The organism is Avibacterium endocarditidis (assembly GCF_965138825.1).
GTDB classification, from domain to species: domain Bacteria; phylum Pseudomonadota; class Gammaproteobacteria; order Enterobacterales; family Pasteurellaceae; genus Avibacterium; species Avibacterium endocarditidis.
The window spans coordinates 1-41,712 of record NZ_CBCSDH010000019.1 but is presented as its reverse complement, the minus strand read 5'-3'; the positions used below and the strand labels follow the sequence as shown (position 1 = coordinate 41,712).

The 41,712-nt window shown below is 41.8% G+C and carries 40 protein-coding genes and 1 pseudogene; 24 read left to right on the top strand and 17 right to left on the bottom strand.

Features of this window, described 5'->3' with window-relative positions; translation table 11 throughout:
* A pseudogene (locus ACNAV8_RS10045) lies at nucleotides 1-79 on the bottom strand (IS1595 family transposase); the annotation flags it as partial.
* A 206-nt stretch (nucleotides 80-285) separates the two neighbouring features.
* Here ACNAV8_RS10045 and ACNAV8_RS10040 point away from each other — a divergent pair.
* The 8 genes from ACNAV8_RS10040 to glyS all read left to right on the top strand — a co-directional run bounded on the left by ACNAV8_RS10040 (nucleotide 286) and on the right by glyS (nucleotide 11,910).
* Nucleotides 286-5,391, top strand: a complete 5,106-nt coding sequence (locus tag ACNAV8_RS10040; protein WP_415777663.1) for an ESPR-type extended signal peptide-containing protein — start codon at nucleotides 286-288, stop codon at nucleotides 5,389-5,391.
* Nucleotides 5,388-5,876: a YadA family autotransporter adhesin gene (locus ACNAV8_RS10035; RefSeq protein ID WP_103855979.1), complete on the top strand. Its 489-nt coding sequence runs from the start codon at nucleotides 5,388-5,390 to the stop codon at nucleotides 5,874-5,876. The genes ACNAV8_RS10040 and ACNAV8_RS10035 overlap by 4 nt, the downstream gene beginning before the upstream one ends.
* Before the next feature lie 281 nt (nucleotides 5,877-6,157).
* Nucleotides 6,158-7,066: a glycine--tRNA ligase subunit alpha gene (gene glyQ / locus ACNAV8_RS10030; RefSeq protein WP_103853915.1), complete on the top strand. Its 909-nt coding sequence runs from the start codon at nucleotides 6,158-6,160 to the stop codon at nucleotides 7,064-7,066.
* A gap of 29 nt (nucleotides 7,067-7,095) precedes the next feature.
* Nucleotides 7,096-7,359, top strand: a complete 264-nt coding sequence (locus tag ACNAV8_RS10025; protein ID WP_103855152.1) for a hypothetical protein — start codon at nucleotides 7,096-7,098, stop codon at nucleotides 7,357-7,359.
* Between the two features lie 37 nt (nucleotides 7,360-7,396).
* Complete coding sequence (locus ACNAV8_RS10020) at nucleotides 7,397-8,422, top strand: PDDEXK nuclease domain-containing protein (RefSeq protein WP_103855151.1); 1,026 nt, start codon at nucleotides 7,397-7,399, stop codon at nucleotides 8,420-8,422.
* A 45-nt stretch (nucleotides 8,423-8,467) separates the two neighbouring features.
* Entirely contained in the window at nucleotides 8,468-8,890 is a 423-nt protein-coding gene (locus ACNAV8_RS10015; RefSeq protein WP_103853913.1) for a hypothetical protein, read from the top strand.
* A 20-nt stretch (nucleotides 8,891-8,910) separates the two neighbouring features.
* Nucleotides 8,911-9,288 carry an endonuclease domain-containing protein gene (locus ACNAV8_RS10010; protein WP_415777666.1) on the top strand — a complete coding sequence of 126 codons (378 nt, stop codon included), beginning with the start codon at nucleotides 8,911-8,913 and terminating at the stop codon, nucleotides 9,286-9,288.
* A gap of 453 nt (nucleotides 9,289-9,741) precedes the next feature.
* The gene (glyS, locus tag ACNAV8_RS10005; RefSeq protein WP_415777662.1) at nucleotides 9,742-11,910 is read left to right on the top strand and encodes a glycine--tRNA ligase subunit beta; all 2,169 of its coding nucleotides are present in this window, start codon (nucleotides 9,742-9,744) and stop codon (nucleotides 11,908-11,910) included.
* A 119-nt stretch (nucleotides 11,911-12,029) separates the two neighbouring features.
* Here glyS and ACNAV8_RS10000 read toward each other — a convergent pair whose 3' ends face one another.
* Nucleotides 12,030-12,458 (bottom strand): RrF2 family transcriptional regulator, encoded by a 429-nt coding sequence (locus ACNAV8_RS10000; RefSeq protein WP_103855006.1) that lies wholly within the window; start codon nucleotides 12,456-12,458, stop codon nucleotides 12,030-12,032.
* Between the two features lie 125 nt (nucleotides 12,459-12,583).
* Here ACNAV8_RS10000 and hmpA point away from each other — a divergent pair, with 125 nt between their 5' ends.
* Nucleotides 12,584-13,783, top strand: a complete 1,200-nt coding sequence (hmpA, locus tag ACNAV8_RS09995) for an NO-inducible flavohemoprotein (RefSeq protein WP_415777661.1) — start codon at nucleotides 12,584-12,586, stop codon at nucleotides 13,781-13,783.
* Nucleotides 13,784-14,034: 251 nt separating this feature from the next.
* Here hmpA and cysS read toward each other — a convergent pair whose 3' ends face one another.
* Complete coding sequence (gene cysS / locus ACNAV8_RS09990) at nucleotides 14,035-15,411, bottom strand: cysteine--tRNA ligase (protein ID WP_415777660.1); 1,377 nt, start codon at nucleotides 15,409-15,411, stop codon at nucleotides 14,035-14,037.
* Nucleotides 15,412-15,515: 104 nt separating this feature from the next.
* Here cysS and ACNAV8_RS09985 point away from each other — a divergent pair, with 104 nt between their 5' ends.
* The 4 genes from ACNAV8_RS09985 (at nucleotide 15,516) to ACNAV8_RS09970 (ending at nucleotide 18,239) form a co-directional block, all read left to right on the top strand.
* Nucleotides 15,516-16,025: a peptidylprolyl isomerase gene (locus tag ACNAV8_RS09985; protein ID WP_415777664.1), complete on the top strand. Its 510-nt coding sequence runs from the start codon at nucleotides 15,516-15,518 to the stop codon at nucleotides 16,023-16,025.
* 100 nt (nucleotides 16,026-16,125) lie between these two features.
* Nucleotides 16,126-16,743: an NUDIX hydrolase N-terminal domain-containing protein gene (locus tag ACNAV8_RS09980; protein WP_103855005.1), complete on the top strand. Its 618-nt coding sequence runs from the start codon at nucleotides 16,126-16,128 to the stop codon at nucleotides 16,741-16,743.
* An 11-nt stretch (nucleotides 16,744-16,754) separates the two neighbouring features.
* Nucleotides 16,755-17,543, top strand: coding sequence for a TatD family hydrolase (locus ACNAV8_RS09975; RefSeq protein WP_415777659.1), 789 nt, complete (start codon nucleotides 16,755-16,757; stop codon nucleotides 17,541-17,543).
* 465 nt (nucleotides 17,544-18,008) lie between these two features.
* Nucleotides 18,009-18,239: a hypothetical protein gene (locus ACNAV8_RS09970; protein WP_103855004.1), complete on the top strand. Its 231-nt coding sequence runs from the start codon at nucleotides 18,009-18,011 to the stop codon at nucleotides 18,237-18,239.
* A gap of 1,041 nt (nucleotides 18,240-19,280) precedes the next feature.
* Here the strand turns inward: ACNAV8_RS09970 and ACNAV8_RS09965 are convergent.
* The 6 genes from ACNAV8_RS09965 to ACNAV8_RS09940 form a co-directional block, all read right to left on the bottom strand.
* Complete coding sequence (locus ACNAV8_RS09965) at nucleotides 19,281-19,799, bottom strand: GNAT family N-acetyltransferase (RefSeq protein ID WP_415777658.1); 519 nt, start codon at nucleotides 19,797-19,799, stop codon at nucleotides 19,281-19,283.
* Nucleotides 19,796-20,086, bottom strand: a complete 291-nt coding sequence (locus ACNAV8_RS09960) for a type II toxin-antitoxin system TacA family antitoxin (RefSeq protein ID WP_415777657.1) — start codon at nucleotides 20,084-20,086, stop codon at nucleotides 19,796-19,798. The genes ACNAV8_RS09965 and ACNAV8_RS09960 overlap by 4 nt, the downstream gene beginning before the upstream one ends.
* Nucleotides 20,087-20,750: 664 nt before the next feature.
* Nucleotides 20,751-21,761, bottom strand: a complete 1,011-nt coding sequence (gene mglC / locus ACNAV8_RS09955; RefSeq protein WP_103855355.1) for a galactose/methyl galactoside ABC transporter permease MglC — start codon at nucleotides 21,759-21,761, stop codon at nucleotides 20,751-20,753.
* Nucleotides 21,762-21,779: 18 nt separating this feature from the next.
* A complete protein-coding gene (mglA, locus tag ACNAV8_RS09950) occupies nucleotides 21,780-23,303 on the bottom strand; it encodes a galactose/methyl galactoside ABC transporter ATP-binding protein MglA (RefSeq protein ID WP_103855356.1) in 1,524 nt (507 codons plus the stop codon).
* A gap of 49 nt (nucleotides 23,304-23,352) precedes the next feature.
* Nucleotides 23,353-24,345 carry a galactose/glucose ABC transporter substrate-binding protein MglB gene (gene mglB, locus ACNAV8_RS09945; protein WP_415777656.1) on the bottom strand — a complete coding sequence of 331 codons (993 nt, stop codon included), beginning with the start codon at nucleotides 24,343-24,345 and terminating at the stop codon, nucleotides 23,353-23,355.
* A gap of 204 nt (nucleotides 24,346-24,549) precedes the next feature.
* Nucleotides 24,550-25,551 carry a substrate-binding domain-containing protein gene (locus ACNAV8_RS09940; protein ID WP_103855357.1) on the bottom strand — a complete coding sequence of 334 codons (1,002 nt, stop codon included), beginning with the start codon at nucleotides 25,549-25,551 and terminating at the stop codon, nucleotides 24,550-24,552.
* Between the two features lie 220 nt (nucleotides 25,552-25,771).
* Here ACNAV8_RS09940 and galT point away from each other — a divergent pair, with 220 nt between their 5' ends.
* The 3 genes from galT (at nucleotide 25,772) to galM (ending at nucleotide 29,059) form a co-directional block, all read left to right on the top strand.
* Nucleotides 25,772-26,815, top strand: coding sequence for a galactose-1-phosphate uridylyltransferase (gene galT, locus ACNAV8_RS09935; protein WP_103855358.1), 1,044 nt, complete (start codon nucleotides 25,772-25,774; stop codon nucleotides 26,813-26,815).
* A gap of 64 nt (nucleotides 26,816-26,879) precedes the next feature.
* Nucleotides 26,880-28,037: a galactokinase gene (gene galK / locus ACNAV8_RS09930; RefSeq protein WP_103855359.1), complete on the top strand. Its 1,158-nt coding sequence runs from the start codon at nucleotides 26,880-26,882 to the stop codon at nucleotides 28,035-28,037.
* Nucleotides 28,031-29,059, top strand: a complete 1,029-nt coding sequence (gene galM / locus ACNAV8_RS09925; protein ID WP_103855360.1) for a galactose-1-epimerase — start codon at nucleotides 28,031-28,033, stop codon at nucleotides 29,057-29,059. Before galK ends, galM begins: the two co-directional genes overlap by 7 nt.
* Before the next feature lie 112 nt (nucleotides 29,060-29,171).
* Here the strand turns inward: galM and proB are convergent, their stop codons facing one another.
* On the bottom strand, nucleotides 29,172-30,275 hold the full coding sequence (gene proB, locus ACNAV8_RS09920) for a glutamate 5-kinase (RefSeq protein ID WP_103855361.1): 1,104 nt from the start codon (nucleotides 30,273-30,275) through the stop codon (nucleotides 29,172-29,174).
* Between the two features lie 158 nt (nucleotides 30,276-30,433).
* Between proB and ACNAV8_RS09915 the strand changes: the two genes are divergently transcribed.
* Genes ACNAV8_RS09915 through folA form a run of 3 tightly spaced genes read left to right on the top strand, consistent with a single transcriptional unit; the run spans nucleotide 30,434 to nucleotide 32,212 of the window.
* On the top strand, nucleotides 30,434-31,222 hold the full coding sequence (locus tag ACNAV8_RS09915) for a threonine/serine exporter family protein (RefSeq protein WP_103855362.1): 789 nt from the start codon (nucleotides 30,434-30,436) through the stop codon (nucleotides 31,220-31,222).
* On the top strand, nucleotides 31,219-31,683 hold the full coding sequence (locus ACNAV8_RS09910) for a threonine/serine exporter family protein (protein WP_103855363.1): 465 nt from the start codon (nucleotides 31,219-31,221) through the stop codon (nucleotides 31,681-31,683). Before ACNAV8_RS09915 ends, ACNAV8_RS09910 begins: the two co-directional genes overlap by 4 nt.
* Nucleotides 31,684-31,714: 31 nt before the next feature.
* Nucleotides 31,715-32,212, top strand: a complete 498-nt coding sequence (gene folA / locus ACNAV8_RS09905; protein ID WP_103855364.1) for a type 3 dihydrofolate reductase — start codon at nucleotides 31,715-31,717, stop codon at nucleotides 32,210-32,212.
* Between the two features lie 81 nt (nucleotides 32,213-32,293).
* Here folA and mutM read toward each other — a convergent pair whose 3' ends face one another.
* The 4 genes from mutM to radC form a co-directional block, all read right to left on the bottom strand.
* Entirely contained in the window at nucleotides 32,294-33,109 is an 816-nt protein-coding gene (mutM, locus tag ACNAV8_RS09900; protein WP_103855365.1) for a bifunctional DNA-formamidopyrimidine glycosylase/DNA-(apurinic or apyrimidinic site) lyase, read from the bottom strand.
* 152 nt (nucleotides 33,110-33,261) lie between these two features.
* Nucleotides 33,262-33,432 (bottom strand): 50S ribosomal protein L33, encoded by a 171-nt coding sequence (rpmG, locus tag ACNAV8_RS09895; RefSeq protein ID WP_005542835.1) that lies wholly within the window; start codon nucleotides 33,430-33,432, stop codon nucleotides 33,262-33,264.
* Between the two features lie 11 nt (nucleotides 33,433-33,443).
* Nucleotides 33,444-33,680: a 50S ribosomal protein L28 gene (rpmB, locus tag ACNAV8_RS09890; protein WP_011608297.1), complete on the bottom strand. Its 237-nt coding sequence runs from the start codon at nucleotides 33,678-33,680 to the stop codon at nucleotides 33,444-33,446.
* Between the two features lie 226 nt (nucleotides 33,681-33,906).
* Nucleotides 33,907-34,563 carry a RadC family protein gene (radC, locus tag ACNAV8_RS09885; RefSeq protein WP_415777655.1) on the bottom strand — a complete coding sequence of 219 codons (657 nt, stop codon included), beginning with the start codon at nucleotides 34,561-34,563 and terminating at the stop codon, nucleotides 33,907-33,909.
* Between the two features lie 174 nt (nucleotides 34,564-34,737).
* Between radC and coaBC the strand changes: the two genes are divergently transcribed.
* From coaBC to crp, 5 genes are read left to right on the top strand one after another with little or no spacing between them, the layout of a single operon-like run.
* Nucleotides 34,738-35,949: a bifunctional phosphopantothenoylcysteine decarboxylase/phosphopantothenate--cysteine ligase CoaBC gene (gene coaBC / locus ACNAV8_RS09880; RefSeq protein WP_103855366.1), complete on the top strand. Its 1,212-nt coding sequence runs from the start codon at nucleotides 34,738-34,740 to the stop codon at nucleotides 35,947-35,949.
* A 19-nt stretch (nucleotides 35,950-35,968) separates the two neighbouring features.
* The gene (gene dut, locus ACNAV8_RS09875; RefSeq protein WP_126371489.1) at nucleotides 35,969-36,424 is read left to right on the top strand and encodes a dUTP diphosphatase; all 456 of its coding nucleotides are present in this window, start codon (nucleotides 35,969-35,971) and stop codon (nucleotides 36,422-36,424) included.
* A gap of 7 nt (nucleotides 36,425-36,431) precedes the next feature.
* On the top strand, nucleotides 36,432-37,130 hold the full coding sequence (gene slmA, locus ACNAV8_RS09870) for a nucleoid occlusion factor SlmA (protein WP_103855367.1): 699 nt from the start codon (nucleotides 36,432-36,434) through the stop codon (nucleotides 37,128-37,130).
* Nucleotides 37,131-37,151: 21 nt separating this feature from the next.
* Complete coding sequence (locus tag ACNAV8_RS09865; protein ID WP_103855368.1) at nucleotides 37,152-37,376, top strand: YheU family protein; 225 nt, start codon at nucleotides 37,152-37,154, stop codon at nucleotides 37,374-37,376.
* 18 nt (nucleotides 37,377-37,394) lie between these two features.
* Nucleotides 37,395-38,039 carry a cAMP-activated global transcriptional regulator CRP gene (gene crp / locus ACNAV8_RS09860; RefSeq protein ID WP_103853887.1) on the top strand — a complete coding sequence of 215 codons (645 nt, stop codon included), beginning with the start codon at nucleotides 37,395-37,397 and terminating at the stop codon, nucleotides 38,037-38,039.
* A gap of 74 nt (nucleotides 38,040-38,113) precedes the next feature.
* Here crp and ACNAV8_RS09855 read toward each other — a convergent pair whose 3' ends face one another.
* From ACNAV8_RS09855 to mprA, 3 genes are read right to left on the bottom strand one after another with little or no spacing between them, the layout of a single operon-like run.
* A complete protein-coding gene (locus ACNAV8_RS09855; protein WP_103855369.1) occupies nucleotides 38,114-39,628 on the bottom strand; it encodes a DHA2 family efflux MFS transporter permease subunit in 1,515 nt (504 codons plus the stop codon).
* A 1-nt stretch (nucleotide 39,629) separates the two neighbouring features.
* Entirely contained in the window at nucleotides 39,630-40,796 is a 1,167-nt protein-coding gene (locus ACNAV8_RS09850) for an EmrA/EmrK family multidrug efflux transporter periplasmic adaptor subunit (protein ID WP_415777654.1), read from the bottom strand.
* A 12-nt stretch (nucleotides 40,797-40,808) separates the two neighbouring features.
* Complete coding sequence (gene mprA, locus ACNAV8_RS09845; RefSeq protein ID WP_103855370.1) at nucleotides 40,809-41,312, bottom strand: transcriptional repressor MprA; 504 nt, start codon at nucleotides 41,310-41,312, stop codon at nucleotides 40,809-40,811.
* Nucleotides 41,313-41,712 lie beyond the last annotated feature (400 nt).

The following is a 41,712-nucleotide window of genomic DNA, read 5'->3' as shown; positions in this document are numbered from 1 at the left end:
TTGCAGTAACTTCTGCGATAAAAAACTCCAGCAGTTTTTTCTGTATGGATTTCTTTAATTTACAATGTGTTATCTTCATTTTTGTAGTATAGCATTGTTGCTAATCTACTACAGCCCCTTTTTTTAACTAATTAATGCTTTTTTACTTTACATAAAATTTACAATTAATTACGTTATATTGCCTAGTAATGTGCTGATTCCATGTTATTATCCACGACTTGAATTTTGGATGTATTTATTTTTTAAATGGATGTTTTTTGCAACTCAAAATAGGTATTATATATTATGAATAAAATATTTCGTATTATTTGGAATTACGCTGAACAAAATTGGATAGTAGCTTCAGAATTAGCATCTCGGCAAGGTAAATCAAGCACTTTTGTTGATTTCTCGCTACAACCTCTACGAACTGTAAAAAACTTTTTCTTTAATTTAATCTCGTTAAGTGTATTAACAAGTTTTCCTTTAATAGCAAATGCTTATGTAGCTATTAGTAATACATCAAATGGTTCTGTGAGTATATCCAATAGTGCAGCGTCTGATCAAGTGGGAGATACGGCATTAGATTACAAGAACCCTGGCAATTTGAGTTATTTAGATCCTACAAGAGCTAATGATAATGGCTTATATTCAGGCTTGTTGCCAGCGGCTCACGGTATTGCGATTGGTACAGGTGCCAATGCGATGGCAACAGCACAGAGTAATTATGTACCTGGCGAATCTTCAGGAGTTGCAATAGGGGATTATTCAAAAGCATCTGGCGCATTGAGTTTTGCGTTAGGGCCTTATGCTATTGGTAGTCATACAGGTGCAACTGCAATTGGTACTGCTTCTCGTGCTTCAGGTTTCAATTCTCTTGCGATGATGCGCCAATCTTCTGCAACCAATGATTATGCAATGGCAATTGGTAACGTATCCTGGGCTTCGGGTAAAGGTAGCTTGGCAATAGGACAATCTTCTCAAGCTGCGGGACATCGAGCAATTGCAATTGGTAGTGCTGATGTTGTTGGAGGAGTAGATGAAGGTGGAGCTCGCATAACTAATTATGACGCATCAACTAACACTCAGGCATTAGGTGAGCGTTCTATTGCCTTTGGAGCTAGTGCTCGTACGACAAAGAGCGCCGAAAACTCTATCGCGATTGGCTCAGAAGCACTGGTGACGGCTACAAATGCAACTGCTGTAGGTATTAATGCCCAAGCAATGGCAAATAATGCAATTTCTATTGGTAATAGTAACGTGGTTGGAGGCTCAAACTCTGGCGCAATTGGTATTTCAACAACTATTACAGGTTCTGGTACCCATAGTATGGGTAATGAAAACGGTACTATTTCTGTAGATAACTCAGGGGTGTTTGGTAATAATAATACACTTACAGCTCAAGCAACAGCGAGCCGAGTTGTTGGTAATCACAACTATGTAAATGGGCAAGAATCTTTTGTTCTTGGAAATGACGTCAAAGTGCAAAAAGATAAAGCAGGAACAAGTGCAAGAGTAATAGGTATTGGTAGTAATGTTACGGTAAATGACAATGATTCTATTGCAATTGGTACAGGAACTTATACCGAGGGCAATTTTGTTACCGCAATGGGTAATAAAGCAAATGCAAGTGGAGATCAGGCTCTCGCGATTGGTTCAAATACAGTGGCTAGAGAATCATCTACTGCTTTAGGGCAGCAAGCCCAAGCTACAGGTAATACAACATTAGCCGTTGGTGCTGTAGCTAAAGCTGAAGGTAATAACTCAATGGCTGTGGGGCAATATAGCCAAGCTGTAGGTGCTTCTAGCACAGCGGTGGGGCCTGGGGCTATTGCGTCAGAAAATAATGCTGTTGCATTAGGTTATTCCGCTACTGCTGCGAAAAGTGGGGCGTTAGCATTGGGTTATGCCGCAAATGCAAGCTTAGCTGGCTCAGTGGCATTAGGTGAAAACAGTGTAACAGGTAGAGCGGTTAAAACAGCAAGTGCAACGGTAAATGGCATTACTTATTCTGGTTTTGCTGGCTCAAATATTGGAACTAGCCGCGTGGTTTCTGTCGGTATTGCAGATACAGCTGCTACTGATACAACCCTAGCTATAAAAAATCAACAACGCCAAATTCAAAATGTGGCAGCAGGGCGTATTAATCCCGCTTCTACCGATGCGATCAATGGTTCGCAACTTTATATGGTGGCAAACACCCTTGGCAATGTGGCAAACACTACTACAAATATTTTAGGTGGCAATGCGACATTAGATCCAAATACTGGCAATATTACAATGACGGATATTGGTGGCACAGGTCAAAACACTATTAATGACGCAATTAAAGTAGCAAAAACACGTTATTACAGTGTAAACGACGGTGGTAAGCAAAGTGCAAACTACAATAACGATGGAGCGAAAAGTGAAGGCGCACTTGCTGCGGGTGTAAGAGCCAACGCTATAGGGGCTGATGATGTTGCTATAGGTAGCAATGCTCTTGCTGATTCTAGTAATGTAGATGAACCAGCAGCTGTTGCTGTAGGTCATAACGCAAAAGCAACCGCTGCTGGGGCTGTTGCAGTGGGTGATTCTGCAGAAGCTCTGAGTACTAATGTAGTTTCTATGGGATATTCTGCAGGGCTTGGTAGCAATGCTGAAAATAGCATTTGGATTGGTACAAATTCAGGAAATTCTGCGACAGGATACTCAAATATTGGGATTGGCGATGGTGCAGGCATCGGAATTGGTGAAACAAATCCAGACTCTAACCATAATGTCGCAATGGGTATTTATGCTGGCGGTGGACTGAATGGTTCAAATAACCTTTCTTTAGGCATCTCAGCAGGTAATGCTTTAAATGGTAATGATAATGTTACATTAGGTAATGCCGCTGGCGCAAACCTAAATGGGAACAATAATATCGCAATTGGTCGTCAAGCAGGTACCGCTGTTGTTGTAAATAGCGATCCTAATAACCCAATATTTGAATCAGGTGATTCTGATACGCGTGAAGTAAACGATTCAATTAGTTTAGGAAATAATGCACAAGCCTTAAAAGATAACGCTATTGCTGTTGGGTTAAATGCCCAAGCGAAAAATGAGAATGATGTTGCACTAGGAGCAGGCGCAATTACCGAAACTGCGGTTCCAACAACACAAGCAACAGTAAATAAGATTACCTACAATGGCTTTGTAGGAACCTCACCAATTGCAACATTAAGTGTTGGTTCCGCTGGTAAAGAACGTACTATCACGAATGTTGCGGCAGGACGTATTAACAAAGATTCAACTGATGCAATTAATGGTTCGCAACTTTATGTTGTTGCAGATAAATTAAGTAATGCTGTAAATAATATTACTAATGCAACTAACGGTGGGTTTATTCTAACAGATGATAGTAAAACTGAAGTTAAGCAAGACTTAGGTAAATCTATTCAACTGAAAGGCGAGAAAGGAATTACGGTTACTACAAATGCAGCAGATAAGCAACTTAAAATTGCCCTTGGTAATGAAATTACTGTTGGAAACCCAGAAGATCCATCAAATCCAGCTGCTCAGAAAGAAGCTGGCACAATTAATGTGGTTGGAAAAGATGGTAAGAATGGCGTATCCATTAAAGGCAATACAGGCAATGACGGTAAACCAGGTATCAGTATTGCCGGTAAAGATGGTGCAGATGGCGTAACCTTAACGACAAAAACAGATGGTAAGCCAGGCGTTGATGGCAAAGATGGTCCAACGAAACCTCGTTTAGAAGTGAATAATGAGCAAGTGGCAACCTTAAATGACGGCGTGAAATATGCTGGCGATATAGGAAACGCTGCAATCAAATTAAACCAAACTGCTACCATTGTTGGTGGTGTTAAAGATAAAAGTAATCTGACTGACAATAATATCGGTATTGTTGCTGAACAAGATGGCGATAATGCAAAACTAACTGTGAAATTAGCTAAAAATCTTAACTTAGGTCCTGATGGTAGTGTAACTATGGGAGATACTAAAATTAGCAATGCAGATGGTATTACGATTTCCAATAGCAATGGCGGTTCTCCAGTGAAACTAAACAAAGATGGTTTAGATAATGGAGGTAACAAAATTACCAATCTTGCTGATGGCGATATTAACCCGAATAGCAAAGATGCAGTAAATGGTGGTCAGCTCTACACTGTTCAGCAAGCAGCTAAGGCAGCGAAAACAGAAGTAAAAGAAGGCGATAATATCGTTGTTACTTCAGATGTTGGCAGCGATGGTCAGACTATTTACACCGTATCCACCGCAAAAGATGTAAAATTTGATAATGCGAAGATCGGAGATAACGTGAGCATTAACAATGATGGCATTAATGCGGGAAATACCAAGGTGACAGGTGTGAACGCAGGCGATGTCAATAAAGACAGTTCAGATGCTGTAAATGGTAGCCAGCTTTATAACACTGCGGAAAGTGTAGCAAACGCCTTGGGTGGTAATTCAACAGTAAATCCAGATGGTACAGTAAGTAAGCCTACTTATAAGGTTACTGATTTAACAGATGGAACTGGCAATACGAAAGAGGTTCATTCTGTAGGTGATGCAATTGAAGCGTTAGATAAAGCTGTAACAACACCGTTAACATTCTCAGGGGACAATACATCGAAAGACTTTAAACGTAAACTTGGTAGTAAAGTGAACGTAAGAGGTGGTGCAGATGAAAGTAAACTGACAGAGAAGAATATTGGCGTTGTTTCAGATGGTTCAGACACCTTAACAGTCAAGTTATCAAAAGACATTGATCTTGGTTCAGATGGTAGCGTAACAATGGGTGATACCAAAATTAACAATGCAGATGGTATTACAATTTCCAATAGCAATGGTGATTCTCCAGTGAAACTAAGCAAAGATGGCTTAGATAATGGCGGTAACAAAATTACCAATGTTGCTGATGGTAATATTAGCCCGAATAGCAAAGATGCAGTAAATGGTAGTCAGCTTTACACTGTTCAACAAGCAGCGAAAGCGGCGAAAACAGAGGTTAAAGCAGGTGAAAATATCACGGTAACTCCAGAAGTTGGTAGCAATGATCAGACTATTTACACTGTATCTACCGCAAAAGATGTGAAATTTGATAGTGCGAAGATCGGAAATAACGTTAGCATTAACAATGATGGCATTAATGCGGGAAATACCAAGGTTACAGGTGTGAAAGCAGGTGATGTAAATGCAGACAGCACTGATGCAGTGAACGGTAGTCAATTACACGAAACTAACCAAAACGTAGCGAAAAATGCTGCGAACATTGCAAACAACACTGCAGCGATCAACAAAGGCTTGAACTTTACTGCAGATGACAGCAAAACACTTAACCGTCAATTAGGTGATACAGTCGCTGTTAATGGTGATGAAGTAACATTACCACCTCAGTTACTTCATCTGGCGTTAAAGTTGCGTTGAATAAAAACCTTAAAGTTGATAGCGTAGCTACCGGTAACACCGTTGTGAATAACGATGGCGTAACTATTGGTACGGGTGATAAAGCAGTGAGCTTAACGCAAAATGGCTTAAACAACGGCGGTAATAGAATTACTAATGTTGCACCGGGCAAAGATCCAACAGATGCAGTGAACGTTGCACAGCTTAGCAATGTTGCAAATCACCTTGACAACAAAGTGAATAAAGTTGCTGGCGATATGAAACGTATGGACAAAAAACTCCGTGCAGGTATCGCTGGTGCAGCGGCATTGGGGATGTTGGCACAACCAACTAGACCGGGTAAATCAATGGTTTCTGTTGGTGGTACAACTTACCGCAACGAATCAGCGGTTGCATTAGGTGTTTCTCGTGTGTCTGACAATGAGAAATGGGTGATTAAAGTTGGTGCATCGGCAAATACTCGCAACAATTACATTGTGGGTGGTTCTGTCGGCTATCAATGGTAATTGCTAAAAAATACCACCGCACTTTGATTTTACTTAATTTCTAAAGCGCGGTTGGATTTTTCAAAATTTTAAGCCCTGCATATTGCGGGGCTTATTTTTTTATCATTTGACTCCAAATGATAGATGCGATTTTCTTTCCTTTGTTAGCTCTTATCGCTACTGATTTTCCTTATCCTAAATTTGTATTGTGATCATCACATAAACCTTACGCAACACTGGGATAATTCCCTATTATCCAGTATAATGACCGCATTTCTTTAACTTATGAAAACAGAACACTTATGGATACAAAATTTAACGTAAAAACTTTCCAAGGAATGATCCTTGCCTTACAGGCTTATTGGGCAGAGCAAGGCTGTACCATTGTGCAACCTTTTGATATGGAAGTGGGGGCAGGCACGTCCCACCCAATGACCGCATTGCGTGCGATTGGGCCAGAGCCGATGGCGTTCGCCTATGTGCAACCTTCACGCCGTCCAACTGATGGGCGTTATGGCGAAAACCCAAACCGCTTGCAGCATTATTATCAATTCCAAGTGGTGATCAAACCTTCCCCAGACAACATTCAAGAGCTTTATCTTGGCTCATTAAAAATGCTCGGCTTCGACCCCACACAACACGATATTCGTTTTGTGGAAGACAACTGGGAAAACCCAACTCTTGGCGCGTGGGGCTTAGGCTGGGAAGTGTGGCTAAATGGTATGGAAGTGACCCAATTTACCTATTTCCAACAAGTGGGCGGCTTAGAATGTAAACCAGTTACGGGTGAAGTCACCTACGGTTTAGAACGCTTGGCGATGTATATTCAAGGCGTGGATAGCGTGTATGACTTAGTTTGGTCAGACGGCCCACTCGGCAAAACCACCTACGGAGACGTGTTCCACCAAAACGAAGTAGAGCAATCCACGTACAACTTTGAATACGCTGATATTGATTTCTTATTCAAAGCCTTTGAGCAATATGAAAAAGAAGCACAAGAGCTATTAGCCCTAGAAAAACCATTGCCATTGCCTGCCTACGAACGCATTTTAAAAGCCGCACACAGCTTTAACTTGCTCGATGCACGCAAAGCCATCTCCGTAACCGAACGCCAACGCTACATTCTGCGTATCCGCGCCTTAACCAAAGGTGTCGCGGAAGCCTATTACGCCAGCCGTGAAGCATTGGGTTTCCCAGGGTGTAAGAAATAAGTGCGGTCAAAAATTTAGGAATTTTTATGATGGATAAACCCGTTTTATTTTTCGCCGAAACTTGCCCTGATACCGCGCCTTTTGTGGCGCGCTTGCAAGAATTAGGCGTGCAATATGAGCCAGTAGAAATTCAATCATCATTAGGCAATCTCAAACGCTTCCTCGCTTTGCGCGATAGCCGTGCAGAGTTTGAAGCGGTGAAAGCGCGCGGATCTATTGGGATTCCAGCATTGCTGTTGAATAATGATAGCCTTGTGTTAGATGTGGATAAATTGGCGGACGTTTTTAAGTAAATAAAGAGCGGTAGGTTTTGCAGGAGTTTTGCATTAAATGAAAAAAGAAAAACACATTGCAATTAATGAACACCAATTAGTTGGCGAAATTAGCCAATTAATTCAAAACAGCAAGCAACGCGTTGCTGTAACGGTGAATGCAGAACTTACCTTGCTTTATTGGCATATCGGGCAGCGAATTAATCAGCATATTTTGCAAAATGAACGGGCAGAATATGGTAAGGAAATCATCAAAAATTTATCAAAAAGTTTGACGGAACAGTTTGGTAAGGGGGGGAGTAAAAGAAATTTATTGCAGATGATTAAATTTGCAAATGTTTTTAATCAAATTGAAATTGTGCAGGCACTGTCTGCACAATTAAGTTGGTCTCATTTTGTACTATTATCCACTTTAGATGATCCACTCAAACAAGATTTTTATGCCACAATGGCAGCCCAAGAACGTTGGAGTACGCGGACGTTAGAATCTCGCATTGGTTCATTACTTTTTGAACGGACAGCACTTTCTAAAAAGCCAGATGAAACCATTACGCAAGAATTAACTATTTTGCGAGAAAAAGGCGAATATAACCAATCAATGGTATTAAAAGATCCCTATGTTTTGGATTTTTTAGAACTCAATGATCGTTATTTAGAAAGAGATTTGGAAGATGCCATATTAAGAGAAATTGAACAATTTCTTTTAGAGTTAGGTGCAGGATTTACTTTTATTGCCCGCCAAAAACGTATTCAAATTGATAATGATGATTTTTATATTGATTTGCTCTTCTATAACCGTAAGTTAAAACGTTTAATTGCTGTCAAGCTGAAAACGGAGGCCTTTAAACATTCGCATAAAAGCCAAATGGAACTTTATCTTGCGTGGTTAGCAAAATATGAACAAGAAGAAGGGGAAAATCCACCTTTAGGCATTATTTTGTGTACATCTAAAAAGCAAGAGCAAGTTGAATTATTAGATTTAAAGCATTCTGATATTCATATTGCGGAATATTTAACGGTATTACCGAGTAAAGAAGTCCTAGAGCATCGATTACATTTGGCGGTAAAAAAACGCCAAAGATAAATTTGCTAAATAAATTATATTCAATGTAATTAAGAGAGTTTAAAAATGAAAAAATTAATTAAATTTGTTATGCCTGTACTTTGTGCCGTACCTATGTTAGCTCAAGCAGAAGGAAACAATGCATCTTCAGCAAAAGACATCGTACTTTCTGTTGGTGCAACTTATCAACCTATTGAAAAAGCTGCAAAGTTGAAAAAAGGCTCAAGTGAGCAATACGCCATAAAACTTTTGGGACGTCCAATTCATTCACAAACCAAAGGCCAAGGCAAGGTTTTACAATGGTGCAAAACAGGTGCTGAAAAAACGCCTAATCCTCATGATGAATTTTTAATCGGCTTTTTCTATAAAGATAAACTTGTTGGCACAGGCGGCTATTTAAATAAAACAAGACCAGGTGATTGCGCAAAATTATATCGACAAGTTGAATGGAAACCTGCGAATAAATTGACTGAATATAAAGTGAAGTGACAAGCTATATTCTAAATAGAATGCAGCCTTATTCTAAGAACTTAAAAGAACTTTCACAGAAATTGCGTTCAGATCAGACTGATGCGGAACGTAAATTATGGCAAAGGATTAATCGAGATCAGTTATTAGGATTTCGATTTAATCGCCAAAAGCCTTTGTTAAATTATATTGTTGATTTTTATTGTGCAAAGGCAAAACTAGTTATTGAACTAGATGGTGGGCATCATTATGAGCCAGAATACCAAGAAAAAGATCGGTTAAGAGATGATGAATTGAGAGCTTCAGGCTTTACCGTGATGCGGTTTAGCAATGATGAGATTTATTATGAGATTGAGGGTGTTGTAGAACAGATTTATTTATTTCTAGAACACATTTCCCTTAGTGACTCAGAGGATTGACAAATCTCCCCTAACCCCTCTTTGCTAAAGAGGGGGACTGGTTAGTTAGAATAATGAGAATGGAATATATAGTACCCGAAATGCAGAATAGTTTATAAAGCATTTTTTGCTAAAGAACAATTCCCCTCTTTAGCAAAGAGGGGTTAGGGGAGATTTGAAAATATTGACTAATACATATAGCAAAAATTATCTTGCTATAATTATTAAAGGAATAGTAAAAACGCTCTTAATCTTTTTTACTAAAGAAAAAATCCCCTCTTTAGTAAAGAAGAGTTAGAGAAGATTTAAAAATATTGATTAGCGCACATAGCAAAATTTATCTTGCTATAATTATTAAAGGAATAGTGAAAACTCACTTAATCTTTTTTACTAAAGAAAAATCCCCCTCTTTAGTAAAGAGGGGTTAGGGGAGATTTGTCCCATACCAGATATATTTAAAAAGAGAAAACCAAAATGACAAAAAACTTCCTCGCCGAGATCGGCACTGAAGAGTTGCCACCAAAGGCACTCAAAAAATTAGCAACCGCGTTTGCGGAGAATGTAGAAAATGAATTAAACCAAGCTGGTTTAGCATTTGATAAAGTGGAATGGTTTGCCACTCCACGCCGTTTAGCGGTGAAAGTATTGGGGCTGGCGGAAGCGCAGCCAAGCAAAGAAGTGGAAAAACGTGGGCCTGCGGTTGCGGCAGCGTTTGATGCGGAAGGCAAGCCTACTAAAGCGGCAGAAGGCTGGGCGCGTGGTTGTGGTATTAGCGTGGATCAGGCAGAGCGTTTAGTTACCGATAAAGGCGAATGGCTGGTGCATCGTGCGGTGATTGAAGGGCAGCCGACCAAAAATCTTCTGCTTGGCATTATCAGCAATGCCCTGGCGAAATTGCCAATTCCAAAAACAATGCGTTGGGGCGATAAAAGCGAGCAATTTGTGCGCCCTGTACATACCGTAACCCTATTATTTGGTGATGAGCTGATCGAGGGTGAAATTCTTGGTGTAGCCAGTGGTAAAACTATTCGCGGACACCGTTTCTTAGGCGAACAACAATTCAGTATTGATAATGCCGATCAATATCCTGAGATTGTGGAGCAAAAAGGCAGCGTGATCGCAGATTTTGAACGCCGTAAAGCGATTATTTTGGAAAATTCTCAACAAAAAGCCACCGCACTTGGTGGTGTGGCGGATATTGAAGAAAGCCTGCTTGATGAAGTTACCGCATTGGTGGAGTTTCCAAATGTGCTAACTACGAAATTTGAAGAGCGTTTCCTTGCCGTGCCAGCAGAAGCCTTGGTTTACACAATGAAAGGCGATCAAAAATATTTCCCAATTTACGATAAAAACGGAAAATTATTACCGCACTTTATTTTCGTATCCAATATTAATCCGCAAGATCCAACGGCGATTATTGAAGGAAACGAAAAAGTGGTACGTCCACGCTTAACGGACGCGGAGTTCTTCTTCAAAACCGATTTAAAACAGCGTTTGGAAGACAATCTACCACGTTTGAAAACCGTCTTGTTCCAACAACAGCTTGGTACCTTGTTTGATAAAACGGAACGCATTGAAAAGCTCAGTGGCGAAATTGCGGCACAAATTGGGGCGGACGTGGCGAAAGCAGAGCGTGCAGGCTTGTTATCAAAATGTGATTTAATGACCAATATGGTGTTTGAGTTTACCGATACGCAAGGCGTAATGGGAATGCACTATGCCCGCCACGACGGTGAAGATGAAGAAGTGGCGGTGGCGTTAAATGAACAATATATGCCGCGTTTCGCTGGTGATGAACTTCCACATTCTCTTGTGGCTTGTGCAGTGGCATTGGCGGATAAATTAGACACCTTGACAGGGATTTTTGGCATTGGCCAGCACCCGAAAGGAGATAAAGATCCGTTCGCCTTACGCCGTGCCGCATTGGGCGTGTTGCGTATCATCGTAGAGAAAAAATTACCATTAGATATTCAAGATTTGGTAGATAAATCTGTACAAATTTATATTGACCAGAGAGATAATTATTTTAAAGATGAGTTAAAGCTTCACAAAGATAATGAAAATGATTTAATTATTTTGAAAGAACAGCAAAATAAATTACTAGCAATGGGATTCCCTTTTAGTAACAAAAACGTTGTCAAAGATGTAGTGGACTTTATGCTTGGTCGCTTCCGTGCGTGGTATCAAGAAGAAGGTATTGCGGTAGATGTCATTCAAGCGGTGCTGGCTCGCCGTCCTACTCGTCCAGCTGATTTTGATGCGCGTGTGCGTGCGGTGGCACATTTCCGTACCCTTGATGCAGCAGAAGCCTTAGCCGCTGCGAATAAGCGTGTGAGCAATATTTTAGCCAAAGCAGAAGGCGAGATTGGCGAGATCCATTTAGATCGTTGTGTCGAGCCTGAAGAAAAAGCCTTGGCAGAAAGCGTGCTAGCGTTACAAAACGAAGTGCAGCCATTGATTGCCAAAGGCGACTATGTGGCGGTGTTGGATAAACTCGCCAACTTACGTCAACCGGTGGATAATTTCTTTGAGAAAGTGATGGTAAACGCCGAAGATCCACAACTTCGTCAAAATCGTTTAGCCATTCTGAAAACCTTGCAAGGATTGTTCTTACAAGTGGCGGATATTTCCTTATTGCAATAGTTTCTTTTTTTAAGCCTAGCCCCGTTCTGCAAAGTGCGGGGCTTTTTTTGTAAATTTTTCTGAAAAAAGCACCGCACTTTAAATAAGCTATGCATAACATTTTCTATATCTTATTGAAATTACAGATAAGAAATAAAATTAATCCTGTCTTGTGAATGGCTACTAATGACTTTTCGCAATGGGTATTGGTTAAGATTTTGGTAAAACTGCTCGAGAGCATTGTCCAACAAATGCTTTAATTGGCATTGTGGTTGTAATCCACATTTAGGAGAAACGCAGTTTACCAACGGCTCATTGCCTTGAAAGGTGCGTAGCATCTCGCCTAAAGGCAAATCTAATGTGCTTTCCGCCAAACGAATACCGCCGCCTTTGCCACGACTGGTAATCAGCCATTGTTGTTTTGCCATAAAATGGACGATTTTGACCAGATGATTTTGTGAAAGGTGAAGCTGCTTAGCAAGGCTGGCGATTGTATGCGTGCATTCCTGCTGACGCGCAAGATAGATCAGCACACGAAAACCATAATCAGTAAATTTATTAATTTGCATTGCAACTCCTTAGGTGGTGCATTGTAGTCTATTTCACCATATAGCTTATTGATAAATAATCACTTGCCAGCCTAGCATTAAAGATGTATTTTAAATGCATCTTTAATAAACCAAAAGGACTTTCTATGTCATTAACAGCAGATCAAATTGAATTAGTGAAAGCCACAGTGCCAGTGCTACGCGAAAACGGTGTTGCGCTCACTTCTTATTTTTATAACAGAATGCTCACCAATCATCCTGAATTAAAACAAGTGTTTAACCTTGGACACCAACGTAGCGGTGCGCAGGCTCGTTCTTTAGCGAATGCGGTATTAGCTTATGCGGAAAATATTGAAAATCCAGCCGTGCTATTGCCAGCAGTTGAATTAATGGCGCATAAACACGTCAGCCTTGATATTCAAGCGCCTGATTATGCCATTGTGGGCAATAACTTACTTCATTCGATTAGTGAAGTATTGCAAATTTCAATGGACGATCCATTAATTGAAGCTTGGACAGCCGCCTACAATCAATTAGCGGATATTTTGATTAGCACAGAAAAAGCCATTTATGACGAACATCAGCAAACTAAAGGGAGCTGGTTAGGCTGGCGTAAATTCAAAATTGCTAAGAAAGTGGAAGAAAGCAGTGAAATTACCTCTTTCTATTTGCAGCCTGTTGATGGCGGCGATTTGCCAACTTACAAAGCAGGGCAATATATCTCGGTGCGTGTTTTCGTTCCAGAATTAGGCTTAAAACAGCCGCGTCAATATACCCTTTCTGATAATCCAAAATCAGACTATTTACGCATTTCAGTAAAACGTGAAGATCCAAAAGGTGAGCTAGCAGGCGGCTGGGTTTCTACCACCTTACACGGATTAAACGAAGGCGATGAAATTGAAGCCACTGCGCCAACGGGCAACTTCTTCTTAATTGATAGCCAAAAACCAAATGTCTTTATCAGTGGTGGCGTGGGCTTAACCCCGATGATTGCAATGCTTAACCAGTTAGTAGAGCAAAATGTACCTTCGCCTGTGAGCTTTATCCACGCTTGTCGTAATGCCGATGTACACGCAATGAAAGCGCACGTTGATGGGGTAAAAGCGCAATATCCAAATGTTAGCAGCTTCACAGTTTATGAAGTGGAAGATGCACAAGCAGACGCAACAGGGCGTTTAAATTTAAGCCAAATTCCAACCGCACTTTTACCGAAAGACGCGGATTACTATCTCTGTGGCCCAATGGCATTTATGCAAGCGCAGTACAAATCTTTAGTAGATTTAGGTGTGCCAGCAGAGCAAATTCATCTTGAGGCATTTAATACAGGTGGCGTTAAGTTGGATTAATGCTTTCGCGCTAATATAAGAAAACAGGGTGGAATGGAATATTCAGCCCTGTTTTTAGTGAAACGTTAAGCCTGTTAGGTATGGCTTTAAAAAGTTTAACTCCACGAGAGAAAATTCTCACTATATATAGTAAATGCCATTGATAACCCAAATTCAAAATATGAAAAGCAAGTTATGGTAAGCAAATTCAATAATGATAGAAGCTTACCACATAATAAATGAAACTACCGTAAGTTGCATTATTATCAAGATTACTTACGCCAAGTCGTACCATTTGGGCCGTCTTCTAACACAATGCCCATTGCGTTGAGTTGATTGCGGGCTTCGTCGGCGGCGGCCCAGTTTTTGGCAGCGCGGGCTTCGTTGCGTTGTTTGATTAAGGCTTCGATTTTTGCCACTTCATCATCGTCAGCACCTGCTTGTAAGAAACTTTCAGGATCTTGTTGTAATAAGCCTAAAATATCGCCTAATTCACGCAAACGTGCAGCAAGTTGATTTGCTTTGGTTTTATCTTCGCCTTTTAATTTATTGATTTCGCGCGCCATTTCAAATAGCACAGAAATGGCATTTGGCGTGTTGAAATCATCGTCCATTGCTTCTTTAAATTGGGCGACAAATTCTTCACCGCCTTGTGGAGCGACTGTGGCATCGGTGTCGCGTAATGCGGTATATAAACGCTCTAATGCGCCTTGCGCAAGGTTAAGGTTTTCTTCGCTGTAATTAAGCTGGCTGCGGTAATGGGCAGTGAGTAAGAAATAACGCACCACTTCGCCGTTATAATGATTTAACACATCGCGAATGGTGAAGAAATTGCCGAGAGATTTCGACATTTTTTCTTTATCCACCATAATCATTCCCGAGTGAATCCAATAATTGACATATTCGCCATCGTGCGCGCAGCAGGATTGAGCAATTTCGTTTTCGTGATGTGGGAACATTAAATCGGAGCCACCACCGTGAATATCAAAATGATCGCCTAGCTGTTTGCTGTTCATTGCGGAACATTCAATATGCCAGCCCGGACGGCCTTTACCCCAAGGGGAATCCCAGCTTGGTTCATTCGGTTTAGACATTTTCCATAGCACGAAATCCATCGGGTTTTTCTTGATTTCTGAAATCTCAATTCGTGCGCCAGCTTGCAGTTGGCTGAGATCTTGACGCGATAATTTGCCATATTGCGGAAAACTTTCAATATCAAACATCACATCACCATTTTCTGCCACATAAGCGTGTCCACGTTGAATTAATTTCTCAACAATATCAATGATTTCTGGAATATGGTGGGTGGCACGAGGCTCAACATCTGGGCGAAGAATATTTAACGCATCAAAATCGCGGTACATTTCAATAACCATTCGATCCACCAGTTGATCGCAGGTTTCTTTGTTTTCTAAGGCGCGTTTAATGATTTTGTCGTCCACATCGGTAATGTTGCGCACATAAGTGAGATCGTAACCCAAATAGCGTAAATAACGGGCAATTACGTCAAAACAAACAAAGGTGCGTCCGTGTCCGATATGGCAGAGGTCATACACCGTTACGCCGCACACATACATTCCCACTTTATTCGGGTGAATGGGAGTAAAAACTTCTTTTTCTCGACTTAATGTATTGAAAATTTTTAGCATTTGTTTGTTTCTCTTGAAATTAGACAAAATAATGAGCTGGAATTATACCGCACTTTTGTGAAATAATAACCGCCTTTATCAGTTAGAGGAATACAACGATGACAATGGTTACCTTACACACTAATTTCGGCGACATTAAAATCGCATTAAACAGCGAAAAAGCACCGATCACCGCAGAAAACTTTCTAAATTACTGCAAAAACGGCTTTTATGATAACACAATTTTCCACCGTGTTATTGATGGTTTTATGATCCAAGGTGGTGGAATGGAAGCGGGTATGCGTGAAAAAAATACCAACGCACCAATCAAAAATGAAGCCAACAATCGCCTAAGTAACAAACGTGGCACAATTGCAATGGCACGCACGAGCGATCCACATTCTGCAACGGCGCAATTCTTTATTAACGTGGCAGACAACACGTTCTTGGATTATCGTTCAAAAGAAATGTTCGGCAAAGAAGTGGTACAAGATTGGGGCTATGCCGTGTTCGGTGAAGTGATTGAAGGAATGGATGTGGTGGATAAAATCAAAGGCGTGAAAACAGGCAACAAAGGTTTCCACCAAGACGTGCCAGTGGACGACGTGGTGATCCAGTCTGTTACCGTAGAATAAAATTAATGAAATATTGATGAATAAAGGAGGCTTGCCTCCTTTTAAAATAGTTAAAATTTCCACCGCTCTTTTTTTACCGCACTTGGCTAAGGAGATCACAATGCAAAATGAAAAATGGTTGCAATGGATAATCGAATTGCAAGGCTTGGCACAAGCGGGCTTGTTTTATTCTAAGAATAAATTTGATTTGGAGCGTTTTCAGCGTATCAGAGAAATCAGCGCCGAAATGTTGCAAGCTCAATCGGATTTGCCTTTAGCGCACATAACACAGTTATTTTGCAACGAAACGGGCTATCAAACGCCAAAAATTGATACCAGAGCGGCAATTTTTCAAGATGATCAAATTTTGCTCGTGCAAGAAGAAAATGGCTTATGGGCATTACCCGGTGGCTGGTGTGATGTGATTGCCACGGTAAAAGAAAATGTGGTGAAAGAAGTCAAGGAAGAAGCTGGGTTAGATGCCGTCGCCGAATTTGTTATCGCCTTGCAAGATCACGCGAAAAATAATCCACCAGCTCTTGCGCATAATGTGTGCAAAGTGTTTATTTACTGCCGCGCCACAGGGGGAGAATTTATGCCAAACAGCGAAACCTTAGCCAGTGGCTATTTTTCCTTACACGACTTACCGCCTTTGGCGACAGGCAAAACCACTGAAGCACAAATAAAAATGTGTTTTCAGGCACACCAAGCCGAGCATTGGCAGACCATTTTTGATTAACAGGAATTCCCGTGCCATTTTTTGATACTCACACTCACCTCGATTATTTACTCGCGACAACCCAACAGCCGTTGGCAGAACTGATGGAAGAGAGCCAACAAGCTGGCGTTGAGAAAATACTCGTGGTGGCAGTGCAAGCAGAAGATTTTAAAAATATTGAAAAAATCACCGCACTTTATCCCCAGCAGCTTTACTATGGTTTGGGCTTGCACCCGTTGTATATTAAGCAGCATCGAGTGGCGGATTTAGACTTATTGGCACAACGCTTTGCTAATCGCCCGAAAAATCTCACTGCTGTGGCTGAAATTGGCTTAGAAAAAGGTGTGCCAGAACTATTAACCCCTGAATTATGGCAAAAGCAATGCGAATTTTTTGAGGCGCAACTGAGCCTAGCCAAAGCCAATCAACTACCTGTTAATCTACATTCGCGCAAATCCCACGAAGATCTTTATCGCTTCTTAAAAACCGCACAACTTAGCGTTACCGGCGTGGTACACGGCTTTTCAGGCAGCTATGAACAAGCCAAACGCTTTGTCGATTTAGGCTATAAAATCGGTGTAGGCGGCGTCATCACCTACGCCCGCGCCAACAAAACCCGCGAAACCATCAAACGCCTGCCGCTAGACAGTTTATTACTCGAAACCGACAGCCCCGATATGTCCGTATTCGGCTTCCAAGGCCAACCCAACCGCCCAATGCGCGTGCGAGAAACATTCAAGGTGTTATGTGAATTAAGGTCGGAAAGTCCAGATGAGATTGAAGCACGGATTTGGGAGAATAGTGTTGGGTTATTTGGATGATTGTTGTTTTTCGTTGGGATTGATGACGAGGTTTCGCTCGTTGAGCGACTTCCTTTCTTTTGCTTACCCAAAAGAGAGTAAGCAAAGAAAAGAACCCCGATCATCGTCAAATTTCTCTTACTTCCAGACTGCGTTATTTTGTCTTGCCGTACTGGAGTACTGTCTTCGACAAAATTCCTTGTCTGTAAGTGAGAAATTTGACGAACTCACTTTTCCTCATTCCAATAAAATTTTCTTAACGAAAAATCAGCCTGATGTTCACGTTGCTCTCGCTCGGCGTGATTTTTCTAAAAATTTTATTTCCATTCGGGCGGTTTGAACGAGGAATAGATTGGTTAAATTTTAAAGTGCGGTGGGTATTTTTGAATGTTTAAAAGAGACGAAGTGTCTTTAAAAACAATCTCCCATCTTTACTAAAGAGGGAGATTGGTAGTACAACCTAATAACATCGTTACCTTTTAGGATATGCCAGCGCCAAACACAACGTGGAACGCAAATTTCAAAGGGCAATTCCTGTTAGGTAATAAAAAATGGTGTTATTCCTTAACCATCAGTGATAACTTCAGCCGCTTTTTACTCCTTTATGAAGGCTTGCCTAATACTAAATCAGCAACTGTAATAAGGTTATTTGAACAACTTATTGATGAAAACAGCTTAACGCATGCTATCCGTTTGGATATCCTTGACATCAACTAAACGACTAAATATTCAATTCAAAACGGTAATTGAATAAATTTGTTCTTAATGGTAAGAACGATTTCATTTAGCAATGGGCTTTCTCTGTAAAAAACGTTGTGATAAAGAGCAATTCATAGTTCAAGATGCTTCATTAACATTTTATTAACCGTTTTATATTCCGTATGTGTATTTTATCATTTATCAGAAAATAACAAATTCATAATGTTTGATTTTTTTACTCTTATTATAGAAACGTGGTACTAGAGCACGCCCACGTTAATAAATACATAGCTCAACAGAAGAAATCTTGCTTAATTACAAGTTTTTTGCTTTATAGTATGTGTGGGTAGAGTGGGCTTCAGCCCACCGTTCAACACAATTTATCCTTTCGGTAGGCTAAAGCCCCCCTACTTAACGGCTTTGTTAAAAAATCAACGCATATTATTGAAAACGATATATGGGCGGACACATCGGTCCGCCCCTACCTAAAAATAAACAATTCACCAACAAAAAAAATCGCAAAATATAGAGCAATAAACATATCCCACCTTAACCCCACGCTAGAATATAGAATATAAAAATGTAGGGGCTGATCTATGTGTCAGCCCGTTTGATGTTGCGTTGTCTTAGTTAATGTAGGAAAAACCAAGTGCGGTGTTTTTTGGTAAGTTTTTGTAATCCATTAAAAATCAATTCATATGATTTCGAGCGGACACATCGGTCCGCCCCCACCTAAAAATAGACAATTTACCAACAAAAACAAAATCGCAAAATATAGAGCAATAAACATATTCTACCTAACACCACTCTAGAATAGAGAACACAAAAATGTAGGGACTGACCTATGTGTCAGCCCGTTTGATGTTGCGGTGTCTTATTTTATGTAGGAAAGGTTTAAGTGCGGTGTTTTTTGGTAAGTTTTTGTAATCCATTAAAAATCAATTCATATGATTTCGAGCGGACACATCGGTTCACCCCTACCTGTGAGATAACATAATAAACACTTATTTGGATCTTATAATGCAAATGAAAATCCCCTCTTACAGAGGGGACTTTCATCTATTTTATGATTTTTGTTAGCGGATAAAATAATTTTCTATGTTTTGCCTCCAACTCTTTAAATTCAATAAAACCTAATCGTTCATAAAATGAAACCGCATTGTCATCTTTTTCTTCAACAACCAAAATTGCAGCGCCTATATTGGTATTTTTTATCTTGTAGATCGCATCAACAACCAAGAATTTACCATATCCTTGCTTTTGAAAACGATCATCAATGGCTAGCCGCCCAATTAATACACTTGGGATATTAGGGTATGGGATCCCCTTATTTACTCTTTCTTGTGGTATATCTGAAACGGACACGGATAATGCTGACAACGTGTAATATCCAATAATCTCAGCTTGTTTGTGGTCTATAAGTACAAAACATTTTGCCAGCCCCTTTTTTACATCTTGAGAAGCATACTGGCGAAAGTATTTTTCCAATTCTTTATTGGAACAAGAAAACGTATTTCGCTTAATCTCTAAATTTTCTAAGGGGAGTACAGTTAAATTTTTTAAATTTTCCTTGATCATCGCACCTCCTTGTTGGCGGATAAATATTCTTCATACACATCAAGAGCATTTTTCATTGACTGATTAGGTTCAAATGGTTTGCTTAAACTTTCGATGAGCAAAGCCTGATCATTTAATGTCAAACGTAGCTCCTGATGTTCTGCAATGGTTTTTTTGGCTTCTTCATAAGCAACGCTCACAACGAAGTCCGTTAATGTTCGCCCCGAAATTGCAGCGGCTTGCTTAAGTATTCGATATATATCTAAATTTACTTTAGCCTCCAATCTTGCTTTTGTTGTTGCTGTCATAGTCTTTTTCCTTTGTCGTTAGTTAATCTAGATGAAATTATACGGCTATTGGACGTACAAACAACAATATTCCGCCATAGAATTTTCCTTTCCTAAAAATAGAATAACCCCTCTTTGTGTAAAGAGGGGGTTAGGAAAAGCCAAGTGCGGTGTATTTTGAGAAAGCTTTTGTAATCCATTAAAAATCAATTCATAGGATTTCGGGCGGACACATCGGTCCGCCCCTACCTGAAAATAGACAATTCACCGACAAAAATAAAATCGCGAAATATAGAGCAATAAATATATCCCACCTTAACCCCACGCTAGAATATAAAACACAAAAATGTAGGGGCTGACCTATGTGTCAGCCCGTTTGATATAGCATTATCTTAGTTAATGTAGGAAAGATTAAGCTCGGTGTTTTTTGGGGAAGTTTTTGTAATCCATTAAAATCAATCCATATTATTTCGGGCGAACACATAGGTTCGCCCCTACCTGAAAATAGACAATTCACCAACAAAAACAAAATCGCAAAATAGAGCAATAAACATATCCCACCTTGACACCATAAAACACAAAAATGTACGGGCTGACCTATATGTCAGCCCGTTTGATGTAGCGTTATCTTATTTAATGTAGGAAAAATTAAGTGGGGTAATTTTTTGCGAATTTTTCACCGCACTTATTTTTTCTTCGCGTATTTGAGCGAGTCAATGGCTACAGCGAAGATGATAATGCTACCTTTGATAATATATTGCCAATAAGGATTTACGCCGATGTAGGTTAAGCCGTAATTGATCACGGTGAAGATAAGCACCCCTGTGATAACGCCGATCACTGTTCCCACGCCGCCTGCAAAGGAAACGCCCCCTACCACACAAGCGGCAATGGCATCAAGTTCGTACATAAAACCAAGGTTGTTGGTAGTACTGCCGATGCGTCCTGCTTCAAGCATACCGCCAAAGGCATAGAATACCCCTGCAATCATATAGATAACAACAAGGTTGCGGGTTACGTTCACGCCTGAAACACGCGCGGCTTCTGGGTTACCACCAATGGCAAAGATGTTTTTGCCGAAGCGGGTTTTATTCCATAAGATCCATACAAATAGCGAGCAAATTGCGGCATAAATGGTGATGTAGGAAAGTTTAAAGCTACCTAAGCGGAAAAAGCCTTGCGCAAAGGTGGAGAATTGTTCGTTAAAGCCTGCAATTGGTGATGATCCCACTGCGTCATAGTAAAGGGAGTTGATCCCGTAAACGATGATCATCGTTCCCATTGTGGCAATAAATGGCGTTACATTAAGGTAGGCAATCACTACGCCATTGACTAATCCAATCACTGCGCCAATGGCACAAACGATAAGAATAACCACAGGAATTGGGATTTCAGCAAGATCAGGGAACACACGGTTCATATTATCCATTGCTTGCAAAAGCGTAGCTGAAATTACCGCGGCAAGCCCCACTTGACGCCCTGCGGATAAATCCGTGCCTTGGGTTACCAACAAGCCTGCCACGCCAAGGGCGATGATTAAACGCACGGAAGATTGGGTGAGAATGTTACTAAAATTTCTTAAACTCAAAAAGCTGGAGTCTTGCATAATGATAATGCCAAGAAGCACCAACAGCACAAAGTAAATAGCATTTTGCTTAAGGAAATCTAGCGATTTATTTTGTTTTAAAGCTGACATAATTCATTTCCTTCTAAATTAGAGATATTTCGCTGCAAGTTGCAGAATTTCTTCTTGCGAAGTTTTTGCGGTTTCAACAATGCCCGCCACTTTTCCGTTACTCATCACCAAAATTCGGTCAGTTACGCCTAACAGTTCTGGCATTTCAGAAGAAATCATAATAATGCCTTTGTCCTTTTTAGCGAGTTCCATAATCAGTTGGTAAATTTCAAATTTTGCCCCAATATCAATGCCGCGTGTGGGTTCATCAAGCATTAAAATTTCAGGCTGAGTGAGCAACCAACGGCCGATAACCACTTTTTGCTGGTTTCCGCCCGAAAGCGATCCGATGGTGGTTTTGTGCGATGGCGTTTTCACGTTCATTGCATCGATCACCCATTGGGTGTCGCTTTTCATTTTTTCACCACTTAGTAAACCAAGCCGCCCTAAATAAGATTTCATATTTGAAATCAAGGAGTTAAATTCAATATTTAGGTTAGCATAAATCCCTGTGGAACGGCGTTCTTCCGTGACCAACGCAAAACCGTTATTAATAGCTTCAAGTGCGGTACGATTTTTCATTGTTTTTCCGTGCAATTTAATTTCGCCCGTTTTACGTTCACGCACGCCGAAAATGGTTTCCACAATGTCCGTGCGTTTTGCTCCAACAAGTCCTGCGATGCCAAGAATTTCCCCTTTACGAAGCTGGAAGCTGACATCTTGAATAGAAGGTTGGTTCAGTGCCGTTAGGTGTTCCACTTCTAAAATCACTTCTTGTGGCGTGTTGGTTTTTTCAGGGAAACGTTGCGTGAGTTCACGCCCTACCATCATTGCCACAATTTCGTCCATCGTGCTGCCTTTGACTGGCACGGTGTTGATCCATTTACCATCGCGTAAAATGGTAATTTCATCGCAAATTTTGAAAATTTCGTCCATTTTGTGCGAAATATAAATAATCCCACAGCCACGATTTTTTAATTTCTCGATGATCTTAAATAAATGCTCCACTTCTTTTTCAGATAGTGATGAAGTGGGTTCGTCCATAATCACAATTTTTGCGTTATAAGAAAAAGCCTTTGCTATTTCAATCATTTGCATTTGTGAAACAGAGAGATTTGCCACTTTTTCTTTCGGATCAACATCAATATCCAATTCATCAAAAATGGCTTTGGTGTCGCGATACATTTTGCCGTGATCGACAAAAACCCCTTTCAGCGGATAGCGTCCAAGCCAAAGGTTATCCATTACATTACGCTGACGTACCAGATTGAGTTCTTGGTGAACCATTGAAATGCCGTTTTCCAGCGCTTCTTTTGAGGTTTTAAAATTAACGGGTTGATTTAAAAAGAGAATTTCCCCTTCATCTTTGGCGTAAATGCCGAATAAGCATTTCAGTAAGGTGGATTTGCCCGCACCGTTTTCTCCCATTAATGCGTGAACAGAATGAGAACGAACGGTGAGATTTGCCCGATCTAGGGCTTTAACACCGGGGAAAGTTTTGCTTACGTTCGTCATTGTAAGCAGCACTTCTTGGTGGTTTGGCGTTTGTGTTTGTACTGTCATATCCAACCTCATACAAAAGGGGAGCAATGCTCCCCTAGCAATAGCACAATTATTTTAAGAATTCATTTAAGTTATCCGCGTCCACACCAACATAAGGAATACGCACAACTTTGCTTTCTAATTTCCATTGTGTGCCTTCTGTGGCTGGTTTTTCATTCGCCAGATTATTAGCTAATTGCACCACGGCTTTACCTTGGTTTACACCGTCATTTAACACAGTCCCTGTGATTTCGCCTTTCTTGATAAGCTGTAACACTTCAGGCAAGGCGTCCACACCAAAGATAGGCAGTTTTTTACCGTGCGCTTTCGTGGCTTCCAATGCCCCCATTGCCATTCCGTCATTGTTAGAAATAATCACTTCAATATCGTTCGCTTTGGAGCTAGATAACCACGCGTCCATTTTATCTTTGGCTAATGCTGCGTCCCACATTCCGGTGTCGATAAAGAGTTGTTCCGTTTCAATGCCGTTTTTATTTAATTCTTCAATCACATATTTGGTACGCGCTTCGGCATCTGGGTGTCCCGGCTCACCTTTTAATAAAACATATTGGATTTTACCGTCTTTGTTTAAGTCAAATGCAGGGTTGGCTTTCCAGTGTTTGGTGATAAGCTGCCCTTGAATAACACCAGATTCTTTCGGGTCAGTTCCCACATAATAAGCCTGTTCATAGCTACCAATGGCTTTTGCACCTGGGTCTTTATTAAAGAACACCACAGGAATATCTTCAGATTTTGCTTTGCCAATAATGGTTGGTGCTGCCGCAGGATCCACAAGGTTAATGGCAAGGGCTTTCACCCCTTTAGAGATCAACACATCAACTTGGTCATTTTGTACCGATTGGGCATTTTGTGAGTCGTTCATTAATAATTCGACATCTTTAAGTGTTTTCGCTTCTTTATCAATTTCTTGACGCATTAAAGACATAAAATTATCGTCATATTTGTAAATAGTTACACCAATGCGGTTCACCGCTTGTGCTGTTGTTGCAGCAAGACCTAAGCCCACAGCAAGTGCGGTGGTTTTTAATACAGTTTTTTTCATAGATAGCTCCTTAAATGGATTAAACGATCACGAAGATGTTGTACATACTGCTAAATTTATTTCATACAGCACAAGGATTTGTTGTGAAATAAATTCAATAACGGCACAGAGCATAACGAAAAACAGCCTATAAGACTGTGATCCCTCTCACATTAATGGAAACGATTACAAAAAAATATTTAAAAATGTGACGATGATCATAAATTAATCGCAGGGTTCTGTGGAAAATCGTCTGACTAGGGTGGGGTTAAATTGGGTGTGAATCGGCGTATTAATGCGGTTATCCACCAAACTTAACGCCAGATTTGCCGCATAAGTTGCCATTAAATCAATGGGATAGCGAATCGTGGTGAGCTTAGGAATCAAATAACGGGCAATAGGCATATCATCAAAGCCGATAATAGAAAATTGTTTCGGCACGTTGATATTGTTTTCATTCAGCACCGAAATTGCCCCTGCCGCCATTGTGTCGTTATAGGCCACCACAGCGGTCAAATCAGAATTGTAGCTCAACAAATGGATCATCGCCTGCTCGCCCCCTTCAAAATCAGGGGAACTGTGCGCAATACGGTGTTCCGCCATTGGCAAATTGTGCTGCGCAAGGGCATTCAAATAGCCTTGAATGCGTTCCGCCTCATCACTGATTTGGTGATTTGAGCCTATATAGCCAATTTGCTTATGCCCAAGGCGGATTAAATTTTCTGTAGCAATAAACGTCCCTTTGGTGTTATCTAGGCTTACGCAGCGATTTTCGTAGCCTTGTACCACGCGATTAATCACCACCATTCCCGCAATGCGGCTTAAATATTGGCTAAGTTCTTCATCGCTCAAGGCTTTGGTGTGTACCACCAAACAGCTACAACGCTTGCGTAGCAAGGTTTCAATGGCATTACGTTCCTTTTCCGCATTATGATAGCCAATGCCGATCAAAATGCTTTTGTTGTGCTGTTCCGCCACTTTATCCACTGCTTTCACTAAAATCGCAAAGAAAGGATCGGTAACGTCCGTGACCACCACGCCAATGGTGTCAGTGTTTTGCAAGGCAAGGGCTTGCGCATTAGCATTCGGGTGATAGCCCAATTCCTGCACCGCTTTTTGCACTGCAAGGCGTGCTTTTTCACTGGCGGAAGAATGATTATTCAACACGCGCGAAACCGTTGCCACCGACACGCCCGCTTGTTTTGCTACATCACGAATGGTAATCATCTTCTCCCCTAAAAACTCTGCAAATTTACACCGCACTTATCATATAAAGAATTTTCTGTGATTGAAAACGCTTACTTTAAAAAATGAAAACTACATCACAAAAAAATCACACTTTTTTTCTCAATTTGTGATCTAGTTAATAGTTTATTTTTGGCAATCTGCTATTTTATAGCAGTTTATTTTTGTAACCGCTTTCATATTTTCACTTAAGGAGAACATTATGTCTGAACAATTTGTTGCGGCAGATCATCCACACCGCCGCTATAATCCGCTTATCGATCGCTGGGTATTGGTTTCTCCCCATCGAGCAAAACGTCCATGGCAAGGTCAGCAAGAAAAAAATGAAGAAAAGCAAAAACCGAGCTATGATCCAAGCTGTTACCTTTGCCCAAACAATAAGCGCATTACAGGCGAACAAAACCCAGATTACCGCAAACCCTTTGTGTTTAAAAATGATTTTTCCGCCTTGTTAGAACAAACGCCAGCCCCCGCGCCGAGTGATGATCCCCTTTTCCAAACTGCCGCTGCTGAAGGGGAAAGCCGCGTAATTTGCTTTTCACCGGATCACAGCAAAACCTTACCATTACTCACGGTGGAAGAAATTGTTGATGTGATTGACGTATGGCAAGCTCAGCTTAACGAGCTAGGGCAGCGTTATCCTTGGGTACAAATCTTTGAAAATAAAGGTGCGGCAATGGGCTGTTCCAATCCGCACCCGCACGGACAAATCTGGGCAAACAGTTTTCTGCCGAATGAAGTAACGCAAGAAGATTTGGCTCAACAACGTTACTTTGAAAAACACGGTTCAGTGCTATTAGTGGATTATGTGCAACGTGAATTAGCGCGGAAAGAACGCATTGTGGTGGAAACCAAACACTGGGTTGCCCTTGTGCCTTATTGGGCTGTATGGCCTTTTGAAACCTTATTACTGCCAAAAGTTCATATTAAAAATTTCGCCCAGCTCAGCCCTGAACAACAGCAAGATTTGGCGCTTGCCTTGAAGTTGCTCACCACCAAATATGACAACCTGTTTGAAACCTCTTTCCCCTATTCAATGGGCTTTCATTTTGCCCCATTTAATGGCAAAGAAAATGATCATTGGCAGCTGCACGCGCATTTTTATCCCCCATTATTACGCTCTGCCACGGTGCGCAAATTTATGGTGGGCTATGAAATGCTAGGCGAAAGCCAGCGCGATCTCACCGCAGAACAAGCGGCAGAACGATTACGTGCCTTAAGCGATATTCATTACAAACTACGCTAGGATCTGTTGATAACTCAAATGCACAATGAATTATCGACAACCACTAAATCGAAGGAGACAACTGATGAACCCACAACAACGAGCAGAACAATTATTTTCCGAAAAATTCCACCGCACTTTTGATCTGCGTGTTTATGCTCCTGGGCGTGTCAATATTATCGGCGAGCATACGGATTACAATGACGGCTTTGTAATGCCTTGCGCGATTAATTACGGTACAGCAGTATGTGGCGCAAAGCGTGATGATAGCCTTTTCCGTGTTTATGCCGCCGATCTTGATGAATTTGACGAATTTGATCTTGCTAAACCCATTGAGCCTAATCCCGCCCACAAATGGACGGGCTATGTACGTGGCGTGGTGAAATTTATTCAAGCGCAATGCCCTGACTTCAAACAAGGCGCGGATTTAGTGATTAGTGGTAACGTCCCACTTTCTGCGGGGTTAAGTTCTTCCGCTTCGCTTGAAGTGGCGGTGGGGAAATTTTGCCAACAGCTCGCACAACTTCCGCTCAACGATACCCAGCTGGCGTTAATCGGGCAGCAAGCAGAAAACAAATTTGTGGGCGCGAATTGCGGCAATATGGATCAGCTGATCTCCGCCCTTGGACAAAAAGATCATTTATTGATGATCGACTGCCGCAGCCTTGAAACTCAGCCAACCCCTGTCCCTAATGATGTGGCAGTGATGATCGTCAATTCGCACGTTAAACACGATTTAGTGGCAGGTGAATACAACACACGCCGCGCGCAATGTGAACAAGCGGCAGAATTTTTTGGTGTGAAAGCCTTGCGTGATGTGTCCGTAGAACAATTCGAAAAAATGGAAGAAAAACTCACCGCACTTGATCCTATCGTGGCAAAACGTGCCAGACACGTTGTTAGCGAAAATGCACGCGTGCTTGCCGCAGTGGAAGCCTTAACACAAGGCGATCTCACAAAACTTGGGCAATTAATGGCACAATCCCACGATTCAGTGCGCGATGATTTCGAGATCACCGTGCCACAAATTGATTACTTAGTCGAACTGGCTCAGCTTGCCGTGGGTAACACAGGCGGTGCAAGAATGACAGGCGGCGGCTTTGGAGGTTGTATCGTGGTGGTTGCGCCATTGGATAAGGTGGACGCCGTGCGTAATATCATCGCAGAAAACTATGAAAAACAAACGGGATTAAAAGAAGATTTCTATGTTTGCACCGCCTCACAAGGGGTCGAAGTATGTTAAGACAATCTCACACAGGGCTTGCGCCAGATGGCAAGCCCTTCAACCTATTTACCCTAACCAATCAACAAGGAATGTGCATTCAATTAATGGATTGGGGCGCAACTTGGCTTTCTTGCCAAGTGCCTGTTAATGGCGGCTTACAAGAAGTGCTATTGGGCGCGCAAGTGCCTGATTACCTAACACAACAAGCCTATTTAGGCGTAACCGTAGGGCGTTATGCCAACCGTATTGCCAACAGCCGTTTTCGTTTAAATGGCAGAACGGTTTACCTTAACGCCAATCAAGGCAAACACCAACTTCACGGCGGCGAAGGCTTTGATAAACGCCGTTGGCAAGTGGAAAAGTGCGGTGATAATTTTGTCCAATTTTCTCTGTTCTCGCCAGATGGCGATCAAGGTTTTGTCGGCAATGTGCAAGTGAAAACCACTTATCGCTTAACGGAACAAAATAGCGTTCGCATTGAATTTGAAGCCCTAAGCGATGCAGACACACCGCTTAATCTCACCAATCACGCCTATTTTAATTTAGATAACGCAAGCCAAGGCGAGGACGTGCGCGGACATTTTCTGCAACTGAATGCGGACTATTTTTTACCCGTGGACGAACAAGGCATTCCGAATGCGCCACTCAAAGCAGTGCAAGGCTCAAGCTTTGATTTCCGCCAAGAAAAAACGCTCGCACAAGATTTCTTACAACAAGAACAGCTGCTCACCAAAGGCTATGATCACGCCTTTTTACTCAATAGCACGCAACCTTGCGCTGTGCTAACTTCCAGCAATCGCCAGCTTTCCCTTGCTCTTTCCACCTCACAACCAGCGTTGCAAATTTACACAGGGAATTATCTGGCTGGCACGCCAAATCGCCTAGGCTATGCTTACCAAGATTATCAAGGCATCGCCCTTGAACCCGAGTGCCTGCCTGACACCCCAAATCACCCAGAATGGCAAAAATACGGCGGCATTGGTAAGAAAAATCGGCCTTATAAACAATGGATTGAGTATCAGTTTGGGGTAAACAATTAAATGTCTTAGAGTATTTTTAGAACTGTAGCGGCAGACTTATAAGCCTGCCGTTCTGTTAAAAATCGCACATATTATGATAACGATGTGCCCATTCGTTTCTGTTAGGGCTTATCTACAACACCACCATATCATCACGATGCACTGCAACAGCGCCGTATTCATAGCCCAAAATTTGCGGAATATCTTGCGATTTTTTGCCTTTGATTAAATTCAACGCATCGCTGTTGTAACGTGGAATGCCAAGGGCGATAATTTTACCGTTAGGCTGTTGGATTTTCACCACTTCACCGCGAGAGAAGCGCCCTTCGATTTGTGCAATGCCTGCTGGAAGCAAGGATTTATGCTGAATTAGCACCGCACTTGTTGCCCCTTCGTCAATGATGATCGTGCCTGCAGATGGTGCTGCGAAAAGCCATTGCTTACGGCTTTCAAGGCGATCTGTTTGTACGGTAAATTTTGTGCCGATATTTTCTCCATAAGCCAGATCCACAATCACATTTGCGCGATTGCCGGGGGCGATAATGGTTTCTACGCCCGAACGGGTGGCAACGTCCGCGGCGATCACTTTAGTGGACATTCCGCCTGTGCCAAGGGTTGTGCCACTTCCGCCGGCAATTTGGCGAATGTCATCAGTGATTTTTTCCACCACGGAAAGCAATTTGGCTTGCGGATTTTTTCTTGGATCGCTATCGAACAAGCCTTGTTGATCGGTGAGTAAATAAAGTTGCTCGGCTTGTGCCAAAATGGCCACCAGCGCTGATAAATTATCGTTATCACCTACTTTAATTTCGGCGGTGGCAACGGCATCATTCTCATTAATTACAGGAATAATTCCGTTATCTAACAAAGCGTTAAGGGTATCCCGCGCATTAAGAAAACGCTCGCGATCTTCAATATCAGCACGGCTGAGCAAAATTTGCCCGATGTGAATATCATAAATGGAAAACAGCTGTTCCCAAGTTTGAATAAGCTGGCTTTGCCCCACGGCGGCTAATAATTGCTTTGATGCAATAGTAGGCGGAAGTTGTGGGTGGTTGAGATAATCGCGCCCAGCCGCCATTGCACCAGAAGTAACAATAATAATGCGAAAGCCAGCTTGGTGCAGTTGGGTGATTTGGCGCACAATTTCCATCATATGTGGACGATGAAGCTTGGTTGTGCCTTGGGTTAAGGTGCTTGTGCCAAACTTCACGACAATGGTTTTCTTTTGTTCCATAAGGGATTTTCCTGTTAATGTTTAATGCGCAAAACCCTATCATTAAATGAGAAAAATTTCATTAAATTTTCACCGCACTTTCTATGATTTAAAACAATCTTTATTACCTAAAAAGCGTTATAATATCGACATTTTTTAATCAACTCATCTTAGCCAAAATGTCAGAGCAAAGTCGTATTGAACGCCAACGTGAAGTAACAAGGTTATGTATAAAAGTCGCATTAATGCTACTTCAACACGGAGCAGAAAGTGCTGTTGTGGTACAAATGTCGCATAGATTAGGACGCGCCTTGGGAATGGACAGTGTGGAATGTGCATTAACGCCCAACGCTGTGATTATCACCACGCTATATCATAATCATTGCATTACCACCGCACGCAAAAATGTGGATCAGGGTATAAATATGCATATTGTTACGGAAGTGCAGCGGGTGGTGATTACTGCTGAACGCCGTATTTATGATCTGCACCAAGTGAAAAAACGCCTTGAGAAAATTAAGCCGTTTAAATATAACCGCTATCTCGTGGTGCTGATGATTGGCTTATCTTGCGCCTGTTTTGCCCATTTATCTGGCGGCGATAGTCGGATTTCACTCATCACCTTTGTTGCCGCGGCCGTTGCAATGTTTATTCGCCAAGCTCTTGCCCATCGGCATTACAATCCGATTATTGTGTTTTCCATTACCGCCTTTATTGCATCGATTATTTCTGGAATGGCGCTGAAATATCAATTAGGCAATGATCCGCAAATCGCCCTTGCTTCTAGCGTGCTTTTGCTCGTGCCGGGCTTTCCATTGATTAATTCGCTGGCGGATATTCTCAAAGGCCACGTTGGTATGGGCTTAGGGCGTTGGACGATTGCCACCATTCTCACCTTTGGCGCGTGTTTAGGCATTGTTTTTGCCCTTGCGCTGTTGAATATTCCCTATTGGGGAGAATTAAAATGACCTTATTGCTGAATTTATTCGATGATATGCTATTCGCCGCCATTCCTGCTGTGGGTTTTGCCTTAGTCTTTAATGTTCCGCCTAACGCATTGAAATATTGTGCAATTTTAGGTGCCTTAGGACACGGTTTACGGACCTTATTAGTGTATTTTGATGTGCCGTTAGTATTTGCTACGTTTGCAGGAGCCAGTTTAATCGGTTTTATCGGCGTGCATTTATCTCATCGTTATCTTGCCCACCCAAAAGTATTTACCGTTGCGGCGATTATTCCGATGATCCCGGGCGTTTATGCTTATAAAGCGATGATCGCCATTGTGCAAATTCACCATTATGGCTTTTCCGATGTGTTATTTGCCCAAATGATTGATTATTTTATTAAAACTGGCTTTATTTTAGGCGCATTGGTTTTTGGCTTGGCGCTACCGGGCTTATTGTTCTATCGACAAAAACCTGTAATATAATAGGCAAGTAAGGTAAATAAAAGGAAAGCAAATGACGCTCAGTTTAATTGTGGCAATGACGAAAAATAATGTGATCGGGAAAGATAACCAAATGCCGTGGCACTTGCCTGCGGATCTTGCGTGGTTTCGTCAAAATACGCAAGGCAAGCCCGTGATTATGGGGCGAAAAACCTTTGAGAGCATTGGTCGTCCGTTGCCGAAACGTACCAATATTGTGCTTTCCCGTTCCCCTTTTCAGCACGAAGGCGTTATTTGGAAAAGTGATTTTGCAAGTGCGGTGGATTTTGTCAAAGATTTTCCCGAAATAATGCTTATCGGCGGCGGTGAGCTATTTAAACAATATCTTCCCATTGCGGATAAACTCTATCTTACTGAAATTCAAGCAGAAATTGACGGCGATACGTTTTTCCCACACATTGATTGGACAGAATGGCAAATTGAATTTGAACAATATCGCTCTGCTGATGAAAATAATCCTTATGATTGCCGATTTTTAATTTTGCAACGAATTAATAGAACTGATTCATAACAAAAAAGGAAGGTCGATTTGGCTTACCTTCCTTAATTGACTAATTAGCTTTATACAAGTGCGGTGCTTTTTTGGTTATTTTTATGCTTTTTTCTGACATTTTGGGCAGAAAAAGCTATTACGTTGCCCGATGACTAAACTTTCAATTTTGGTCCCACACGTTGGACAAGGCTTATCTTTATTGCCGTAAACCCTTAATTCTTGGGCAAAATAACCGGGGCGGCCGTCAGGTTGCAAGAAGTCTTTCAAGGTTGTTCCACCTTGCGCAATGGCGGTGACGAGTACTTGTTTAATGGTTTGAACCAGCAATTCGCATTGTGCCTTGGTTAAGTTTTTGGCTAATTTCAGCGGGTGTAATCCGCATAAAAATAGCGTTTCGTTCGCATAAATATTGCCTACCCCCACGACAACGGCGTTATCCATTAAGAAAGTTTTAAGTGCGGTCTGTTTTTTACGCGATTTTTTGAACAGATATTCCCCAGTAAATTCTGCTGAAAGGGGTTCTGAGCCAAGTTTGGCAAAAAGATGAAAATCCGCTAAATTATCCGTCCAAAGCCACGCACCAAAACGGCGAGGATCATTATAGCGTAGCACTTTGCCGTTATTCATTACGATATCTAAATGATCGTGTTTATCAATGGGGCTGTCTTGTGGCACAACACGCAATGAGCCTGACATTCCCAAATGCCCTATGATCGCCCCCTTTTCCGTATGAATGATCAGATATTTGGCACGGCGGGAAAGGTGGCTCACTTTAACCTGCTTAAACTCACTTAATTGCGGGCTGACTTCCCAACGTAATTTAGGATTGCGCACCACGATTTTTTCAATGGTAAATCCTGTTAAATAAGGGGAAATCCCATTTTTAGTGGTCTCAACTTCAGGTAATTCAGGCATTTTTTCTCCGTGTGAATGATGTGTAGTTCTAATAAAAATTTCTCTGCATTACGCTATAAATAGGGACAATAAAGGAAAATCCAAGAAAAGCGCCTATAAAAGACATAAAAAAACCCGAACACGTCGGGTTTTTCTAATTCATCAAAGCCAAATTATTTGATTTTAGCTTCTTTGTAAATAACGTGTTTACGCACAACAGGATCAAATTTTTTGATCTCCATTTTTTCTGGCATATTACGTTTATTTTTTGTTGTTGTGTAGAAATGACCGGTTTCAGCGGTTGAAACTAAACGGATTTTTTCACGAGCACCTTTAGCTGCCATTTTTTAGCTCCTTAGATTTTCTCGCCACGAGCACGGATTTCAGCTAATACTGCATCAATGCCCTTTTTATCAATAATACGCATACCTTTCGCTGTTAAGCGTAAAGTTACGAAACGTTTTTCAGACTCAACCCAGAAACGGTGAGTGTGTAAGTTAGGAAGAAAACGACGACGTGTCGCGTTCATTGCGTGTGAGCGGTTGTTTCCAACAGCTGGACGCTTGCCTGTTACTTGACAGACTCTAGACATATTAATCTCCAATAAATCAAATATAAGCTCGAGCTTAGGGTTCGGATTACTGCAAACTAAGTTTGCAAGCCACCTCGTCAGGTCGCTGTAACCGACCCGCATACTATATTAAAGGTGGCAAATTATACTCACTTTATTTGCTATACTCAAGCCTAAATCACTTAATTAACGCAATAAATGACAAAAAAATCAGCAATTCCACCGCATGATTCTTGCAGAATGGCTATTATAACCACCCTTTTTCACTAAAAGAAACATAACAGCCTTTGCCGATGACAAAATGATCCAGCACGCGAATTTCCACTAATTCTGCCACTTTTTGGATCTTTTCTGTGATGATCCGATCGGAATTGCTCGGCTCTGCAATGCCTGATGGGTGATTATGCGCCAAAATAATCGCCGCTGCATTACAAAAAAGTGCGCTTTTAACAATTTCTCTGGGATACACTGCGGCTGTGTTGATCGTACCTAAAAACATTTCTTCTTTTTTAATCAGGCGATGCTGATTATCTAAAAAAAGTACCAAAAAAACTTCCCGTTCTTTATGCTCTAGCTCCGTTTGCAAATACATTCTCACCAACTCAGGGCGAGTAAATGCCTGTGTCATTTCCAATTCTTGCAATAAATAACGTTTTGTCATTTCCGTGCTGGCTTGCAGCTGGATAAATTGTGTAATGCCTAAGCCTTTAACGTTGCAAAAGGCTTTTTGATCCGCACTAATTAATTGCCGCAATGATCCAAAATGATCAAGAACCACACGAGATAATTCTATTACCGAACAATTCTTGATTCCCGTGCGTAAAAAAATGGCTAATAATTCGCTATCATCAAGGGCTTCAGCACCAAATTTTAGCAGTTTTTCCCGTGGCATTAAGGTAGTCATTTGTGGCGGTCATTTCGTTTTTTAATATCAAATTGCGGATCTTTTTAACATAGACAGCAGCGTTCTGACAGGCTTCCCTACAACTTTTGCGATCCAGATCGAAAAATTGAATTTTTTATTGGGCAAAATTACAGTAAAATTAACCGCACTTTTAATTTGGATTGATTGGAAATAATGCAAGATCTTCAAGGAAAACGTATTGTTGTTGGCATAACAGGGGGAATTGCGGCTTATAAAAGCATTGAGCTTATTCGCTTGCTTCGCAAAAGCCAAGCGGAAGTGCGTGTTGTGCTAACCCCCGCGGCGGCGGAATTTGTTACGCCCTTAACCCTGCAAGCCATTTCGGGCAACGCGGTGGCACAATCCTTACTTGATCCGCAAGCAGAGCTGGCAATGGGGCATATTGAACTGGCAAAATGGGCAGAGCTTATTGTAATCGCCCCTGCTAGCGCAGATTTTATGGCGCGCTTAAATGCAGGAATGGCCAATGATCTGCTCACGACTATTTGTCTTGCCACCAGCGCACCGATTTTGCTTGCGCCAGCGATGAATCAGCAGATGTTCCGCCAACCCATTACCCAACAAAACTTGACCAGTTTAAAAGCCCGTGGCATTACAACCATTGGGCCTAACAGTGGTGAACAGGCCTGTGGGGATATGGGCTTTGGACGAATGTCAGAACCAGCCGAAATTTACACCGCACTTTGTGAAATCTTGTTAGCGCCACAAGATCTTAGCCACTTAACCATTGCTATCACGGCTGGTCCAACGCGTGAAGCTATTGATCCTGTGCGTTATATTAGCAATCATAGTTCAGGCAAAATGGGCTTTGCTATCGCTGAAGCTTTTGCTAAACGAGGGGCGAAAGTCAAATTAATTGCAGGGCCAGTGAATTTGCCTACCCCTGCTCAAGTGGAACGAATTGATGTGATTTCCGCGCAAGAAATGGCAGACGCCTCTCTTTCCCTTGCGCCACAAGTGGATATTTTTATTGGTTGCGCTGCAGTGGCGGATTACCGTGTCGCGCAAATCGCCGAGCAAAAAATGAAGAAAACTGCCAATAGCGATACGCTCACCTTAGAATTGGTGAAAAACCCTGATATTATTGCGGTGGTGGCGGCGCTGAATGAAAATCGCCCATTTGTGGTGGGGTTTGCTGCAGAAACGCAAAATGTTGCACAATATGCACAAGACAAATTAGTGCGTAAAAATTTAGATCTGATCTGCGCCAATGATGTGTCTAACGGACAAGGCTTTAATGGTGATGACAACCAGCTCCAGCTGTTCTGGCGTGATGGCAGCGTGCAATTACCGCGTAGCCACAAAAAAGATCTGGCGGTGCAACTTGCGCAACAGATTGTAGAACGCTTTCAAGCTCAAGTTTGAACGAAGGAATAAACGAAAAATGAAAAAGATTGACGTAAAAATTTTAGATAGCCGAATTGGCACAGAATTTCCCTTGCCTGCTTATGCCACAAGCGGTTCTGCAGGTTTAGATCTGCGCGCGTTGGTGGAAGAAAGTTTTGAAATTCAACCGGGGGAAACCAAATTAATCCCAACTGGGCTTTCTATTTATATCGCCGATCCTAACCTTGCGGCAGTGATTTTGCCTCGTTCAGGGCTTGGGCATAAAAATGGGATTGTATTGGGCAATTTGGTGGGCTTGATTGATTCCGACTACCAAGGGCCGTTAATGGTATCAATGTGGAACCGTGGCTCGCAACCTTTTAAAGTGGAAGTGGGCGATCGCATTGCGCAGCTAGTTTTCGTGCCAGTGGTGCAAGCAGAATTTAATATTGTGAGTGATTTTGAACAAACAGAACGTGGTGAAGGCGGATTTGGCCATTCAGGCAAACAATAGAGGAACTATGGTCGAACAACAACTGGAAATTGTAGGCATTGAGCCTGCGCCTGAGCAAACTAAGCCAAATAACCCAACTAAGCTCAGCGAAAAAAATACAGAAAAAGCACCGAAAAGCGACAAACGCAGCGTAAAAGAACGCCGTCAGCAAGTGCTAACTGTACTCACTCATATGCTTCATTCTGAACGTGGAATGGAACGAATGACCACCGCACGCTTAGCTGAAGAAATCGGCGTGTCCGAGGCTGCGTTATATCGTTATTTCCCAAGCAAAACCAAAATGTTTGAGGCTCTCATTGATAATTTAGAAAGCAATTTATTCAGTCGCATTAACCATTCGATCAAAAACGAAACTAACACAATGAACCGCGTGCGCGATATTTTGCAAATGATCTTAGATTTCGCACGCAAAAACCCCGGGCTAACTCGTGTGCTAACAGGCCACGCCTTAATGTTTGAAGATCCAAAATTACAAGCACGCGTTGCGCAATTTTTCGATCGCCTAGAATTTCAATTTGTGAATATTTTACAAATGCGCAAACTGCGTGAAGGACGCGCTTTTAGCCTTGATGAACGCATTATCGCCAGTTATTTAGTCAATCTCTGCGAAGGGCAGTTTATGCGTTATGTGCGGTCGAATTTTCGCCATAATTCAAACCAAAACTTTGAACAACAGTGGAAACTTATTGCAGTACACTTTGCATAATAGTAATTTTTAGGTAAGATGATGATTATTCCTTGGCAAGATTTAGAAGAAGAAACGCTCGTTAATATTGCAGAAAGTTTCATTCTGCGTGAAGGGACGGATTACGGTGAACAGGAGCTTTCTCTGCAACAGAAAACTCAAAACTTGCTGACCAACATACGCCAAGGAAAGGCTGTAATTGTTTGGTCGGAATTACACGAGTCCATTGATATTAAAGATAAAATGGAATTTCTTAATCATAGATGATAAATGTAGGAGGACACCGTGCAGGAACAACAAGGGCAACACACTCCACCAATGGATCCAACCTTAGAGTGGTTTTTATCCCATTGTCATATCCATAAATACCCAACCAAAAGCTCAATTATTCACGCAGGTGAAAAAGCAGAAACCCTTTATTATCTCATCAAAGGCTCTGTAGCGATTTTGGTGAAAGATGAAGACGGCAAAGAAATGATCCTAACTTACCTAAATCAAGGGGATTTTTTCGGCGAAGCGGGATTATTTGAAGAAGGTCAGGAACGTTCCGCTTGGGTGAAAACGAAGACGACCTGTGAAGTGGCAGAAATTTCGTACAAAAAATTCCGCCAGCTTATTCAAGTGAATCCCGAAATTTTAATGTATTTATCAGGGCAGCTTGCTCGTCGTTTACAAAATACATCAAGACAAGTTCGCAACCTTGCTTTCCTTGATGTCGCTGGCCGCATAGCGCAAACTTTGCTAAATCTGGCAAAAATGCCTGACGCAATGACCCACCCTGAAGGAATGCAGATCAAAATTACACGACAAGAGATTGGTCAAATGGTTGGCTGTTCTCGTGAAACCGTAGGGCGAATTTTGAAAATGTTGGAAGATCAACATCTTATTTCTGCTCATGGCAAAACTATTGTGGTTTATCATTCAAGATAAAAATATCTATTAACGAAAAGAGCGGTGGAAAATTTAGAAATTTTGCACCGCTCTTTCTTTTTTCAGTTTCTCCACTAGTGCTTATTACCAAAAGGCGGTTTGGCGAACCACACTACAATAAACAGCAACATAAACATTATGGCGGACAACCAAAAAATTTCATTGGCACCGATGATAAATCCTTGCGCGGTAATACTTTGCGCTAAGGACATTGATGTTTGTGTATCATTCAAACCAACTTGCGCCATTGTGTCGTAATAGGCTTGTGCATTGGGGTTATAAGGATTAATCGCTTCGGTAAATTGGGTGTGATGCACTGCTTCACGGTTATACCATAAAAAGGTGGTAAGCGATGTACCGATTGAACCTGCAAGGGTACGCAGAAAATTAAATAAACTTGATGCGGACGCCATTTTTTCTGGCGGTAAACCTGATAGCGTAATGGTGGTGAGCGGCATAAAAAAGCACGCTACGGCAATCCCTTGAATCAGCTGCGGCAGAGCAACATCAGCAAAGGTCATCGCAGGTTCAAAGGTTACGGCACGCCAATGGAAAGTTAGCGCATACACCATAAAACTGATTGTAACCAAAATACGCATATCAATTTTGTAGCCAAAACGCCCGATGATTGGCGAAAGTAAAATCGGGAATAAGCCCACAGGCGCAGCAGCAAGTCCCGCCCAAGTGGCGGTGTAGCCGTACACTTGTTGTAACAGTAAAGGAATCAGCACCACCGAGCCGAGATAGATTAAAAACGCAAGGCTGGTACACAGGCAACCAACACTGAAATTGCGTGATTTGAACAGTGAAATATCCACCACAGGGTTCTCGTCCGTCAATTCCCAAATAATCAACGCAATTAAGGCAATGGCGGAAACGATTGTTAGCACCACGATTTCAGTGGAATTAAACCAATCCTGCTCGCGCCCCTGATCGAGCATTAATTGCAAACAGCCCACGCCTACCACAAGCAGAATTAAGCCCATCATATCAATAGGTTGCTGATAGGTTTTAGTTTCTCGTTTGCCTAAGATTTTCCAACTGAGAAAAATCACACATAGCCCAATCGGCACATTAATGAAGAAAATCCAACCCCAGTGCAGATTATCACTGATCCAACCGCCAAGAATCGGGCCAAAAATTGGCGCAACTACCACAGTCATAGACCAAAACGCCAGCGCCATACTGCGTTTTGCAGGGGGATAATTATTAAGCAATAAACTTTGTGAAAGGGGAATAATCGGCCCTGCTGCTAGCCCTTGGAAGATGCGGCATAAAATCAACATTCCTAGGCTATGAGAAATGCCACATAGCCAAGAAGCCAGCACAAATAATCCTGTGGCGATTAAAAACAAGCGCACTTCACCAAAGCGTTTAGCCAGCCAGCCTGTAATGGGAATAGATACCGCATTTGCCACGCCGAATGAAGTAATCACCCAAGTGCCTTGACTGAACGATGCACCCAAATCCCCTGCAATGGTGGGAATTGCCACATTAGCAATGGTGGAATCCAGCACTTGCATAAAGGTTGCCAAGGATAGGGCAATGGTCATCACCGCAAGGGCTGCGCCCTGAATCGGTTTTTGCATTTTATTCACCTGCATTGGCTTGAATAATTTGTTCGGCTAATTGATGTACAGGGCTTAAATCGTAATCTAGCACCTTGGTTTCATATAGCACTTGGTTTGGACGAGATTCACGCAGCACCTTGCCTTGCGTGTCTGCCACATTCACTTCCACCGTAGCAGAAAGCCCTATGCGCAACGGATATTTTTCTACTTGTTCAGGATCGAGATCGATACGCACTGGTACACGTTGCACCACTTTGATCCAGTTCCCTGTGGCGTTCTGTGCAGGCAAAAGAGAGAATGCGCTGCCCGTTCCCATTGAAATACCGCTGATTTTACCATCAAACCTCACATCATCACCGTATAAATCAAAGACTAATTTCACAGGCTGACCAATGCGCATTTTGCCGAGCTGGGTTTCTTTAAAGTTCGCGTCCACCCACATTTGTTGATTGGAGACCACCGCCATTAACGGACTGCCCACCGCGACTTTTTGCCCCACTTGCACATTACGGCGCGCCACATAACCATCAACAGGGCTAACAATTTGACTGCGTTGTAAGTTCAACCAAGCAAGGGTTAAAGCACTCACCGCATTTTTCACCGCAGGCTGCTCCCGCAACGGTAAATCTTTTAATAAGGCTTGATTAGCTGCTAATTGATTTTGCGTGGCTTGCAGATCTGCTTGCGCCATATTCACCGCTTCTCTGGCGTGCTGTAAGGTTTCTTTATCAATAGATCCCGTTTTGGCTAATTGCTCACGGCGTTGCAAATCACCTTTGGCTTTATTAAGTGCGGTGCTTTTTGCGTTCAAAACCGACTGTAATTGTTTCACCGTAAAATCTAACTGCTCAATTTGGCGCACGCTACTGGCGAGATTATCTTGCGCTTGCTGGAAATGCAGTTTGAGATCCGTATCATCAAGTTGCAATAACACATCGCCTGCGTGGACAAAATCCATATCGTCCACATTAATTTTGCTCACATTGCCGCTCACTTGTGCCGAAATCATCACTTGGTTGCCTGCCACATAGGCATCTTCCGTTTCTTCATAATTTCGCACAAAGAAAAACCAATATACGCTCGTGATAATCGCGATCAGCAGCAAAATCGTAATGAAATAGCCAAGGGCTTTTTTACGTTTGGCTTTTGGCGAAGCCGGTTTTTTGTAGTCTGTTTGTTCGGTCATTTTATTTACCCATTAAAGATTTTCTAAATTGCTGAGCAGTTTGAGTAATAATTGCTTTAACTGCTGTTGTTCTTGCTTGTCTAACACGGAAAAAATGTCATCGACTTGTTTCCATTGATTTGGCAACAGTTGCTCCAAAAACTGTACACCTTGCGCCGTGAGTTTTAAGGAAAAAGCACGGCGATCGCCCGCTACTTCCGTACGTTCTAACCATTCCCGCTTCACTAATTCATCGGCAATGCGTGTGGCATTGGTTTTAGAATAACCAAAAATCTCACTTAATTTGCTCGGCTGCAAAGAATGATTAGGCTGGCAATACAACACGGCCAGAGCCATAAATAGGGTGTCGTTGAGCTGATATTTTTTTAATAACTGATTGCGTCTTTCCACATAATGGCTGCTATTGTGTAGCAACAAACGTGCCAGCAAAATTTGCTCCACAGGCATTGCGGGATTATTTTGTGCTGATTGACGAATTAACTTTTCTTGTTCTGAAAACGAAATCGGCATAGACATAATAATAACTAGGTAGAAAATAAACTGCGTAATAGTAACCTAGGTTACTATTTAAGTCAAAAAAATACCGCACTTTAGTGTAAAGTGATCTGCACCCCAAAAGTTGGACAGCATCCACAAATTAAGGAGCGGATTTTTTATGGGAAAATATTATTCAACAGAGTTTAAACTGTGGGCGATATCGTTAGTCTCTGAGTAGGGAATGAGCGTACGTCAGGCAGCGGAATATTGTGCTCTTTCCAATCATAGCCAAATTGTGATTTAGTTGCAACGCGTATAAAAAATACGGTATTAATGGGCTCATCCGTCAGCCTAATCGAAAGAAGAATGTGATGAGATTACCCAAACGCCCCGTCAAAACCGATGAAAAAGAACTTTTATTATAAGAACTTGAGTCTCT

Coding starts and splice junctions, on each gene's coding strand:
- glyQ (WP_103853915.1), top strand. CDS start 6,158: ATGGATACAAAATTTAACGTAAAAACTTTCCAAGGAATGATCCTTGCC.
- ACNAV8_RS10020 (WP_103855151.1), top strand. CDS start 7,397: ATGAAAAAAGAAAAACACATTGCAATTAATGAACACCAATTAGTTGGC.
- ACNAV8_RS10015 (WP_103853913.1), top strand. CDS start 8,468: ATGAAAAAATTAATTAAATTTGTTATGCCTGTACTTTGTGCCGTACCT.
- ACNAV8_RS10040 (WP_415777663.1), top strand. CDS start 286: ATGAATAAAATATTTCGTATTATTTGGAATTACGCTGAACAAAATTGG.
- slmA (WP_103855367.1), top strand. CDS start 36,432: ATGGTCGAACAACAACTGGAAATTGTAGGCATTGAGCCTGCGCCTGAG.
- rpmB (WP_011608297.1), bottom strand. CDS start 33,680: ATGTCTAGAGTCTGTCAAGTAACAGGCAAGCGTCCAGCTGTTGGAAAC.
- galM (WP_103855360.1), top strand. CDS start 28,031: ATGTTAAGACAATCTCACACAGGGCTTGCGCCAGATGGCAAGCCCTTC.
- ACNAV8_RS10025 (WP_103855152.1), top strand. CDS start 7,096: ATGGATAAACCCGTTTTATTTTTCGCCGAAACTTGCCCTGATACCGCG.
- proB (WP_103855361.1), bottom strand. CDS start 30,275: ATGGAACAAAAGAAAACCATTGTCGTGAAGTTTGGCACAAGCACCTTA.
- mglB (WP_415777656.1), bottom strand. CDS start 24,345: ATGAAAAAAACTGTATTAAAAACCACCGCACTTGCTGTGGGCTTAGGT.
- mutM (WP_103855365.1), bottom strand. CDS start 33,109: ATGCCTGAATTACCTGAAGTTGAGACCACTAAAAATGGGATTTCCCCT.
- ACNAV8_RS10000 (WP_103855006.1), bottom strand. CDS start 12,458: ATGCAAATTAATAAATTTACTGATTATGGTTTTCGTGTGCTGATCTAT.
- ACNAV8_RS09970 (WP_103855004.1), top strand. CDS start 18,009: ATGCCAGCGCCAAACACAACGTGGAACGCAAATTTCAAAGGGCAATTC.
- galT (WP_103855358.1), top strand. CDS start 25,772: ATGTCTGAACAATTTGTTGCGGCAGATCATCCACACCGCCGCTATAAT.
- ACNAV8_RS09865 (WP_103855368.1), top strand. CDS start 37,152: ATGATTATTCCTTGGCAAGATTTAGAAGAAGAAACGCTCGTTAATATT.
- radC (WP_415777655.1), bottom strand. CDS start 34,563: ATGACTACCTTAATGCCACGGGAAAAACTGCTAAAATTTGGTGCTGAA.
- ACNAV8_RS09940 (WP_103855357.1), bottom strand. CDS start 25,551: ATGATTACCATTCGTGATGTAGCAAAACAAGCGGGCGTGTCGGTGGCA.
- ACNAV8_RS09850 (WP_415777654.1), bottom strand. CDS start 40,796: ATGACCGAACAAACAGACTACAAAAAACCGGCTTCGCCAAAAGCCAAA.
- mglA (WP_103855356.1), bottom strand. CDS start 23,303: ATGACAGTACAAACACAAACGCCAAACCACCAAGAAGTGCTGCTTACA.
- ACNAV8_RS09980 (WP_103855005.1), top strand. CDS start 16,126: ATGCAAAATGAAAAATGGTTGCAATGGATAATCGAATTGCAAGGCTTG.
- mglC (WP_103855355.1), bottom strand. CDS start 21,761: ATGTCAGCTTTAAAACAAAATAAATCGCTAGATTTCCTTAAGCAAAAT.
- folA (WP_103855364.1), top strand. CDS start 31,715: ATGACGCTCAGTTTAATTGTGGCAATGACGAAAAATAATGTGATCGGG.
- coaBC (WP_103855366.1), top strand. CDS start 34,738: ATGCAAGATCTTCAAGGAAAACGTATTGTTGTTGGCATAACAGGGGGA.
- ACNAV8_RS09960 (WP_415777657.1), bottom strand. CDS start 20,086: ATGACAGCAACAACAAAAGCAAGATTGGAGGCTAAAGTAAATTTAGAT.
- mprA (WP_103855370.1), bottom strand. CDS start 41,312: ATGTCTATGCCGATTTCGTTTTCAGAACAAGAAAAGTTAATTCGTCAA.
- ACNAV8_RS09915 (WP_103855362.1), top strand. CDS start 30,434: ATGTCAGAGCAAAGTCGTATTGAACGCCAACGTGAAGTAACAAGGTTA.
- ACNAV8_RS09855 (WP_103855369.1), bottom strand. CDS start 39,628: ATGCAAAAACCGATTCAGGGCGCAGCCCTTGCGGTGATGACCATTGCC.
- ACNAV8_RS09910 (WP_103855363.1), top strand. CDS start 31,219: ATGACCTTATTGCTGAATTTATTCGATGATATGCTATTCGCCGCCATT.
- ACNAV8_RS09965 (WP_415777658.1), bottom strand. CDS start 19,799: ATGATCAAGGAAAATTTAAAAAATTTAACTGTACTCCCCTTAGAAAAT.
- ACNAV8_RS09985 (WP_415777664.1), top strand. CDS start 15,516: ATGGTTACCTTACACACTAATTTCGGCGACATTAAAATCGCATTAAAC.
- ACNAV8_RS10010 (WP_415777666.1), top strand. CDS start 8,911: ATGCAGCCTTATTCTAAGAACTTAAAAGAACTTTCACAGAAATTGCGT.
- hmpA (WP_415777661.1), top strand. CDS start 12,584: ATGTCATTAACAGCAGATCAAATTGAATTAGTGAAAGCCACAGTGCCA.
- glyS (WP_415777662.1), top strand. CDS start 9,742: ATGACAAAAAACTTCCTCGCCGAGATCGGCACTGAAGAGTTGCCACCA.
- cysS (WP_415777660.1), bottom strand. CDS start 15,411: ATGCTAAAAATTTTCAATACATTAAGTCGAGAAAAAGAAGTTTTTACT.
- dut (WP_126371489.1), top strand. CDS start 35,969: ATGAAAAAGATTGACGTAAAAATTTTAGATAGCCGAATTGGCACAGAA.
- galK (WP_103855359.1), top strand. CDS start 26,880: ATGAACCCACAACAACGAGCAGAACAATTATTTTCCGAAAAATTCCAC.
- rpmG (WP_005542835.1), bottom strand. CDS start 33,432: ATGGCAGCTAAAGGTGCTCGTGAAAAAATCCGTTTAGTTTCAACCGCT.